The sequence below is a fragment of the Paraburkholderia oxyphila NBRC 105797 genome (assembly GCF_000685075.1).
GTDB lineage: Bacteria > Pseudomonadota > Gammaproteobacteria > Burkholderiales > Burkholderiaceae > Paraburkholderia > Paraburkholderia oxyphila.
Window position 1 is genome coordinate 1 of sequence record NZ_BAYD01000080.1, and the last position, 46,856, is coordinate 46,856.

A 46,856-nucleotide genomic window follows, 5' to 3' on the forward strand; every position below is an offset into this window, starting at 1 on the left:
GCCGACGCCACCACGGCCGGCCCGCCTGCCGATGGCTTCGCGCCACCGGGCGCGCTCGCCGGCACCGGCGCGGCGGTGCCGCGCGCGAGCCCCTGCTCGACCGCCTTCAGAAGCTTTTGCAGCGCGATCGGTTTTTCAAGGAAGTTGAGCGCGCCGATCTTGGTCGCCTCGACGGCCGTGTCGATGGTCGCATGCCCCGACATCATGATGACCGGCATCGTCAGTTCGCCCTGCGCGGCCCATTCCTTGAGCAGCGTGACGCCATCGGTGTCCGGCATCCAGATATCGAGCAGCACCAGGTCCGGCACCTGACGCTGACGGAACGCGCGCGCCTCCTGCGCGTCCTCCGCGAGCTCCACGACGTGTCCTTCGTCGCTGAGGATCTCCGAGAGCAATTCCCGGATGCCCATTTCATCGTCTACCACCAGGATGGTTGCCATTTACGCTGCCCTTGTCTGCACTGTTGCTTTTGATCCTTGCTCCGTTGCCGCGCGTCCCGCCGAGCCATGACCGCGCGTGGCGGCGGTGGCGTTCGGGCTGGTGTCGTCCGCCAGCTGGAGAAAGAGAATCGAGATCTGCGCACCTTCGATCACATCGCCCGCTTTCATGCGATTGCGAATGTCGATGCGCGCGCCGTGCTCGTCGATGATCTTCTTGACCATCGCAAGCCCGAGTCCTGTTCCTTTGGCCTTGGTCGTCACGTAGGGTTCGAACGCGCGCGTGAGAATGCGCGCCGGGAACCCGGACCCGTTGTCCGACACCGTGAGACGCACCGCCACACGTGTGTGGCCGTCCGCGTCCGGATCGCCGTATTCTACGGCCCGCGTCTCCAGCGTTACGCGTGGCGTCTGAACGTCGGCCACCGCGTCCTGCGCATTCTGCAAGAGGTTGTGAATGACCTGGCGCAGTTGCGTCGCGTCGCCACGGATGATCGGCAGCGCGGAGAGTTCGACCTTGATCGCGCTCTTGCCTTCCTCCGCGCCATAGAGCGTGAGCACCTCGCTCACGAGATCGTTCAGCTGCAGGCTCGCGAGCACCGCCGGCGGCGTGCGCGCGTAGTCGCGGAAATTGTCGACCATCTGCTTCATCGCCGCGACCTGATTGACGATGGTGGTCGCGCCGCGCTTGAGCACTTCGGCGTCCGAGGGCGCGAGCTTGTCGGTGAGCTTCATCTGCAGGCGCTCAGCGGAAAGCTGAATCGGCGTGAGCGGGTTCTTGATCTCGTGCGCGAGACGCCGCGCGACTTCGCCCCACGCGACCGAGCGCTGCGCCGAGATCACGTCGGAGATGTCGTCGAACACGACCACGTAGCCCGAGGTCTGCATGTCGCCGGCGTCGCGGCCCGTGTCGGAGACGAGGCGCGCGCCGCGCACGAGCAGCGTGAGCGGGTCGGTCTCGCCCGCCACCGGCACCGAGAACTGCTGCTGCCAGTGGCCATGGTCCACCTCGCCGCTGTCGCGGTCCGTGCGCGAGGCCTCCTGGTCGGCGAACGCCTTGCGCACCATCGCCGCGAAATCGCCGAGCGCCGTCACGTGATCGATCGGCAGGCCGAGCTGCGTCTGGAACGGGTGGCGGAAGATGCGTTCGGCGCCCGGGTTGGCCGTCGTCAGCCGGAACTGGCGATCGAACACGAACACGCCGGCCGTGAGGTTCGCGAGAATGCTCTCGAGATACGCCTTCGAATGCTCGAGCGCGACGCGGTTCTTCTCCACGGCCTGGCGCGCTTCGGAGAGCTGGCGCGTCATCGCGTTGAACGACTGCGTGAGGAAGCCCAGCTCGTCGCGCGACTTGATCTCTCGCTTGGGCGTGTAGTCGCCCTCGGTCACTTCCTTCGTGCCCTGCGCGAGCAGGAACAAGGGCCTCGCCAACTGGTTGCCGAGCGCGAGCGCCAGCATCATCGCGACGAAGGTCGCGAGGAACAGCGCGAGCGTGAGCGTGCCGATGTACATCTTGCGCAAGCCCGTGCGGCCCAGCGCTTTCTCCTGATACTCGCGGTAGGCGCGCTGCACGGCGTCGGCGTTGCGCGCGAGCGCGGCCGGCACCGGCTGCTCCAGTTGCAGGAAGCGTTCGACGGGCTGCAGGTCGGTTGTGTTCGCATCGGGAATGCGCGTGACGACGCGCAGGCGCAGCGCCCCCTTCGGGCCATGCAGATGCGGGTCGCCGTCCACTTCGCCTTCGATCGCCGCGTAGCCGCGCCCGCGCGCCTGATCGATCATCAGCGGCGTGGGCAGATCGGCCGGCATCAGCAAGGAGAAGTTGCTCGACGCCTGCGCGACCACGTGCATGTCCGGCGCCGCGCCCGACATGCTGCGCACCGGCTCGACGATGGTGGCGTCCTGCACACCGAACTGGTCGCGCGCGCGCAAGAGCGTGAGCGTGGTGCCCGCGGCCTCGCCGTTTGCGATCTGCTCGGCCATCAGGCGGGCCTTGGTCTGCAGGTCGGAGAGCGAGGCGTCGAGCATGCCGCGCCCGAGATTCAGACCCGCCGTGAGCGCGGTTTCGACGTTCACGTCGAACCACGACTCGATCGAGCGCGAGACGAACTGATACGAGACGATGTAGATGATGCCGCCCGGCACCACGCCCACGAGCGCGAAGAAGAACGCGAGCTTGGCCAGCAAGCGTGTGCCGAACTTGCCGCGCCGCAAGCGCACGGCGATCACGATCACGAGCGCCGTCACCACCGAAAGGAAGATCAGCGCGACAACGATGTTGGCCGCATAGAGCCAGCCGTAGTAGCGGTCGAAGAACTCGGTATTCGCGCTCGCGGCGGCCAGCAGCACGAGCAGCAGCGTCGCGGTGAAGGCGACGGTGGAAACGAGCAGCCTGACGACGACGCTGCTGACGCTGGTGGCGCGGCGCACTTTATTTAGCACGTTCGGTCACCGTGAAGTTAAAGCGCTTCCAGTCGGAAGCGAGGTTCCAGTCGCGGTTGTTGACCGCATCGATCTGGAAGGGCTTGGGCATGAGCGCGACGTCGAGCTGCATGCGCACGGACGCCGTATAGGTCTCGCCCGGATGCACCTGCTTGCCATCGATCACGTGCCACGACGTGACGTGCTTGATGACCGCGAGCGCATCCGCGAGCGTCGTGAAGCCGAGCTGCAGCCCGCCGCTCGACACGCGGTACTCGCGCGTGAGCGGCTGGAACGAGAGGCGAATGCTTTGCGAGACGCTCACAGGCTGCTCGTCGAACCAGTACCAGCGCGGGCGCGTGAGCTCGAAGTCGGTGGTGAAGTAGAGCGGAATGCCCTTGTTGACCGCGTCTTCCAGGCTGCTGTTCAGGTCGAAGTCGAAGCGGGCGTCGAGGCTCCAGCCCGAGCCGTCCGCCTGCAGCGAGGCCCGCTGCACCGAGATCGAATCGGCGCGCGCCGGCGTGACGGCCATGAAGCCGAAAGCCAGCGCGATCCAGATCAGGACCGCGAAGCGTAGCGGGAAGAAGCGTTTAATGGTCACCGTTTCTGAAAGCGCGCGTAGAAGAAGCCGTCGTGATCTGCGGTGCGATCGGGAACGGGGCGGGCGTCGTGCTGCACATCGGCATCCGGCCGTGCCACGCTGGCTGCGCCGTAGTCAGGCCCCCCGGCCGGCGCGCCGTCGGCCGCGGGCAACAGTTGCCCCGGCGCGTCCAATCGTACCGCATCCGCGTGGGTGCTTTCAAACCAGCTCGCCTGCGCCTCGCCTTCTTCGGGGAAGATCGAGCACGTCACGTAAAGCAGCTCGCCGCCCGGCTTGACGAGCGCCCACAACGCATCGACGATGCGGCGCTGTTCCTGCACCAGGGCCTCGATATCGCTTTGACGGCGCAGCCAGCGAATGTCGGGATGACGGCGCACGATACCCGAGGCCGAGCACGGCACGTCCGCGAGAATGCGGTCGAACAGCTCGCCTTCGAACCAGCTCGCGGGCGCGCCCGCGTCGCCGATCACGACGCGCGCATGCCACGCGGGATGCTGCGCATCGTCCTCCGCTTGATCGGCCGAAAAGCCGAGACGCTCGAAGTTCTCGCCGATGCGCGCTGCGCGCGTGGCATCGCTTTCCAGCGCGATCAGGTCGATGTCGGCGAGTTCGAGCAGATGGCCGCTCTTGCCGCCGGGCGCCGCGCATGCGTCGAGCACGCGCATGCCGTCGCGCACGTCCATGATTTGCGCCGCGATTTGCGCGCCCGCGTCCTGCACCGAGACGTCGCCGGCCATGAAGCCCGGAATGCGATCGACGGGCAGCGGCGCGGCGAGCCGCACGGCGTGCTCGCCGATCGGCGTCGCGGCGATATTTTCCTCGCCCAAGCGCTGCAGATAGTCGGCGACGCTCGTGCGGCGCGCGTTCACGCGCAGCGTGAGCGGCCCCTGGGTGTTGCCCGCTTCGAGAATCGCCTGCCAGCGATCGGGCCACGCGCGGCGAACCGCGTCGATCCACCATTGCGGATAGTTCCAGCGCGCGACTTCATTGGCCTGCGCCGCGGCGAGCGCACTCTCGCGCTCGCGCAGGAAGCCGCGCAGCACCGCATTCACGAGGCCCTTCGCGAAGGCCACGTCGCGGCGCGCACCGATCGCGCGCACGGCCTGGTCGACGACGGTAAACGGCGTGTAGGCGGCGTGCGCCTCGTCGTCGACGAGCAGCGCCAGCGCGCACGCGAGCAGGTTCGTCACAGGCGGCGGCGGGGCCTTGCTCACGCGCTGCTTGATCAGCCAGTCCACGGTGCCGAGGCGCCGCATCGTGCGATACGCGATGTCCTGCACGGCGCCGCGCGCCGTTGCCGCCATATCGTGCGGGAGCGCGGCGAAAGCACTCGTGAGCGCCGCCGGCAGCGCCGCGCCCGCGCGCACCGCGCCCACGGCATGCGCCGCCTGGTCGAGCGCGAAGCCGAGCGAGTCGGGGGCCAGATGGACGGCCTGGCGTTGCGCGCTCTGATGCTGCCCGGTCTGACGCGGCCCAGCCGGCCCACTCCGGCGCGCCGCCGATGCGGGTTGCCCGGCACGCCTGGTGCGAGGCTGACCGGAAGAGGATGCGCCGGACGGGCGGCGGGAGGAGCTCGATGTCATGGAAAAACCGGAAGCAGGCCGCGGCAAGGCGCGGCGTATCGTACGAACGCGCGTACAAAAACGGATGCAAAAGCAAGCCACTAGCGAGCCATTGTAGCGTGGCGTGGGCGCAACGCCGCTCGCCCGGCTCAATCGACGCGCGCTGACGGCACCTGCATCTCACCTGCATCGCGCCAATAAAAAAGGGCAAACCCGCAGGTCTGCCCTTCGCATGCGTGCCGCGCTGCTTCAGTCGAAGCGGCCGGTGCGCGCCATCTCCATGAGCCGCGCGATGCGCTCTTCGGTGGCCGGGTGCGTCGAGAAGAGGTTCGCAATCCCGCCGCCCGAGAGCGGATTCATGATCATCATCTGCGCCGTGGCCGGATGCTGCTCGGCGGCCGGGAACGGAATGCCCTGCGCGTAGCGATGAATCTTGTCGAGCGCCGAAGCCAGTGCCTGCGGATCGCCCGAAATCTGCGCGCCGCCGCGATCGGCCTCGAACTCACGCGCACGCGAGATGGCCATCTGGATCAGCGCGCCGGCGATCGGCGCGAGCAGCGCCACGGCAATGCTGGCGATGGGGTTCGACGGGCGGCCGTTCTCGTCGCGGCCGCCGAAGAACATCGCGAAATTGGCGAGCGCCGAGATCGCGCCGGCCATGGTGGCCGAGATCGTCGAAATGAGGATATCGCGGTGCTTCACGTGCGCGAGCTCGTGGGCCATCACGCCGCGCATCTCGCGCTCGGAGAGCACGCGCAGGATGCCCGTGGTGGCCGCCACCGCCGCGTGCTCGGGATTGCGGCCCGTGGCGAACGCGTTGGGCGCGTCTTCGTTGATCAGGTAGACACGCGGCATCGGAATGTTCGCGCGCGTGGCCAGCTCGCGGACCATGCGGTAGAACTGCGGCGCCGTGGTCTCGTCCACTTCCTGCGCGTTGTACATGCGCAGGACCATCTTGTCCGAGAACCAGTACGAGAAGAAGTTCATGGCGATCGCAAACATCAGCGCCAGCATCATGCCGCGATGCCCGCCGATCATGCCGCCAATCACGATGAAAAGGGCCGTAATCGCGGCCATCAACATCGCGGTCTTGACCCAGTTGAACATGTGCTGTGCTCCTTCACCCATCAGGGATCAAATCGTTGAACGCCCGCCACGGGCCCCGGCCATCATTGAGCCGGTGGCGCGGCGAGCGCATTGTAAGCGATTTGTTAGATATGGGCGGATCTGAAAAATTCAATCTCAGCGCGTGGCGGTGGCCAGCCTGACGCCAAGGCCGACGAACGCCGAGCCCACCGTGCGGTCGAGCCATTTCTTGATGCCCGGCTTGCCGGAGAAGCGCTGCGTCACGCTCCCTGCGATCCACGCGACGAAGCTGTTCCAGATCGTGCTCATGACGACGAACACGACACCGAGCGCGAGAAACGCGAGCACCTTGTGCGGGCTCGTCACGCTCACGAACTGCGGGAAGAACGACACGAAGAACAGCACGACTTTCGGGTTGAGCACGTTGGTCCAGAAACCCGAGAGGAAGAGCTGGCGCAGCGGGCGCGGTGCGCTGGCGCGCGCAGCGGATTCCGCCGTGTCGGCTGGGCTGGCCGGGGCTTGTTGTTTCGCGAAGATCAGACGCACGCCGAGATACACGAGGTAGCACGCGCCCACGAGCTTGATGACCGTGAACGCCGTGGCCGAGGCCGCGAGCAGCGCGGTCAGCCCGAACGCGCAGGCCAGCGCGTGCACACAGCAGCCCGCGGAAATGCCCAGCGCCGACACGAGCCCGGCGCTGCGGCCTTGCGCGACGCTGCGGCCGACGATATAGGCCGTATCGGGGCCCGGCGTGACGTTCAGGAGAAAGACCGCGACGAGAAAGAAGCCGAAATGAGTGATGCCAAGCATGACGTTCCCTGCAAAAGCGACTCGGAAAGAGGGATCGAGCCGCCCTGTGCAGCCGCCTCGCCGAATCCCTCAAATTCTAACGCGCGCAGCGGTGCGTGCGTTGCCTCGCCGCGAGGCCGGATGCTCGACAGGCGGGGCCAGGAATCGCCTGGTGTCGTGCTTACGCTGCGCCGCCGTCGGTCGGGGTGAAGCGCTGGCCGGCCGTGAGCGGCATCCCAGCGAGGAATTCGCGCGCCGGCAGGCGCTTGCCGCCAGGCTTCTGCAGTTGTGTCACGCGCAAGGCGCCCTCGCCGCACGCCACCACGACGCCCGCGGGCGAAACGTCGAGAATCTGGCCCGGCGCGGCGCCAGCGGGCACGTTCACGCCATCGGCCGGTTCGGCGGACCACAGCTTGAGCAGCGCGCCGTCCAGTGTGGCCGCGCCACCCGGGAACGGATCGAACGCCCGAACCTGCCGTGCGAGCGCCACAGCGGAACGGCGGAAGTCGAGCGCGGCCTCCTGCTTGCCGATCTTCTCGGCATAGGTGACGCCGTCGGCGGGCTGCGGCGTGACAGGCAGCGCGCCATCGCGCTCCAGCTGGATCAGCCCCTCCACCACGAGCTGGGCGCCCAGTGCCGCGAGGCGGTCGTGCAGCGTCGCCGTCGTGTCCGTCGACGCGATGGGCGTGCGCACTTCCGAGATCATTGGACCGGTGTCGAGGCCCGCGTCCATCTGCATGAGCGTGATGCCGGTCTCGGCATCGCCGGCCTCGATCGCCCGGTGGATGGGCGCCGCGCCGCGCCAGCGCGGCAAGATCGACCCGTGGATGTTGATACAGCCGCGCGGCGGGATGTCGAGCACTTCCTGCGGAAGGATCAGGCCGTAGGCGGCGACCACCATCACGTCGTGCGGCGTCGCACGCAGCAAGTCCAGCGCCGCGGCGGCCTCCTCCGGGTATTTGCCCGCGCGCCGCAGCGAGGGCGGCTGCGCCACGGCAATGCCATGCTCCTGCGCGTAGCGCTTGACCGGGCTCGCCTGGAGCTTCATCCCGCGTCCGGCGGGACGGTCGGGCTGGGTCAGCACGAGCGGCACGGCAAACCCCGCCTCGTGGATCGCGGCGAGCGCCGCAGCGGCGAATTCCGGCGTACCGGCAAAAATCACGCGAAGAGAATGGCTCATGGGCGCTAGAAGATCGGCAAGTGAAGAAGGAAGCGGCGCAGCACGCGAGCGTTACATCGCGTGCTCGAGCTTCTTCATCTTGCTCTTGATGCGCGTCTGCTTGAGCGGCGAGAGGTACTCGACGAACACCTTGCCCATCAGGTGATCCATCTCGTGCTGGATGCAGACGGCGAGCAGCCCTTCGCAGTCCACCTCGTAAGTCTCGCCTTTCTCGTTGAGCGCCCGCACGCGGACCTTCTCGGCGCGCTCGACGTTGTCGTAGATGCCCGGCACCGAGAGGCAGCCCTCTTCGTGCACTTCCCGTTCATTGCTCGCCCAGACGATTTCCGGGTTGATGAACACGCGCAGTTCGTCGTGCGCGTCGGAAACGTCGATCACGACGACACGCTCGTGCACGTCGATCTGGGTGGCGGCAAGACCCACGCCGGGTGCCGCGTACATGGTCTCGGCCATGTCGGCGACGAGCTTGCGGATGCGGTCGTTGACCACCTCGACGGGCTTGGCGACCTTGTGCAGGCGCTTGTCCGGGTAATGAAGAATGTTCAGTAGAGCCATGGTTTGTCAGGTTCCTGGTTGGGCGCCGCGGACCGCGCGACAAAGGCAGCAAGCGCGGCAAGCGCGCGAACTGGCCGTTCGGCCAACTGGTGCGCCCCTTGCGGAATACAGAAGATAGTCGGACAGATACGAACGAAATGACCGGAATCAACACGCCGCCGGCGCCGGCCTCGCAAGCACTGCTCGCGCCCGTTCTGCCACTGCGCGAACGGAATCGGCACGAAATCCCGCAATAGGCGCGACGCCCGCAGCACGCCGTGACGATGCGTCACAGCGCCGCAAATGAATTTCGGATGGTGAAAATTTTAACACGACGGGCCACCGTTCGCCCGTCGACGGAGAATCGCCGATGCTCGCCACCTTGCCGCTCGGGGCCGACGAACTCAGCGCCTGGCTGCGCCTCGCGAACACACGGGGCCTGAAGCCGGCGGCGCTACGCGCCCTGCTCGGCGCATTCGGGCTGCCGCAGCATGTGCTCGCGCAGCCGTTCGACGCGCTCGCGGCCGCAGCGGGCTATGAAGCGGCCCATGCCGTGCTGGCGCCGCCCGCAGCGAACTTTGCGCAGCAGGTCGGGGCCGTGGCCGCCTGGTGCTCGCCGCCGGGCAACGCGCTCGTCACGCTCGCCGATCCCGCCTATCCGCCGCGCCTCCTGACGATGCCCGACCCGCCGCCGCTTCTCTACGTGAAGGGGCGGCTCGATCTGCTGCATGCGCGCAGCGTGGCCGTGGTGGGCAGCCGCAGCGCCACGCCGCAAGCGCTCGAAGACGCCACGCGCTTCGCTCGCACGCTCGCCGCAGCCGGCGTCACGGTCGTCTCGGGCCTCGCACTCGGCGTGGATGGCGCGGCCCACCGGGGCGCGCTGGACGAACCCGGCAGCACCGTCGCCATCACGGGCACGGGCGCCGACCTCGTCTATCCCGCCGCGCACCACGCCCTCGCGACCGAGATCGCCGCGCGCGGCGTGCTCGCCACCGAATGGCCGCTCGGCACGCCCGCGCGCTCAGCGAATTTCCCGCAGCGCAATCGTGTGATCGCGGCGCTCGTGGAGGGGGTCATCGTCGTCGAGGCCGCCATGCGCTCGGGCTCGCTCATCACCGCGCGGCTCGCCAACGAAATGGGACGCGATGTGTTCGCCCTGCCAGGCTCGGTCCATGCGCCGCTCTCGCGCGGGTGCCATCGGCTGATCAAAGAAGGGGCGCAACTGGTCGAGACGCCGGAGGAAGTGCTCGAGGCGCTGCGGTTCACGCAGCCGGCACCGCGTGCGCGGCGTCCCGCTGCGCCGCGTGAGCGAAGTCCGGCATGCGCAATGACGCTTCCGCTCGAATTCGAAACGCAGCCTCCCCACCTTGCGCAAGACGCCGCCCAGACACGGCCGCCAGCCGAAGCGAGGCGCGCACCCACCGCGCCGCTCGGGCCCGAGGCCCGCGCACTGCTTGCCGCGCTCGGCCACGCCCCCGCCACGCTTGAAATCCTCGCGCAACGCACCGACATGACCGAGGCGGTCCTGCAGGCCACGCTGCTGCGGCTAGAGCTGGCCGGGCACGTCAGCACGCTGCCCGGAGGCCGGTTTACGCGGGCGTCTCACGACTAGTCCGCCGCCGTGTTACATTCGCGCCAAACACCCGCCAAACGCCCACACTATATATAAGAGAACGCAAGGAACGACCATGCCCGCGCTTGACCTCGACACCGACGCCGACCAGATCGCCGAGCGCGTCACCGACCGCGACACGCTGTTCGTCGCCTGTCTGTGCGCTCAGTGGTGCGGCACCTGTCGCGACTATCGGGCGACGTTCGACCGTATCGCCGAAGCCCATCCCGAGATCTGCTTCGCGTGGATCGACATCGAAACGCACGCCGACCGCTTCGACGACCTCGATGTGGAAAACTTCCCCACCATCCTGATCGAAGACGGCAAGGCCACCCGCTTTTTCGGCACGGTGCTGCCGCACGGCGCCGTGGTCGAGCGCATGCTCGCGGATCTCACCGCGCTGCCGGGCGTCGCCGATGCACCGAAGCTGCGGCCCGTGCTGGTCGAGGCGTAGCGCGCTGGCGCAGTCCCGGAGCGCCCCGCGAGCGCCCTGCGAACCGCAGACAAGCAAGGCCGCCGCGAGCGCCAGGCGGCACACATCCGATAACACGAAAATCGCCCCCGCTGCGCCATGTGCTATAAAGCGGTCGTTAAGCGAGAGGCGAAACGCGCCGCGCCGGCCCCGAAACGAACTCAGACGGCATAGCCGCGGGGCGCGAACCCTATTCAAAGCCCGGAATCACCCACACACGACCAGTCATGTCCAAAGCCCTGATCATCGCCGAGAAGCCATCCGTCGCGAACGATATCGCGCGCGCTTTGGGCGGATTTACCAAGCATGACGAGTACTACGAAAGCGACGACTACGTGCTTTCGTCGGCGGTTGGCCACTTGCTGGAAATCGCCGCGCCCGAAGAGTACGAAGTCAAGCGAGGCAAATGGAGCTTCGCGCATCTGCCGGTCATCCCGCCGCATTTCGACCTGAACCCGATCGCCAAGAGCGAGTCGCGGCTCAAGGTGCTCACCAGGCTGCTCAAGCGCAAGGACGTCACGCAACTCATCAACGCCTGCGACGCGGGGCGCGAAGGCGAGCTGATTTTCCGCCTGATCGCGCAGCACGCGAAGGCCAAGCAGCCGGTCCAGCGCCTGTGGCTCCAGTCGATGACGCCGCAGGCGATCCGCGACGGCTTCGCGAACCTGCGCAGCGACCACGACATGCAGCCGCTCGCCGACGCGGCCCGCTGCCGCTCGGAAGCCGACTGGCTCGTGGGCATCAACGGCACGCGCGCGATGACGGCCTTCAACAGCAAGGGCGGCGGCTTCTTCCTCACCACGGTCGGCCGCGTTCAGACGCCAACTTTGTCGATCGTCGTCGAACGTGAGGAGAAAATTCGCCGCTTCGTCCCGCGCGACTATTGGGAAGTGCGCGCGGAGTTCGTCTGCGCCAAGGGCTTCTATGAGGGCCGCTGGTTCGACCCGAAATTCAAGAAGGACGAGTTCGATCCGGAAAAGCGCGACTCGCGTCTCTGGAGCCTGCCGGCCGCCGAGACCATCGTGGCCGCCTGCCATGGCCGCGAAGGCACGGTCACCGAGGAATCGAAGCCGTCCACCCAGCTCTCGCCCGCGCTCTTCGACCTGACGAGCCTGCAGCGCGAAGCCAACGGCCGCTTCGGCTTCTCGGCCAAGAACACGCTCGGCCTCGCCCAGGCGCTGTACGAAAAGCACAAGGTGCTCACCTACCCGCGTACCGATTCGCGCGCGCTGCCCGAGGATTACCTCGGCACCGTGAAAGAGACGCTCGAGATGCTCAAGGAGAGCAACAACTACCTGCCGCACGCGAAGCAGGTGCTCGACAAGGGCTGGGTGAAGCCGAACAAGCGCATCTTCGACAACTCGAAGATCAGCGACCACTTCGCCATCATCCCCACGCTGCAGGCGCCGAAGTCGCTTTCCGAGCCCGAGCAGAAGCTCTATGACCTCGTCGTGAAGCGCTTCCTCGCCGTGTTCTTCCCGGCGGCGGAGTACCGCGTGACCACGCGTATCACCGAAGTGGCCGGCCATCACTTCAAGACCGAGGGCAAGGTGCTGGTCGAGCCGGGCTGGCTGCAGGTCTACGGCCGCGACTCGGGCGGCGAGGACGCCAACCTCGTGCCGGTGCAGAAGGACGAGAAGGTCAAGACCGACAAGATCGCGGCGCATCAGCTCGTGACCAAGCCGCCTGCGCGCTACAACGAAGCGACGCTGCTCTCGGCGATGGAAGGCGCGGGCAAGCTCGTCGACGACGAGGAGCTGCGCGAGGCGATGGCCGCCAAGGGCCTGGGCACGCCGGCCACGCGCGCGGCGATCATCGAAGGCCTGCTCGGCGAAAAATATCTGGTGCGCGAAGGCCGCGAGCTGATTCCCACGGCCAAGGCGTTCCAGCTCATGACGCTCCTGCGCGGCCTCGGCGTCGAGGAACTCACCGCGCCGGAACTCACCGGCGAATGGGAATACAAGCTCTCGCAGATGGAGCGCGGCAAGCTTCCGCGCGACGCGTTCATGCAGGAAATCGCCCGCATGACGCAGACCATCGTGAAGCGCGCGAAAGAATACGACTCCGACACCATTCCCGGCGACTACGCGACGCTGGAAACGCCGTGCCCGAACTGCGGTGGCCAGGTGAAGGAAAACTATCGCCGCTTCGCGTGCACGAAGTGCGAGTTCTCGATCTCGAAGATCCCGGGCGGTCGCCAGTTCGAGATCCCGGAAGTGGAAGAGCTGCTGCAGAACAAGACGATCGGCCCGCTCTCGGGCTTCCGCAGCAAGATGGGCCGGCCGTTCTCGGCCATCCTCAAGCTCTCCTTCGACGACGAGATCAAGAACTTCAAGCTCGAATTCGACTTCGGCCAGGACCAGGGCGGCGAGGACGGCGAAGCGCCGGACTTCTCTCAGCAGGAACCGGTTGGCGCGTGCCCGAAGTGCAAGGGCCGCGTGTTCGAGCACGGCATGAGCTACGTCTGCGAGCATTCGGTCGCGAACCCGAAGACCTGCGATTTCCGCTCGGGCAAGGTGATCCTGCAACAGGAGATCGCGCGCGAGCAGATGGCGAAGCTGCTTTCCGAAGGCCGCACCGACCTGCTGACGAACTTCAAGTCGTCGCGCACGGGGCGCAACTTCAAGGCGTTCCTCGTCAAGCAGAGCGACGGCAAGATCGGCTTCGAGTTCGAGAAGAAGGAGCCGAGCGCCAAGACGGCAGCCAAGACGGCAGCCAAGACGGCAGCGAAGAAGTCGACGGCCGCGGCTGCCACGGCGGAAACGGATGAAGCCGCGAACGACGCCGCCGAAACGAGCGCGAAGCCGGCGCGCAAGACGGCTGCCGCCAAGACCGCGCCCGCGAAAAAGACCGCTGCCCGCAAAACGCCGGCGCGCAAGACCGGCTCGTAATCGGGTCCGTTTCGCGCACCGTTCAGCCGCCGCTCCCGGCGGCATGTGCAAGCAAAAAGCGCAGCTTCTCACGAAGCTGCGCTTTTTTTTATTGCCGTCCTGCCCCGCGCGCGAGGCGCCGTAACACCCTTATAGCGGCGACAGCGCCGACGTACGCGCGCGCCCAGCAGCCACGCGCGGCGCCTTCGTCGCACGCTCGCCCGGCGTGCCGTGGTGATCGCCGTCAAGCAAGCCGGAAACCGGCTCCAGGCCGTCGAACGCCTCAGGTACCAGCGGGTGCGCGACGCCGTTTGCCGGCCGCGCGAGCCCGTCTTTGACCCACTGCTCGCCGAGCTGGCTGTTCGGCGTCTGGCTGAAGTGCTCGACGAGGTGGTCGATGAACGTGCGCACCTTCGCCGGCAAGTGGCGGCGGCTCGGATACGCGACGTTGATCTCGACCTGCGGCAGCCGATAGTCGCCGAGCAGGCGCACGAGGCGCCCGCGCGTCATGTCGCGCCCGATCAGGTAGCTCGGCAGGATCGAGATGCCCATGCCGAGCAGCACGAACTGGCGCAGCATCTCGGTGTTGTTCGCGACAATCACGTTGGTCGGGCGCACGCGCACCTCGCCATCCGGCCCCGTGAACACGCGCTCGTCGCCCCAGTACTCCGAGGGCAGCGAAAGCGACGGATGCTCCATCAGATGCTCGGGGCGCGTGGGCGTGCCGTGCTTCTCCAGATAGGCCGGCGTGGCGCACACGGTCATGCAGCCCGTCGTGAGACGGCGCGTGACGATGCTCGCGCTGCGCATCTGGCGCGCGGTCACGACGCCCAGATCGAAACCTTCTTCGACGAGATCCACCTGGCGGTCGACCAGCGTCACGTCGGGAACGACTTGCGGATAGCGCTGCGTATAGGTCTGCAGCACGGGCGCGAGGTTGTGCAGCCCGAAGACCACCGGCGCGACGATGCGCAGCGTGCCGACCGGCTCATGGTTGCGCGCCACCACCATCTGCTCGACATCTTCGAGCTCGTCGAGAATCTGGCGGGCGCGTTCGAGGTAGACCTGCCCGGATTCGGTGAGGGAAAGGCTGCGGGTCGTGCGATTGAGCAAACGCGTGCCAAGCCGCCCTTCAAGGTCGGCGACGTGACGCGTTGCAACCGCATTGGAGATATCCATCGCGGAAGCGGCCCGGGCAAAACTGCCGAGGTCGGCCACTTTGACGAATACTCGCATCGACTGCAAATGATCCATGTGACAACTCCTGCCTGTTACGGTCCGCCGAAAAACGGCGGCGGAAACCGCGAATTCTCCTACGACATGAGAAATCGTGCAGAAGTTGCCTAAGAATGCCTGAAATTCTTTGTAATTTTCGCGACTCTCACTCAAGACGCACTGTCAGATCGGCGATTGTTTCCCAAGCCGAAACAATTTTGCGCACTGCAGCGAAATATCCCGACGCCCGATGAACAGCGGCCACACCGCGCTGATCCGGCATGGCAATTAATGATCGGACCCCTAAAATAAAAAGCCGCCCGAAGGCGGCTCGTGTTTCCTGGTCAGGCTAAAAAAGGCAGTACAACGATGCTAGTGAGCACTCACCTTCATTTCACGCCAGCGCTCAAAATCGCGCTTCGAGTGCCGTGCGCGCATCGCTGAGCGCCTTCGGCAAGCCGTGAGCGAGCTTCTCGAAGAGTTCCGAGTGCAGCGCGAGTTCCTCACGCCACGCATCGGCATCGACTGAGATCACCTGCTCGAACTGCGCCGGTGTGAAGTCCATGCCGCCCCAGTTCAGGTCGTCGTAGCGCGGCGAAACGCCGAACGCATGGTCTTCGCCCTGGGCCTCGCCTTCGATGCGGCGCACCATCCATTCGAGCACGCGCATGTTCTCGCCGAAACCGGGCCAGACGAACTTGCCGTCCGGGCCCTTGCGGAACCAATTCACGCAGAAGATGCGCGGCAGCGTGGCGCCCAGCTTCGAGAGGCGCTCGCCCACCTTGAGCCAGTGGCCGAAGTAGTCGGCCATGTTGTAGCCGCAGAACGGCAGCATCGCGAACGGGTCGCGGCGCACCACGCCCTGCTGCCCGGCCGCCGCCGCCGTGGTCTCGGAGCCCATGGTCGCGGCCATGTAGACGCCCTGCGTCCAGTCGCGCGCCTCGGTCACGAGCGGCACCGTGGTCGAGCGGCGGCCGCCGAACAGGAAGGCGTCAATCGCCACGCCCTTCGGATCTTCCCAGGCGGGATCGATCGACGGGCATTGCGAAGCGGGCGCCGTGAAGCGCGCGTTCGGATGCGCGGCCTTGCGGCCCGTCTCTTTGCCGATGGCGGGCGTCCAGTCGTTGCCCTGCCAGTCGATCAGGTGCGCGGGCGGATCGTCGGTCATGCCTTCCCACCAGACATCGCCGTCATCGGTGAGCGCGACGTTCGTGAAGATCACGTTCTCCTTGAGCGTCGCCATGGCGTTGTAGTTGGTCTTTTCGCTCGTGCCCGGCGCCACGCCGAAATAGCCGGCTTCCGGGTTGATCGCGTAGAGACGGCCGTCCGCACCCGGCTTGATCCAGGCGATATCGTCGCCGATCGTGCTGATTTCCCAGCCGTTCATGGCAGCCGGCGGAATCAGCATGGCGAAATTGGTCTTGCCGCACGCCGACGGGAACGCCGCCGCGACGTGATACTTGCGCCCTTGCGGGGAGCGCACGCCAAGAATCAGCATGTGCTCGGCGAGCCAGCCTTCGTCGCGGCCCATGGTCGAGGCGATGCGCAACGCAAAGCACTTCTTGCCGAGCAGCGCGTTGCCGCCATAGCCCGAGCCATAGCTCCAGATCTCGCGCGATTCCGGGAAATGGACGATGTACTTCGTCTTGTTGCACGGCCACGGCACATCCTGCTCGCCCTCCGCCAGCGGCGCGCCCACGCTGTGCACGCACGGCACGAACGCACCGTCCTCGCCGAGCACGTCGTACACGGCGCGGCCCATGCGCGTCATGATCCGCATGTTCACGGCCACGTACGGGCTATCGGAAAGCTCGACGCCGATATGCGCAATGGGCGAACCGAGCGGGCCCATCGAGAACGGCACGACGTACATCGTGCGGCCGCGCATGGAGCCGGCGAACAGACCGTCCAGCGTCGAGCGCATCTCGGCGGGCGCCATCCAGTTGTTGGTCGGGCCGGCGTCTTCCTGCTTTTCACAGCAGATGAAGGTGCGGTCCTCCACGCGCGCCACGTCCGAGGGATCGGAGCATGCGAGATACGAGTTCGGGCGTTTCTGCGGATTGAGACGGCGCATCGTCCCTGCGTCGACCATCTGCTGGCACAGGCGGTCGTACTCTTCCTGCGAGCCATCGCACCAGACGATGTGCTCGGGTTGCGTGTGCGCCGCAATCTGCTGCACCCACTCGATCAGTTTCCGGTGCCGGACCCAGGCCGGCGCCTGGGCGGCAGCCTGAGCGGGGAAGTCGGGATGATTCATCGATATGTCTCCGTGAGGGCTGATAAAAATTCGAGTCGGGCCCTTTTCGACGCTGCGTGCGAGAGGCACAACCTGCGTGAACGCATTCCGCCGTTCGCGCAGTCGGGCAGGCCGTCAAGACCCTGTCAGCGAGGGTTCGCAACCGTCTGTAAAGCGGCTTGCGTCGTGACCCTTCAAGCTGATAAAAGGGGGGAAATTCTCATTCAAATTGTGTCTGGCCGTATTGAGCGCCATCGCATAGAACAGCAATTGCAGTGCCCAGCTGTTCCGTGCACCGGAAGGCACCCTTGTATTCATACCAGCCTTCCGCGCGCTGCATAGTGGGATAACCACCAGATGAACACGAGTCGCACCGAGATGTGCGCCAACCCTCACCCAAGCTGCCATGAAAATTGCCATCCTTGACGACTACCAGGACGCCGTCCGCAAGCTCGACTGCTTTCAATTGCTTGCCGATCACGAGGTCAAGGTCTTCAACAACACCGTGCGCGGTCTCGGCCAGCTCGCAAGCCGGCTGGCCGAAGTCGACGCGCTCGTGCTGATCCGCGAACGCACCCGCATCTCCTCGCAACTGCTCGACAAGCTCCCGCATCTGCGCATGATCAGCCAGACGGGCAAAGCCGGCCCGCACATCGACATGGCCGCCTGCAGCGAACGCGGCATTGCCGTGCTCGAAGGCACCGGCTCGCCGGTCGCGCCCGCCGAACTCACGTGGGCGCTCATCATGGCGGCGCAACGGCGCATTCCGCAGTACGTGGCCAACCTCAAGCAGGGCGCGTGGCAGCAGTCGGGGCTCAAAACCTCGGCCATGCCGCCCAATTTCGGTCTGGGCCAGGTCCTGCGCGGCCAGACGCTCGGGATCTGGGGCTACGGCAAGATCGGGCGCCTCGTGGCCGGCTACGGCAAGGCGTTCGGCATGCGCGTGATCGTCTGGGGCCGCGAGCACTCGCTCGAAGCGGCGCGCGCCGACGGCTATGAAGCGGCCGCCAGCCGCGAGGCGCTCTTCGAAGAGAGCGACATCCTCTCGCTGCATCTGCGCCTGCACGACGACACGCGCGGCATCGTCAAGCAGGAAGATCTGTTGCGCATGAAACCGACTTCGCTGCTCGTCAATACGAGCCGCGCGGAGCTGCTCGAAGAAAACGCGCTGCTTGGCGCGCTGTCGCACAACCGGCCGGGCATGGTCGCCATCGACGTGTTCGAAAGCGAGCCGATCCTGCAGGGCTACAGCCTGCTGCGCATGGAGAACGTGATCTGCACGCCGCACATCGGCTATGTCGAGCGCGAGAGCTACGAGCTCTACTTCGGCGCGGCGTTCCGCAACATCCTCGCTTTCGACGCCGGCGATCAATCGCACGTCGCGAATCCCGAGGCGCTGCAAGGCGGGCGTCGCCGCTAGGCGCGAGGCGCTGAAAGGACGAAAAAGGCGGCTCGGGCCGCCTTTTTTCATGTGCGTACGCAACGGGCTGCCATCACGCGTGCCCCGCCGCTGCGAATACCTCAGGCAGACGCTCGAGGAAGCGCTCGCCGTCCTGGGCGCCGAGGTTGTAAGCGTGCTGCATCTGCAGCGGGCTCGTGTAGTCCCAGCTCGAAATCGGCACCTTGGCCGAGGGCTGCACATACAGACGCTGCTGCACGCCGGCCGCTTCGCCACCTGATGCGCCGCCGACCACGCCCGTGCGGTGCTGCACGACGAACATCTGCGGACGCGGATAAAGGCGCGTCACCATCACCAGCACGCGGCCCGGCGTGTCGTCGAGCGCGCCCACGGGCACGTTGTCGACCATGCCGCCATCGAGCACCGGCCGCCCGTTGCGGCGCAGGACCGGCGTGAAGGGCGGCGTGCATGAGGACTGCAAGACCAGGTCGGCGAGATCGTCCACGCGCTCGCAGTCCTGCGCGATGACGAATTCCGGGTGAAAGCCTAGCTTGCGCCCGAGCGTGGGATGTAGCGTCTTGCGGACGTGCTTTTCGATGTTGTACGCGATGAGCCCCGCCGCGACGGCACTGCGCGCGCCCAGCCAGCGCGGCAGATGCGACACGCCGATGCGGATCTCGGGCGCGTCCTGCAGCCTGGTGAACTGCGGACCGTAGATGTCGAGCAGCGCCTGGCGGTAGATGCGGTAGTGCGGAAAGACCGCTTCGCCGCGCAGCAGATTGCCCCAATAGGCGTTGCGCTTGTTGTGCTTGAGCGCTTCTTCGTAATAGCGCATGACCCACTGCGAGTCGCGCATGTAGAGCATGCAGGCGGTGGCCGCGCCCGCCGAGATGCCCGTGATCACGCGCGGGCGTATCTGCAGCTGCGGCTGTACGACGTCCCAGAACCCCGCCTGCCACCAGCAACGATTGCCGCCGCCGGCAAAGACAACCTGATCGAACATGCGTCCTCTAGCTCTCGATAACGTCCTGAAGGCAAGAGCTTAATCGAGCAGCGCGTAGGTCGAGGTGGCGTGGACGGCCATTCGGCCCTCTTCGTCGTAGAGTTCTATTTCACCGAACACCAGATTGCGGCCCATGCGCAGCACGCGGGCCGTGATCGTCACGTCGCCCTTGCGCACGGCGCGCATGAAGTTGGTGTTCAGCGCCACCGTGGTCATGGGCCTGAACTCGCCGAGCGCCGCGGCAATGGCGACGATCATCGCTGTGTCCGCTGCGGCCATGAACACCTGGCCGCAGATCGAACCGCCCGAGTGACGCAGTTCGCCGGAAAATGGCAGACGCATCGTGGCGCTCTCCTCCGTGACTTCGACCGGCCTCAGCCCGAGCGCCTTGACCCACGGCGCCAGCACGCGCTCGAGGAGCGCGTCGATTGCCTTTTCGTCCATCGTCTTATGCCTTCTTGTCTGGAATTCATGCCGCGCGGCAAGGCCGCCTGACCCGGCGCATCGAATGGATCGGGCAGCGGATTCGGGGAGCACTACGCGGCTTGCCGGCTGGGAATCAGCGCGGCGTGGCGACATCATACCGGGACGCATCGCCGACGGCTCAACACGGCACTGTGTCAAAGCGATGGCCGAAGCTCACCTGGCCTTCCGCCGTTGGGAACCGCTACCGGCCGACAACTATTTTTAGGAAATTTGCGAAAAGGACTTGCCAACTCTCAAAAAGCCGGGCATAATTTTTCTTCTGTTGGGGGCGTTAGCTCAGTTGGTAGAGCAGCGGACTCTTAATCCGTAGGTCGAGTGTTCGAGTCACTCACGCCCCACCAGCGAATTCATGTAAAAAGCCCGGTCACCGCGACCGGGCTTTTTGCTTTTCCGCGTCTACCTTGCGCGGACGGGTGGAACAAGCCGATTCAAACCACCGCCATGGCGCGGCTTTCTCTCATCCGCACCGGCAGCCGCGCGACCTTGTTCGGCTCCGGCAGCCAGCGGCCGAGCGACTCGAAGCCATCGAGTTGGCGCAAAAGCGTGTCGACGGTCGCGAGCTGAACGTGGGTCAAGTGATTCTGCTTGAGCAGGGTGTGCAGCCGTTTGCGCCAGTAATTGACGCCCATGACCGGCTCTTCGAAGTCGCTCGCGAGCGAGAGCGGCATCACGCGCGCGATATGCGCGATTTCTTGTTCAACGAATGTCATGGCACACCCCGTAATGTCCGACAGTATTTCTTATCATCTGACGTTACTGTAGGACGCCGGGACGGCGACGCCAGCCTACCCGATCGGATAGGTGTAAACCTGTCGCGAAAAACGAAGCCTGGCACGCACTATGCTTTTTGCGCTCCGCCAGACCGCGCGCCTGTGTTTTAAGACTGCTCCGATGGGGTTTTTCTGACATACATCAGATGATGGTGCCACTGAAAACACTCTGAGGCAGTTGACATGCACGGGCATCCCACCGACAAACTCGTCGCCGGCGCAATCGTCGGCGCCATCCTCACCGCGCTCCTCGTCGTGCTGCTAGTCTGGCTCGATTTTCCCTCGGACCGCCACTACAGCGCAGTCGTCCGGCTAGCCGTGCCAGCCCTGATTTCCGCCTGCCTGCTGTTCCCGCGCCCGCTGCTGCACCGGACCGTGCTGCGCGAGCGGCGCGACGCCGGCATGCTCGACGAAGACCTGAATCTGCTGCTCGTCGGCCGCGCACTCGGTCTGATCGGCGGCCTGATCTTCGGTGTCTCGCTCGCTTCCGAAATTCTCTGACGAACTCCCGGGGGCGCCCGGCTTAAAGGAACGGCTTGCCGTCCACCTGCTCGTAGACGACATTGCCCTCGTCGTCTTCGAACTGCTCGAGATAATTGCGGGCGCCGCACAGCGGGCAACGGAACAGCGGGCCCTGGCCCTCGTTCTTGATGACCACGTCACTCTGCTCCCACGGGGTGCCGCACGACTGATTGCGGCAGACGAATGTGCTCGACATGCAAACTCTCCTTGCTGTTACGGGTGCAAAGCCTACAGCATGCGCGCCCTGCGCGCCGCATTTTTCCCGCGCTGCGCTGCGCTTTCTGCCTGCGCGCCCGCTCCCGCGCCCTCGCCTGCTAGCTGCCTTCGTATTGCGTGATGCTCAGTGCAGTGTTCCGCGCATCATTAGCCGCCTGTTCCTTTTCTGAGCAGCCTCGTAGCGTGCTGCTCCGCCGCGGCACAGCGGGCACAGGCCGCTTCGTGCGCCCGGGCCAAGCCCGAGCCCCTTTTTCGATCCGATGATCCCGCAAACGCCCGCCGCACCGTGAATGCGTGCTCGCTGGCACGCTTCTGGCGTAACAGCGCTCCGGTTGCGCGGCCGTCAGCAGCATCGTGGCCTCCGCGCCCATCCATATCGACAGAGATCAGTGAGGAGCACGTAGATGAATCACGCGGACATGCAGTTTCTGAACACCGAGTTCCCCTACAAGAAGCAGTACGGCAATTTCATCGGCGGCGAATGGGTGGCGCCGCTTGGCGGCGAATATTTCGAAGACATCTCGCCCATCACCGGCCATCCGTTCACCTCGATTCCGCGCTCGCGCGAAGCCGACGTCGAGCTCGCGCTCGATGCCGCGCACAAGGCCAAGGACGCGTGGGGCAAGACCTCGTCGACCGAGCGCGCCAACATCCTCAACCGCATCGCCGACCGCCTCGAGCAGAACCTGCACAGGCTCGCCGTGGCCGAAACCATCGATAACGGCAAGCCGCTGCGCGAGACGCTCGCCGCCGACATCCCGCTCGCCATCGATCATTTCCGCTACTTCGCGAGCTGCGTGCGCGCGCAGGAAGGCGGCATCTCGGAGATCGATCACGACACGGTCGCCTATCACTTCCACGAGCCGCTCGGCGTGGTCGGCCAGATCATTCCGTGGAACTTCCCGATCCTGATGGCCGCCTGGAAGCTCGCGCCCGCGCTGGCCGCCGGCAACTGCGTGGTGCTCAAGCCCGCCGAGCAGACGCCCGCCTCGCTGCTCGTGCTCGTCGAGCTGATTCAGGACCTGCTGCCGCCGGGCGTGCTCAACGTCGTGAACGGCTTTGGCCTCGAAGCCGGCAAGCCGCTCGCCTCGAGCCGCCGCATCGCCAAGATCGCCTTCACTGGCGAGACCACCACGGGCCGCCTGATCATGCAGTACGCGAGCCAGAACATCATTCCCGTGACGCTGGAGCTCGGCGGCAAGAGCCCGAACATCTTCTTCGCCGATGTGCTCGACCACGACGACAGCTACTTCGACAAGGCGCTCGAAGGCTTCGCGATGTTCGCGCTCAACCAGGGCGAGGTGTGCACCTGCCCGTCGCGCGTGCTGATCGACGAGAAGATCTACGACCGTTTCATGGAGCGCGCGATCAAGCGCGTGGCCGCGATCCAGCAAGGCCACCCGCTCGACCCGAAGACGATGATCGGCGCGCAGGCCTCGCAGGAGCAGCTCGAGAAGATCCTCTCGTACATCGACCTCGGCAAGCAGGAAGGCGCGCAATGCCTGATCGGCGGCGAGCGCAACACGCTGGCCGGCGAGCTCGGCGACGGCTACTACGTGAAGCCCACGGTCTTCCGCGGCCACAACAAGATGCGCATCTTCCAGGAAGAGATCTTCGGGCCGGTCGTTTCCGTGACGACCTTCAAGACCGAAGAGGAAGCGCTGGAAATCGCCAACGACACGCTCTATGGCCTCGGCGCCGGCGTCTGGACCCGCGACGGCACGCGTGCATACCGCTTCGGCCGGGCGATCCAGGCCGGACGCGTGTGGACCAACTGCTATCACGCGTATCCGGCGCACGCGGCGTTCGGTGGCTACAAGCAGTCGGGCATCGGCCGCGAGAACCACAAGATGATGCTCGACCACTACCAGCAGACGAAGAACCTGCTCGTCAGCTATAGCGAGAAGCCGCTTGGCTTCTTCTGATCGCGGCGGCTGAGCGGCCAGGGCGAGCGGATCGAGCGAATTGCCCGGTCGCCCTGGCGCAGACGCATCGTGTGGCGCGCAAGCGGCGCACTCGAGCGTGCTCGCGCTTGCGCTGCTTCGCCCACGCCGGCCCGACTACGACGTCTGGAGAACCGCCTCATGGTTGCACGCGTTACCGCTACGCCGGCCGCGCTCGCACTGATCGAGCAGCTTGCACGCGAGCACGGCCCCTTGCTCTTCCACCAATCGGGCGGCTGCTGCGACGGCAGCGCGCCCATGTGCTTTCCCGCCGGCGAGTTCATGGTCGGCAACGCCGACGTGCAGCTCGGCGAAATCGGCGGGATGCCGTTCTATATGACCGAGGCACAGTTTGAGTACTGGCAGCATACGCAGCTCATCATCGACGCGGTGCCGGGCAACGGCGGCATGTTTTCGCTGGAGCGGCCCACGGGGCTGCGCTTTCTCACGCGCTCGCGGCTTTACGACGACGAAGAAAGCGCGTGGCTTCAGGCGCATCCGGTGACGCGGGTCAGCCTGTGAGCGCTCGAGCGGCGCGCGTTGCGCCCGAAGTGCACGAGGCACGGTAGAGAACGTCTCCCGAAGCGCAGTGCTATCTTGAAGCGCATGAACCTGCGCGTTCAAGCATCCGAACCTGCGCGGCCCGCGCGGCCGTCGAACCTGGAGACGCCACCATGCAATTCAGCGATGTAAAGCTCCTCACCCTCGAGCCGATGGACCTGCTTGCCGTCGGCCACGTGGGACCGTACATGAAGATCAGCGACGCGTTCTACACCCTCGCGCAGTGGCTCGGCGAGCGTCAGGTGCGCACGTCGGGCGCACGCATGGTCGGCATTTTCTACGACGATCCCACCCATGTCGAAGAATCGAAACTGCGTTCGAAAGCAGCGATACATCTGCAGCAGGAAACGGACGTCGAAATCATTTCGCCCGTCGAGAAGATCCATCTACGCGGCGGCGACCACGCGATGCTGCTGCACAAGGGACCGTATGAGGGGCTCGGAGCATCGTGGATGTGGCTCTACAACGAGTGGTTGCCGAAGTCGGGGCGCAAGGCCGATTTTTCGATGCCTTCGTTCGAGGTCTATTTGAATACGCCCGATGAAGCGGCGCCTGAAGACCTGCGCACGGAGTTGTATGTCCGGCTGATTTGATGTTGCTTCATGCCACCGGTGAAGGCGGATCCGGCGGCTCGAGGCGCAAGCGGCACGAGGGTTCTAAGGTTTTCTTAATTTATGTATACGTAAACGTAGTAATAGTTAACAAGCCCCTGGGTTTCCTGTGGATAAGCGGGAAAAAGCATTGAGTAAACAAAGCTGTGGATATTTCATAACTCTGCGGGCGTTAACGGGACAACACCAGGCTGCTGCTGGTAACTTTTCGGCTGTTTTCGCGGCGCCGAAGTTATCCCCGATTCGTGCACAGCGATTTCCAGGGGTTTTTCTCGGGTTATCCGCAGGCTTCTGTGGATAGCTTCGCGCCGGGTTTGCAGCGCCGGTCAACGATTGATCGGCTCGCAAAACGACACCGCGTCGTCGAGCAGTTTGCCGTCGCCAGCGTGACCATTCGCGGTGTGAAGACGCACGGTTTTTACCTCGGTTGTGGTCGCCTTTTTCGGCTTGAGGCCGGGCCAGTGCGTCTCGTTCCACGTTGCCACCCAGTCGTAGCGATCCGGCGAGTCGGAGGGCACGAAGCGCAGATGAAGCACGCCATCGAAGTCCTCGCTGCAATGCGGGGAATGCTGGTATTCCTGCTCGGAAAAACATGCGCGGATGCTCTTCCCGCAACTGAAGGGGACGCCTGCCACGCTCGCCTCGTCGGCATGCTTGCCGTCGGGCTTGAGTTCCACGAAATCGGCGTATTGCCATGAGCCGCCACCGCCCGAATAGGCCTCGTGCCATTGCGAGAGCACCGCGACCGCCGGGCGTCCGGGGCCGAGCGGATAGAGCGCGGGATAGATCGACAGGGGCCCGTTATCGCCGTCACCCTGCACCTGGCGCGTGGGCTCGTAGCTGGTGAAGTCCCAGTCCTCTGTCACGGCCCAGTCGTGGCTCACGGTGCGATATTCGAGGCGTAATAGCTGCGGACCCGCTGTGATGACGTAGAAGCGATTGGTGGCATCGCCTTCAGCCCGATAGAGGACGGGGTCGAGACCGTCGGCGTGTACCTGTGCAGAACAGGCCTGCGGAACGGCTGAACAAACGCTGCTGCGCCAATTGTGATCGGGCTCGGCCGGGGGTTTCACTGCAATGAAGGGCGTCGCCTGCAGCGCGTTTGTAGCGGCAACTTGCGCCGACCAGACAGGACTCGTGACGCAGATAAAGGCGAGCACGGCCACGCATTTCGCAATGTGTGTGATGTTCATCGGTTGGATGGCGGTTCTTTCGTTTTCAGAAACGACAAAGCCGGCACGCGGCCGGCTTTGTCGTTCAAACGGAGTTACAACGCCTCAAACGTCAATATTCCCCGCCCGCAGCGCATTGTTCTCGATAAACGCGCGACGCGGCTCCACATCGTCGCCCATGAGCGTCGTGAAGATGCCATCGGCGGCAATCGCGTCCTCGATCTGCACGCGCAGCAAACGCCGCACGGTCGGATCCATCGTCGTTTCCCAGAGCTGCCCGGGGTTCATCTCGCCGAGCCCCTTGTAACGCTGCTTCGAGACATTGCGCTCGGCATCCGCGATCAGCCACTTCATCGCGCTCTTGAAGTTGGTCACCGCCATGCTGCGCTCGCCGCGCTTGATGAGGGCGTTCTTGCCGATCAAGCCCTTGAACGTATTGGCCGTATTCACGAGCTGCTGGTAGTCGGCCGTGAGCTGGAACTCCTCGTCGATCACCGAGACCTTCACGTTGCCGTGATGACGGCGCTCCACGCGCAGCGAGCGCTGCTCGCGCACCGCGTCGTACATCGGCACGACCGTCACTTCGGGCTTCAGCGGATCGTCGCGCAACTGCGCTTCGAGCGCACGCGCCGAAGCCTCTGTGGAAGCTTCGCTCGACAGGTCGATCGACACGCCGTCCATGATCGCTTCGAGCGCACGCTCGTCATACAAACGCGAAAGACGATCCACCACGCCGCGCGCGAGCTGGTACGAGCGCGCGAGCTCACCCAGCGCGTCGCCGGAAATGGGCGTCGCGCCTTCGCTCGGCACGAGCTCCGAGCCCTGCAGCGCGAGGCGCAGCATATGCGCGTTGAGCTCCGTCTCGTCCTTCAGATAACGCTCGTCCTTGCCCGCCTTGAGCTTGTACAGCGGCGGCTGCGCGATGTAGACGTAGCCGCGCTCGATCATGTCCGGCATCTGCCGATAGAAGAACGTGAGCAGCAGCGTACGGATGTGCGCGCCGTCCACGTCCGCGTCGGTCATGATGATGATGCGGTGATAGCGCAGCTTCTCGAGGTTGTAGTCGTCCTTGCCGATGCCGCAGCCCAGCGCCGTGATCAGCGTGACGATCTGCTCGCTCGAAAGCAGCTTGTCGTAGCGCGCTTTCTCGACGTTCAGCACCTTGCCGCGCAGCGGCAGGATTGCCTGGAACTTGCGGTCGCGGCCCTGCTTGGCCGAGCCGCCTGCCGAGTCGCCCTCGACGATATAGACTTCCGACTTCGCCGGATCCTTCTCCTGGCAGTCCGCAAGCTTGCCCGGCAGGCCCACGCCGTCGAGCACGCCCTTGCGGCGCGTCATCTCGCGCGCCTTGCGCGCGGCGTCGCGCGCACGCGCGGCATCGACGATCTTGCCGCAAATGGTCTTGGCGTCGTTCGGCGTTTCCAGCAGGAATTCTTCCAGCGCCTTCGCCACGACTTCCTCGACCGGCGCACGCACTTCCGACGAAACCAGCTTGTCCTTGGTCTGCGAGCTGAACTTCGGCTCCGGCACCTTCACGGAGAGCACGCACGACAGGCCTTCGCGCATGTCGTCGCCCGAGGTCTCGACCTTGGCCTTCTTCGCGATTTCGTTATCGGCGATGTACTTGTTGATCACACGCGTCATTGCCGCGCGCAGGCCGGTCAAGTGCGTGCCGCCGTCGCGCTGCGGAATGTTGTTCGTGAAGCACAGCACGCTCTCGTTGTAGCTGTCGTTCCACTGCATCGCCACTTCGACGCCCACGCCGTCCTTCTCGCTCTGCACGTAGAAGATGTTCGGGTGCAGGACCTGCTTCGCCTTGTTGATGTACTCGACAAAGCCCTTCACGCCGCCCGCGAAGGCGAAATCGTCTTCCTTGCCGGTGCGCTGGTCGGTCAGGCGAATGCGCACGCCGTTGTTGAGGAACGAGAGCTCGCGAATCCGCTTGGCGAGAATGTCGTAGTGGTACTCGACGCTGCCGAAGATGGTTTCGTCAGCCATGAAGTGCACTTCGGTGCCGCGGTTTTCCGTGTCGCCGAGCAGTTGCATCGGCGAGATCGTGTGGCCGTCGCGCTCTTCGAGGATGCGGTTCTGCGGCACGCCACGGTGGAATTCCATGAAGTGCTTCTTGCCGTCACGGCGCACGGTGAGGCGCAGAAAGCTCGAGAGCGCGTTCACGCACGAAACGCCCACGCCGTGCAGGCCGCCCGAAACCTTGTAGCTGTTCTGGTCGAACTTGCCGCCCGCGTGCAGCTCGGTCATCACGATTTCGGCGGCGCTGCGCTTCGGATCGTGCTTGTCGTCCATCTTCACGTCCGTGGGAATGCCGCGGCCGTTGTCGGTGATCGAGATCGAGTTGTCCGCGTGAATCACCACGTGGATGTCGTTACAGTAGCCGGCGAGGGCTTCGTCGATCGAGTTGTCGAGCACTTCGAAGACGAGATGGTGCAGACCGGTGCCGTCCGACGTGTCGCCGATGTACATCCCGGGCCGCTTGCGCACTGCCTCCAGTCCTTCGAGGATCTGGATCGACGAGGCGCCGTAGCTGTTGTCGGGTTGCGAGTTGTTCGTATCAGTCATGGAATTTTCCGGTTCTGCGTACTGCCTGTGTTACTGCTCGAGACTTTTTCGAAAAGCCATAAAAACGCCAAAGGGGCGCAGCGCCCCCTGGTGTTCTTCTTCTGTCGCGCTTTTTAGATGCGCATCGGCATCACCACGTACTTGAATTCCTCGTTCTCGGGAATCGTGATGAGCGCGCTGGAGCTGGCGTCGCCAAGGCTCACTTCCAGCGTGTCGACCTTCAGGTTCGCGAGGACGTCGAGCAGATACGTGACGTTGAACCCGATGTCGATGGTGTCGCCCTGGTAGGCGATTTCCAGTTCTTCCTGCGCCTCTTCCTGGTCGGCGTTGGTCGACATGATCTTGAGCTGGCCCGGCTCGATGATGCAGCGCACGCCCTTGAACTTGTCGGACGTGAGAATCGCCGCGCGTTGCAGCGAGCGTTGCAGCTCTTCGCGGCCGATCTGGAAGGTGTTCTTGTGCGCCTTCGGAATCACGCGCTGGAAGTCGGGGAACTTGCCTTCCACGAGCTTCGAAACGAGCTCGACCTGGCCGAACGTGAACTTCACCTGCGTGGAGCCGATGTCGATCTGCAGCGTGTCGTCGATGTCTTCGAGCAGGCGCTGGAGTTCGAGAATGGTCTTGCGCGGGATGATGACTTCCTGGCGCGCGAACGAGCCTTCGATCTTCATCGACGAGAACGCGAGGCGGTGGCCGTCGGTGGCGACAGCCATCAGCTGGTCACCGTCCACGACGAGCAGCATGCCGTTCAGGTAGTAACGGATGTCCTGCTGCGCCATGGCGAAGTAGACCATGCCGAGCAACTGGCGGAAGGTCTTCTGGGGCACGGAGAGGTTCGCGCCGAAGTCCTTCGCCTGGGCCACCGTGGGGAACTCGTCCGCGGCGAGCGTCTGCAGGGCGAAGCGGCTCTTGCCCGACTGCACCGTGAGGCGTTTATCGGCGAGCGTGAGCGTGACCTGGCCGTCGGGCATCGCGCGCAGGATGTCGAGCAGCTTGCGCGCCGCGACCGTCGTGGCGACCTGGTCGTTGCCGACGCCAAAGTCGGCGGTCGTGGTGATCTGCAACTCGAGGTCGGTCGACAGGAACGAGACGTCGGAACCGGTTTTGGTGATCAGCAGATTGGCGAGGATCGGCAACGTGTGGCGGCGTTCGACAATGCCGCTCACCGTTTGCAGCGGCCTCAGCAGGTTATCGCGTTCGGTCTTGACCAGTTGCATAGAGTTCCTTCGTTGATGTGACGGTCTGCGCACCCCGTCCAGGGCCGGCGCCGGCATTGAGCCCAGCGCCACAAACCCTGGAGCCGCCCTGCAGCGCAGGCCGCGGCGTGAAATCCGCGCGGCAGCCTGGCCGCAGCGCGGTTAAACCCATATTGTGCCTGAAAACGGACCGCTTCCCTAAATTGGGGGCGATCCGCGCAATAAACAGGTGGGCCGCGAGGACCCCGGCAGCCTGGCTGACGGGGCACCCGCGTTGTTCCAGACTTCAGTTCTGCGTGACCTGCTGCCTGACAGCCGGTTAGAGCCGGTTAGAGTCAGGGCTCTAACCGGCGCTCGCGAGGCGTCAGCCCTTGAGCGTCTGCTCGAGGACGTGCAGTTCGTGGTTGAGCTGGGCGTCCTTGGTGCGCTCGTCGGCAATCTTGCGCACGGCATGCAGCACCGTCGTGTGGTCGCGGCCGCCGAACAGCTCGCCGATTTCCGGCAGGCTCTTCTGCGTGAGCTCCTTGGCGAGATACATCGCGATCTGGCGCGGCCGCGCGATGTTCGCGGGGCGCTTTTTCGAGTACATGTCGGCGACCTTGATGCTGTAGAAGTCGGCCACCGTCTTCTGGATGTTTTCCACCGAAATCTGGCGGTTCTGCACCGTCAGCAGGTCTTTGAGCGCTTCCTTGGTCAGCTCGATGGAAATGTCGCGGCCATGGAACTTCGAATACGCAAGGATCTTGCGCAGCGCGCCTTCGAGCTCGCGCACGTTCGAGCGCAAGTGCTTGGCGACGAAGAACGCCACGTCCTCGTTCAGGCTCACGCCTTCCGATTGCGCCTTGCGCATCAGAATGGCCACACGCATTTCCAGCTCGGGCGGCTCGATCGCCACGGTCAGGCCCGAGTCGAAGCGCGAGATCAGACGGTCGTCGATACCCGAAATTTCCTTCGGATACGTATCGCTCGTGATGATCACCTGCGCCTTGTTGGCGACCAGCGCCTCGAACGCGTAGAAGAACTCTTCCTGCGTGCGCGACTTGCCCGAGAAGAACTGAATATCGTCGATCAGCAGCAGGTCGAGCGAGTGGTAGTAGCGCTTGAAGTCGTCGAACGCCTTGCGCTGGTACGCCTTCACCACGTCGGACACGTACTGCTCCGCATGGATGTAGCGGATGCGCGCACCCGGCTTGTCGATCAACAGCTGATTGCCGATCGCGTGGATCAAGTGGGTCTTGCCGAGGCCCACGCCGCCGTACAGAAACAGCGGGTTGTACGAGATGCCGGGGTTGTCGGCCACCTGGATGGCCGCGGCGCGCGCGAGCTGGTTCGCCTTGCCGGTCACGAAGTTGTCGAACGTGAGCACCGGGTTGAGCTTCGAGCGCTCGTAGGTCGGGTCGGGCTCGCCGCTCGAGGCGGCCGCAGCCGCACCCTGCCCCGGCCGCCAGCCACGGCGGCCCGCAGCGGCTTCGTTGGCGTCGAGGCTCGGCAAGTCGAGGTCGGCGGCGTCTTCGGCCGCTTGCGCGGCCGCCGCGCTTTGCGCCGCCGCGTGCGTCATGCCGGCGAGCGCCGCGGCGGCTGGGCTCGTGTAGGACGTGCCTGCGTGGGGCATGCCTGCCTGGGACAAGGCTGCCTGGTGTGTCAGATGTTGCGCTTGAGCCGCGGCGTGCGCGGTTTCTGCCGGCGCAGCGGCCAGCGGCGCGCGCGGCGCGGCCGCCGGTGCGACGTGCGGCGCACGCATGCTGGCCTTCGGGTCGAGGACGAACTGCACGTCGACGGGCGTCTGCCAGAAGTCGCGCGCCAGATCGGTGATCCGGCCCGAGAACTGGCTCTTGACCCAATCGAGCTTGAAGCGGTTGGGGGCGGCGATCTGCAGCGTGTTCGCCGCAGCATCGAAGGCAACCGGGGCCAACGGTTTAATCCACGTCACGTACTGCTGGGGCGTCAGCTCGCGCTCCAGTAGTGCGGAACAGTGTTGCCAAAATTCGTTCATCGAGTTGCTGTGGTCGTTTTGTTTGCATGCATTGCGGTCGCGCCGCTTGTGTCGCACAAATGCAACGAGGCCCTGACGGGGCGACGGCAAATGCTCCGGACGCCCGCGCGGCAAGGGTTTTGCGGCAAGCAGGCGGGCCAGAGCGGCATGCAGGATTCTTGGGATAGGCGAGATTCTAACGCCGAAATCCCTTCGCCAGGAAGTTATCCACAGGGACGGATCAGCGCGGCGCACCCTGCTCCGCGCATGTGGGGACAGGACCGCACCAGGGTCGATCCTGCGGTTGCGATGCTCTAACCTATTGACGGCCAACGAAAAACGGGATTAAATAGCGGGCTCCGCGAAAACCAATCCCTTGTACCACCGGCCATTGCTTTTTCCGCGATGCTCGCCGCGGTCAATTCTCAACAAGTGAGAGCAACATGAAACGTACTTACCAACCTTCCGTTACCCGTCGCAAGCGTACCCATGGCTTCCGCGTGCGTATGAAGACCGCCGGTGGCCGCAAAGTGATCAACGCACGCCGTGCGAAGGGTCGCAAGCGCCTCGCCATCTAAGCGCGCCGCTTGCCAGTTTTGTCGATAGCCTCGCTATCTGCACAATCAACGATAGCGGGCCTGACGTGAAACTGTCGGAAGAAGCGGACGACGGGCGCACCACCCTGTTGCGAACGCAGGCCGCTTTCCCGAAAGCCGCAAGGCTACTGAAAACGGATGAGTTCTCATCCGTTTTTCGTTTGCGCCCCTGGCGCCGCACCGAGCACTTCGTCGTGTATGGGCGGCCCACCGGCAAGGATGCGCGGCTTGGGCTCGTGATTGGCAAGAAGTACGCGCCGCGCGCGGTCACGCGCAACCTGGTGCGCCGCATGGCCCGCGAGGCGTTTCGCGTGCGCCGCGCGCAGTTCGAAGGCTTCGACCTGCTGCTGCGCCTGCACACGAAATTCGACCGCAAGGCCATGCCGGGCGCCTCGTCGCCGCCGCTGAAGGCGTTGTGCCGCGCCGAAATCGAGACCTTGCTCGAGAAGGCGGCTCGCGAGGCCGGCAAGCGCCGCGTGCATGAGTCCGGGCCGCCCGCGAGCGCCGGCTCATGACGAGCGCGCGCGAACCTGGCGTTCGCGCTGTGCGGGCCGCGCCCGACGGCACGGCTCGAGGTTCGTATTTCTATGCGGCGCAGTCTGGCCGCCACGCCATGCAAACGGTACTGATCGCGTTACTGCGTTTCTACAAGCTTGCCGTGAGTCCTCTGCTCGGCAACCGGTGCCGCTTTTATCCTTCTTGTTCCGATTACGCGCGCGAGGCAATCCAGTATCATGGCGCCGCGCGTGGGACTTACCTTGCCGCGAAGCGGTTGTGCCGCTGCCACCCGTTTTCGGCGGGCGGCGTCGACCTGGTCCCCCCTGCACCCCCGAAAAAGCGCTGACGCGCCACTCCATCGACACTGAGACAACGCATGGATATCAAACGCACCGTCCTATGGGTCATCTTCTTCATGTCAGCGGTCATGCTGTACGACAACTGGCAGCGCGACCATGGACGCCAGTCGATGTTCTTCCCGAGCGCGACGCAAACCCAGCAGGGCGCCGCCAGCGGCGCAGTGCCCACAAGTTCGGCAAACGCGACTAACGCGGCCGCCGACCTGCCGGCCACCAGCGCGGGCCAGGCGCCCGCGACCACGGGCCAGCCCGCCGAAGCGGCCGCGCAGCTCGTGCACTTCCGCACCGATGTCTATGACGGTGAGATCGACACGCGCGGCGGCACGCTCGTGAAGCTCTCGCTCGTGAAGGAAGAGGACGGCAAGGCCAATCAGTACATCACGCTGTTCGACCACACCAGGGACCACACGTACCTCGCGCGTACGGGGCTGCTCGGCGGCGACTTCCCGAACCACACCGACGTGTACACGGCGCTCAATGGTCCGCGCGAGCTGAGCGGCAACGCCAACTCGTTCCAGATCAGCCTCGAGTCGCCCGAAAAGGGCGGCGTGAAGGTCACCAAGACCTACACGTTCACGAAGGGCAGCTATGTGATCGGTGTGGACACGAAGGTGCAGAACGTCGGCAGCACGCCGGTCTCGCCCACGCTCTACATGGAGCTCGTGCGCGACAGCCAGCCGGTGGAAACGCCGCGCTTCTCGCACACCTTCATCGGCCCGGCGGTGTACTCGAACGAGCATCACTTCCAGAAGATCTCGTTCAGCGACATCGACAAGAACAAGGCCGATTACGTGAACCAGGCCAACAACGGCTGGATTGCGATGGTGCAGCACTACTTCGCGACGGCCTGGATTCCGCAGCAAGGCGTCAAGCGTGACATCTACGTCGAGAAGTTCGACAACTCGCTCTACCGCGTGGGCGTGAAGCAGCCGCTCGGCACGATCGCGCCGGGCGCGACCGACAACGTGCAGGCGCAACTGTTCGCCGGTCCGGAAGAAGAACGCATGCTCGAAGGCATCGCGCCGGGTCTGGAGCTCGTGAAGGACTATGGCTGGGTGACGATCATCGCCAAGCCGCTGTTCTGGCTGCTCGAGAAGATCCACAGCTACGTGGGCAACTGGGGCTGGGCGATCGTGCTGCTCACGCTGCTCATCAAGGCCGTGTTCTTCCCGCTCTCGGCGGCGAGCTACAAGTCGATGGCGCGCATGAAGGAGATCACGCCGCGCATGCAGGCGCTGCGCGAGCGCTTCAAGAGCGACCCGCAGAAGATGAACGCGGCGCTCATGGAGCTCTACAAGACCGAGAAGGTGAACCCGTTCGGCGGCTGTCTGCCGGTGGTGATCCAGATCCCGGTGTTCATCTCGCTGTACTGGGTGCTGCTCTCGTCGGTTGAAATGCGCGGCGCGCCGTGGATTCTCTGGATTCACGACCTCTCGCAGCAGGACCCGTTCTACATCCTGCCGGTCCTGATGGCCGTCTCGATGTTCGTGCAGACCAAGCTGAACCCGACGCCGCCGGACCCGGTCCAGGCGAAGATGATGATGTTCATGCCGATCGCGTTCTCGGTCATGTTCTTCTTCTTCCCGGCGGGCCTCGTGCTGTACTACGTCGTGAACAACGTGCTGTCGATCGCGCAGCAGTACTACATCACGCGCATGATGGGCAAAGGCAAGACGAAGAAAGACGCCTCGCCCAGGAAGGACGCTGCCTGAGCGCGAGGGCGGCGCGGGACGCCGCCCTCGCCTCGCAACGAGGCGCACCAAAAATGAAGCCGCCCGGCTCTTTGCTGGGCGGCTTTTTTATTTCCTGCGCGGGCGCTGCCTCGCATGCGGCGTTTTGTCTGCTTGCCGTGCCAAAGCGCGGCCAGGCGATACTGCCCGCTAGAGCTTCTTGCCGCCGCCGTAGAACTGCGAGACCAGCTCTTCAACGAGGTAGCGGTGATGCACGCTCAGCGCCTCGATCTTCGAGGCCAGCTCGAGTGTTTCCTCGGAAAGCGGATATTTTTCGTCTGGCTTGCGTGGCTGGGGAGCGGCCAGGGCGTTGCCCGGCGACGGCCCGTAGTGGAGCCAGTGCACGTCTACGTCGAACCATTGCGCAAGTGTTTCCAGCTTGTCGTTGGTGGGAATGGTGCGGCCGCTCAGCCACTTGTGGGCAGTCTGCGGAGACACCGGCTGATCACCGTGATGGCGCAGGTTGAACTTGTTCGCGAGGTCGGTGCTGCCACGCAGCTTTTCCGGGGCGCGCTTCATCGCGAACTTGAGACGTTCGGAAAAGGCGGCTTTTTCTTCGATGGTTGGCATGTTTTAAATTGTGCAGCCAGCTTTCACCGAAGTTAGCAACCAATTGAGCGATATATAGCCTATGAAAGCTACATATCACCTGGAGTTGTCAGTAGCACAAGAACAGCGTGGTCCGGCGAGATGCCCCGCCAGAGCGGAGTTTTGCCCGATCGACAGGGGGTTTATTCCCAGAAATACCAAATCATCTAGAGACTAATCTTATCTAAATTGAGATAAAGTCGGATGAGTCTCGGTGGGAGCTTCGCGGGAAGCGCGGGCACGCATCGCGTTACAATCCACGCACTTTCGCGGGCGCGGCCAGACGGTGTCTACACGCCGCGTTTGGCCGCATCACGCAGTCCACGTTTTGCCAACCGCACCTGGCCGGTCGCACGTCGTCGGCCATAACTCGCCGGCCACATTTGGCCGGCCGCACCTAACCTCGTCGAATCAAGTTGATCCAGTCCGCCATGCTCGCCACCGATACCGATCCCATTGTCGCCATTGCCACAGCGCCTGGACGCGGTGGCATCGGCGTGGTGCGTGTCTCGGCTGGCCGCGCGGGCGCCGCCGCTGCCGAGGCGCTGATGCAGGCGCTGACCGGCCAGACGCTGAGCGCGCGCCATGCCAGCTACGTGCCGTTCCTCGACGGCGCCGGCACCGTGCTCGACCGCGGCATTGCGCTCTACTTCCCGGCGCCGAACTCTTACACCGGTGAGCATGTATTCGAATTGCAGGGCCATGGCGGCCCGATCGTGCTGCAGCTCGTCCTGCAGCGCTGTATCGAGGCGGGCCGCGCGTTCGGCCTGCGCCTTGCCGAGCCAGGCGAGTTCACGCGCCGCGCGTTCCTCAACGACAAGCTCGACCTCGCGCAGGCCGAGGCTGTCGCCGATCTGATCGAAGCCAGCACGGAAGCGGCCGCACGCTCGGCGGGCCACTCGCTCGACGGCGCGTTCTCGCGCGACATCCACGCGCTCGTGGACGACGTCGTGACGTTGCGCATGCTCGTGGAAGCCACGCTCGACTTCCCCGAGGAAGAGATCGACTTCCTGGAGGCCGCCGACGCACGCGGCAAGTTGTCGAACATTCGGGCGCAACTCGATCACGTGCTTTCGGAGGCGCGTCAGGGCGCGCTGTTGCGCGAAGGGCTCGCGGTCGTGCTCGCCGGACAGCCGAACGTGGGCAAGTCGTCGCTGCTCAATGCGCTTGCGGGTGCCGAGCTCGCGATCGTCACGCCCGTAGCCGGTACGACGCGCGACAAGATTTCGCAGACGATCCAGATCGAAGGGATTCCGCTGCACGTGATCGACACGGCGGGCCTGCGCGACACCGAGGACGAAGTCGAGAAGATCGGCATCGAGCGCACCTGGAGCGAGATCGGTCGCGCCGACGTAGTGCTGCATCTGCTCGACGCGCGTAGCGGCATGACCGCCGAGGACGAAGCGATCGCGGCGCGCTTTCCCGCGGGCGTGCCGGTCGTGCGGGTGCTCAACAAGACCGATCTGACCGGCGTGGCGCCCGAGGTGGCCAGACGCCCGGTGGGCGAGGCCGGTGAAGGTGCCGAAGTGTGCGAGGTGCGGCTATCGGCGAAGCAAGGCGACGGTGTTGCGCTCCTGCGTGCCGAGCTGCTGCGCATCGCAGGCTGGCAGGCCCACGGGCAGAGCATCTACCTCGCGCGCGAGCGCCATCTCATTGCGCTGCGCACGGCGCGCGAGCATCTCGCGCAGGCGGCGGCGCATGCGGACCAGAACGCGCAAGCGCTCGACCTCTTTGCTGAAGAGCTGCGACTCGCGCAGGAGTCGCTCAATTCGATCACGGGCGAGTTCACGTCCGATGATTTGCTTGGGGTGATTTTTAGCCGGTTTTGTATTGGGAAATAACCAGTTGCCAGGCGTTGGCAACTTACGGGCACATGCCAGGATTCTGCCACCAGTTGGAAAGATGTCTTCGATTACTAGGGGTTAACCCTTGAAGGCGATCCTCCTAGACTTTGGGTCATCGGATGCAGACAAGTTGTCGCACCGCCCACAAAAGTCATCGGAGGTAGTAATCATGAAGTCCCTGATCCAAGCCGTTGCAGTTGCCGCTGCTCTTATCGTCCCCGTTGCTTCGTTCGCCCAGTCGAACGGCCCCGTGACCCGCGCCCAGGTGCGAGCCGAACTCGTTCAACTCGAGCAAGCGGGCTATCGCCCGGGTGATGGCGACCACACGACCTACCCGCAGCAGATTCAGGCCGCCGAAGCGAAGGTGGCCGCGCAGCAAGGCGCGGCAAACAGCGGCTACGGCGGTGTCGCGAGCGGTTCGTCGGACGCAGGTCGTCCGGCTGTGCCGAAGGCCGACTGGAACGCGATGTACAACCACCCGTAATGCATTGATTTTGGACGCACAGGTGGGACGCCAAAAGTATCTGGCCTGAGCATCGCAGTCTGAGCGCGCAACACCCCAGCGCGTTCCTTTTTAAAGAACTGGCTCGCTAAGCCCGGCAATATCCGGCAGCGGGCCAGCTGTATTTCGAATACCTCCGCCGTCGGCTATCCGATGGCTTCGCTCGGGCCTGATGGCCTGGGCGCTTTTTCAGATGAACCTCGCAGCTGGACATCGTTCGATCGGATCGAACTGACTCGGTCCGGTGGTGCGTGCCTGTCATGCGACGGTTTTGTGCGCTATCCGGTCAACTGTGGTATCCGGCTGAGTGGCCATTGATTACTCTTCGGCCCTCTCTACGGACTCGAAATCGATCGACGCCTGATGAGCGGTCGGCCGTTCAATCGGTGCCGGAATGAATCCGTGCTGCGCCAGGGATCTCATCACTCCACGAATCAGGTAGCTGTTTGCGAAACAGGCGACGTACGTTCTCGCGCCCTGCTCGATCGGCTGCAACATATTCCGCTCCACGAGCTTCTTGACCTGGTACGTGCGTTGGTTCGGTGTTTGCCCGGCCAAGATGTCGGAAAAGTCAGCCGCCTTGACGGACTGGGCATTGATTGCGCGCCCGAGCATGGCCGCTTCGACCTTGGTTATGAGTTTCCGCTCTTCTGCATACTCAAGCGCGGGACCCAAAATGTTTTCTCGCAGGTACGCAAAACTCGTTAGTTGGTCGACCTTTCTTATCTCAACCAGAATCCCCTGGAGAACGTAGATGCACCACTCCTCCAGTCCTTCGTTAGTTCCCTGATCAGCCCGTGCGAGCATCTCATAGTATTTTTCACGGTCGTTGCAGAACACGGCGACCGGATTCAGTATCCGGCCGCCTTCCTTGACGTTGAATCCATACTTGATGAGCAACGCGTAGGTCAGCAGGCGCACCACACGCCCATTTCCATTGCTGAACGGGTGAATCCAGCCAAACCGATGATGCGCCAATGCGACTTTCATCAACCCATACTTGGGCTGATGCTGCTCGTTAATGAAGCCGACCAACGCCTGCATGTACTCAGGCACGAGGACAGCCTCCGGGGGCAAATGCGCGGATTGATTGATCCGGACTGCCCGCGTCCTGTAAGCGTCTGGAGTACGGTCGCCTTCGCGCGTGAGGTCCTTGACCGTCAAGGCATGAAGCTCGCGTATAAAGTGGTCCGTAATCGTGTCGCCGGGCTTCATCGCGTCGTCGATGTAGCTCATCGCCGCCTCGATATTCGCGATCTCGCGGAGCGGGTCGCTCTCTTCTTGCCGACCCTCGACCTTGCTCTCGATGTAGTCAGCCAGAGTTGTATGATTGCCCTCGATGCGAGCTGACCCCAAGCTTTCCAGGGTGTGGAAGATGCTTTTGAGCTGGAAGAAAATGCTGGGAGGGGCGTCTCCCTGCAACTCGAGCCGACGCAGGTGTTCAAGTTCCGTCAGCACATCCGACCAATGGCGAGTCTGACGATGGGTTGAGGAGGCGTAGCTCGTGATGTTTGAACAGCGGGTCCATGATCTTGAATGGCCATGTGCAGGAACTTGAACTCTATTCGCTAACTCCTTGCTATATAAGAATTTTTCTTGTTGTTTCGCAGAATTTTTCTTGAATTGGCGTTGCGCGCAACTTGAAACTATCTTGCCCGGATCTTGACGGGGGCAGACCATCCTGGGGAGCTGCAGGTTTTCAATGATGTAAAAGGGACAATAGCCAACGTTTCCGCCAGAGGCTCGATGCGCCGCTCATCACGACTTCTGGCGAGGTTGCGGGATGCGCTTTGGGTACACATTTAGGTACACAAAATCCCTCAGAATTAACAACAGCCTTACTCAGCAAGCCTCAGCGGTTAGTCGCAAGGTTTTGTATCGAAATGACCGGACGCCTCACGTTACTCGAAGTCGACCCAATGAAACACCGCCCCATGACCCCAATCGTCGTATCGCTACTTACAGCAGCCCTCGCAACCACGAGCGCGCTTGCAATGGCCGAGACATCCCCGGGCAGCAACACGTCGAACGAATCGTGCGCCATCGGCTACGTCACCGGCGTGGGCGGTTCGGCGCAAAGCTTTCGCGAATACCAGTCGAGCGACAATAAATATCGCTACCTGGCCGACAATCCCATCCAGTGCCAGGTTTCCGAGGAAGGACGTGCGTCCAACTGCGTTGGCGTCGTCAGTTTGCGCAACGAGCGAGTGAGCGTGTATGACGACAGCGGCGACACGACGATGTCGGTCGTCACGCGCGTGGAACTCGAGCACGGCACCTATCCGGTGATCATCGTCGTACGCAAGCAGGACGTTCGCTGCGAGGAGTGAGCGCAGCGCGAGCGCTCCCCCCTCCCCACTGCTCACACCACTCAGACCACTTTCGAGACCGAATGCGCGAGCCGCAACAGGTCGTCGAACTGCGTGATCAATTCGAAACACACGAGAACATGGGTTGTGGGCCATTCCGCTGATTTTTTCATATGAAAAGCGGTCTTGCGCCAAAACCCAGACACACTATTTCGCCCCAAAGCTGCAACGGAAATAGCGCATCGTAAATTCCGCAAAATCCACAAAGGTAAGGAATCGAAAGCAAGTGTAAGTAACGCACGCCGCCATGCGGGACGCTGCGAAACCGGCTGGCCACGGCTCCTGCCTCACCGGTCCTGCGGAGCCGTAAACTCCCGTCACATATCGTTTCGTTTTCCCACGTAGCGCGCACCAACAATAGGTGCATTGGGAGAAAACGATGAAGACAATCCGACTCTGTTGCGCAATCGCGCTAGCCACGGGGCTTGCGAGCCTCACAGGCTGCGTCGTCGCCCCACCCTATGCCTATGCGCCGGCGCCGGCCTACGGTTATGGCTATGCGCCGGGCTACTATGCGGCGCCGTCCGTCGATATTGGGGTCGGCTTTGGCGGCTACTACGGCCATGGCTGGCGACACTAAGTGCAACGACACAACACCAGGATATGCCCCGATTCGAGCCTGCCGGGCGCATTGCGAGTGGGCTCGACACGCCTATTGACAAGGGTCCGGCGCGGGGGGCGCGCTGCCCTCCTCGCCCCCTATCCATTGTGATAGCTGTACACGCTTTTCCAGCGCACTAGAGTGGCAGGACGACGTATCCAACAATGAGATCTGGACGGATCCTCGGGGCGCACAGTGAAATTCATCGATCAGGAAATTGCGCACATCATGCGCGTCATGGTGCCGTCGCTGCTCTCGGAGGGCACGATCCCCATTCTTTCGTTCGACTATTGGCAGCGGCGCCTTTCGAATCTGCTCGATACTGCACAGCTCTCGCACGCCCAGTTTTGTACGATTGACTCGCTCATGACGCAACTCGAGCGCCTCCAGACAAGGCGCGCTGCGGCCTGAACGCACTACCGACCTGCCCACCGCCTTCATAGCGGCACGGCACAACCGATTGTCCTCGCCATGTAACCCGAGCATGGATTAGCCCGCCAAAGAGCGGGCTTCTTTCTTTTCGGCAAGCCACTGCAATCGCGCCAGCGATCTCTTCAGATCCATTCGCAGACAAAAAAATGCCGCGGCAGGGGCCGCGGCCAAGAGCTTGCCACTACTAACTACGCGGCGCGAGGGGACGTCGCCGCCAAATCATTGTCGCGGCTCGCTTCTTGACCATCAATGGCTGAGTCGTCGATATGACAATCGTTAACCTTTGTGGCGGCAAGAGCTTCCGACCCTCGATGCGCGGCCTCCCGCATCCAGTTTGCGAAATCGGCGGACATCTTGAAATTGCCGCGTATTCCCCGCATGTACGGCCCACATTCACCGGAGAACTCTGACCGTGGGAAGCCGACCCTCCTTCATCGACGATCTCGCTCGCGACCTTTCGTCTGATGGCGCACGCCCTCGCGCTGAGGACGACGGCGCCCTCCTCGACGCCTATTCGCGAACCGTCATCGGGGCACTCGAACGTGTCCAGCAATCAGTCGCCCATATTGCCGTCGAGCGCAGAACGCCCGGCAACGCCGCCGTGCGCGGTGGCGCCGGCTCGGGTTTTCTGTTCACGCCCGACGGCTATCTGCTCACCAATAGCCACGTCGTTCACGGCGCAAGCGCGCTGCGCGTCACACTTGCCGACGGTTCGACCTATGAAGCCGATCTCATCGGCGACGACCCGAGCACCGATCTCGCCGTGCTGCGCATCGGCGCGTCCGAGGTTCTGCCGCACGCCGAGCTCGGCGAATCAGCGAAGCTGCGCGTCGGACAGATCGCGATTGCCGTAGGCAGTCCGCTGGGCCTCGCGCAAACCGTGACCACGGGCGTGGTCTCCGCGCTCGGCCGTTCGCTGCGCTCGAACTCCGGGCGCATGATCTACGACGTGATCCAGACCGACGCCGCGCTCAATCCCGGCAATTCCGGTGGTCCGCTCGTGAACTCTGCGGGCCAGGTGATCGGCGTGAATACCGCGATCATTCCCGGCGCACAGGCCATCTGCTTCGCCACGGCCATCGACACCGCGAAATGGGTCATCACGCAACTCTTCACTCACGGACGCGTGCGGCGCGCACACGTCGGCATTGCCGGCACCACTGTGCCGGTCGCGCGCAAGGTGCAGCGTTATTTCGAACTCCCAACGACTGGTGGCGTGCGTGTGATGGAGATCGTCAAGGGAAGCCCAGCCGCGCTCGGTGGTCTTCGGGTGGACGATACGATCGTCGCGATCGACGGCCTGGCCGTCGATGGAATCGATGCGCTGCAGCGCTTGCTCGACGCTTCGCGCATCGGGCGCGCGGTGGAGTTCACCGTGGTCCGGCTCACGCAAAAGCTGAATCTGCAGGTCACGCCTGTAGAACAGGCGGTTTTGATCTAGACGATGAGCGCGCGCGGCTGCCTTCAGGTTTCCGAGAGGCAGCCGTGTGTCAGCGCGATTAATCCAAAATTGATTGGCATATCGAACTATCGAATTTACCAGCCGGCGGGCTGCCCGTAGCCGTCGTCATACTGTGCGGGCGGCGGCGGCGCAGGTTGTGCCGGCGCACACTGCACGTAGCGGCCCGAGTATTGGTCGTAGCAACCGCCTGGCGCCGGTGCGGGCGCGGCGACGTAGACCGGAGCCTGTTCCGCGTAGACCGGAGCCTGTTCCGCATAGACCGGAGCGGCCACCGGTGCCGGCTCGGCATAGACCGGGGGCGGCGCCTGATAAACCACCGCTGGGGCGCTGTTGATCGCGGCACCCACAACCGCACCGATCAGCGCGCCGCCGACCAGTGCACCCACCACATCGCCGCCATTATCATGCGCGCTGGCCGGGCCAGCCACCATCACGCATCCCGCCGTCAGCAGTACGGCTGCAATCTTTCGCATGTTGTTCTCCTCGAGAACCGTTCGAATCCATGCGTGGGATTGTGGGTGCGAAGCCAGGATACAGGTGCTGCAAGTGGTAACGACGAATTACGCGAGCGATGAATTAGCGGATGCCGGCGCAGCGCGTGGGAATTGACGGCAGGCGCAGGCGCACACACCGGTCATGCGTCATCGTCAGGATGAGCAGGCAAGGTGCTGTGATCGGCTGTTTGCGACGCGCCGCGCGCGTCTTCCCTGGCAGACTCGGACGTATCGGGGCCGCGCTCGTGCGCAACGCCGTCCTCACGCTTGCCGGCGCCAGGACAGAGCAGGGTGAGCGCGATGGAACACACCATCAGCGCGAACAGCGAAAGGAAATACGCCATCCAGGAGAACTCGAATTCCACGAGTGCCTCCCACGCTCAAGCGCGTCCCCCCGCGTGGCGCGCGGGCTATGTGCCCGGGAATCAGCCCGGGCTGCAATCCTGCCACTGGAGGAGCTCAGTGGTGCAGGATGCTACGCAGCGGATGACGCCAGTCGATATGAGGAGCCCCCGCTTGCACGCGCTGCCTATGCTCCTCGAGGATTTCGTCGGAAAACAGGAAGACGACAATGACGAGGGGTATAACCAGAAACGCGCCCAGTATTACGTGTTCGATCACGATAACCTCCTGGTTGTCAAGCGGTGCGGTTCCATTGTAGCCGGAAAGCTACAGCGTGCGCGACAGGTGATTACCTGGTCTTGCGAGCGAAGGTGGGCCGCCGCACGCATACTGTGCCGCAGCGTGCGTGCCCGGGCGGTAATGGCAGAGCATGAGCGGGCCGGCGGACTCGGCCAGGCGCAGGCGCGCGGCGCAGGACGGCGCCGCGGATCAGGTGCGAGCCGCGCCGACCAGGTGCAAGCAGGGATTGCGAACCGGCGGCCCCAGGAGTAAACGCGCTCAGGCCGCCGACTTCTTCCACGCCGCGGCGAAAAGCCCCGCGCCGATCAACAGCGAACCGCCGGTGCGATTGACGAGACGCTGCACACGCGGGCTGCGCACCGCCTTGCGTGCGGCCGCCGCGAGCAAGGCGTAGCCGAACGCATTGAGCGTGGCGAGGGTGAGGAACGTGGCCTCGAACACAACGATCTGGGGCAGCGCGGCTGCATGCGGGTCGATGAACTGCGGCACGAAGGCGACGAAGAAAATGATGCTCTTCGGATTGAGCGCGGTGACGGCGTAGGCGTGCGCGAAGATTCGGCCGGTGCGGGTTTCGGAGGTATCGGGTGCATCAGCAGTGCTCACGGGCGCGCACCAAAGCTTGATGCCCAGATAAATCAGATACGCGGCGCCAACCCACTTGAGCATCGAAAAGAGCGCGGCAGAGGCGGCCAGGATCACGCCGAGGCCGAGCATGGATGCCGTCATCGCAGTGAAGTCGCCGAGCGCGACGCCTGCGGTCGTCGCCAGCGCGTAGCGGCGGCCATGGCCAAGCGCATAGGACACGACGAGCAGGACGGTGGGTCCGGGAATGGCAACGAGAACGGCCGACGCGATCGCGAACGGCAACCAGTGGGCGAGGGTCATGGGTTTCTCCAGTGCGGAAGCCCGATTTATCCACGAAGATTGCAGTCGTGCAAGTGAAGGTGAAAGCGTTTTTCACGCATCGAGCGCCAGGTAGAACGACACCCCGGTGCTTGCCTGGCATCGTTTTTATTCTGCATTCGGTGACTAACTGATGCGGCGCCCGAACTACTGTGCTTCGACTTGATGTGCACCGCGTCAAACACGCGGCCAATGTATTGAAGCACTTCATTCTCACACTCTTGCGCGTGAATCAAACAGTCTTTGAGCGGCATCTGCCTTGTCTTGCAGGGGGGAGCGCCGGGCTCGATGGCATTCACGCTCCAGCCAATCGCGCTGGAACACAGTCTGGCAGGTTTTAACGGCCCCTAAACCCGCTGTGTCAACGCATGACTGCTGCGCTCGCACACAAGTTCTTCTTGCAGTCCTCTTGCCGTCTTCTAGATTGAAAAAGTCGGGTCGTGAGTGGAAGTTAAATACATAGCTAACCTGAGTATAAGCCCGCAGTTCTATACGGGATCGGAGTAAGCCGTAAAGTGCCAGCTCTGATAAGACAGGAGGCAATCATGAAAATGCTATTCGCTATGACCGCATTCACCGCCGGTCTCTTTTGCGCCGTTTCCGCTCAGGCGCAGGATTTCGTCGTGAAACCACAGCAAACCGTGCAATTCAAGGCCGGTTCGTATGGCTGCCTCTCCAAGGACAAGCTCGACGCGGTTTCCATGCACGAGCAAGCCGGCGAGCATCAGCAAGTCCAGGAGTATTTCGCCGATTACCGTTGCCTCTCCACGCCTGAGAATCAGTCGTTTCGCGTCGTGCGCGTAGTGGGCCACGACGTCGAGTTCGTCAACGCGGCGAACACAGACGATCAAGGCCTCTGGACCACCGACCGCTTCATCAAGCAGTAACGCACGCAAGCTCGAGCCCGGCGCGCTAGCCAACCGCCGGTCTCTACGCATCTCGCGCGGGCCATGCCGCTCGCGCAACGCCCGTTGTGCCAACGCTCCAAAGGCGTGCCGCAAGCGCGCCGGGGCCTTTGCACGCCGCCCGCCGCGAGCGGCCTGCGCGCCCTGATCGGGTCTTCAATCGGCCCGCCTGTCTCGATCCCGTCATTGCACCGTCATTTTCGCGACCGACCATCCTGATGGCCCAGCGCGCCGCTGTCCGATGATTGCGGCACAGGATGTGCTGGAAACTCGCTATCATGTGCGGCTTTTGCGCGGCGCGGAACTCGCGCTGGACTCGGTACCCGGTATGGCACTCAAATCGACCATCTACAAGACAGAACTGCAGATCGCTGACATGGACCGGCATTACTACGCCGACCATGCGCTCACGATCGCCTGCCATCCGTCCGAAACCGACGAGCGGATGATGGTGCGCATCGCTGCATTCGCGCTTTTCGCGAGCGAGCGCCTGGAATTCTGCAAGGGCCTGTCGGACACCGACGAGCCCGACCTCTGGAGCAAGGACTACACCGGCGCGGTGCAAACCTGGATCGAAGTGGGACAGCCCGACGAGCGCCGGATCGCCAAGGCAAGCTCGCGCGCCGAGGAGGTGATCGTGATCGCCTACGGCGGACGCACCTCGGAGATCTGGTGGCAGGGCGTGCGCGGCAAGGTGGAACGGCTGCGCAACGTGACGGTCTGGTCGCTGGGCGAGGGCGTGGCGGCGTCACTCGGCGCCCTGGCGGAGCGCACGATGCGCCTGCAATGCACGGTGCAGGACCGCGCCGCCTGGATCGGCAATACCGTAAGCGAGCCGGTCGCGGTCGAATGGACCGTCTTCAAGGCGCCTGAGAACGTTTGATTGCGCAGCGGGGGCCTCGCGGGTTCCGCGCCAGGCGTCACATGCAGCTGGCCAGAGCCGAAGGGCTGCTACCGGCCGAACGAAGCCATCAACGCACAGGCGGCCCTTTCAGTTCGACCATGTTGCCCTCGGGGTCGAACAGGTATAGCGACGGTCCGATACCTTCCGCGCCGTTGCGTTCGACCACTTCACCCGGTCGCGCGCCCCTCTGCGTGAGCCAGGTCTTGAGCGCCTCGCCATCGAAGGGCTCCACACGCAGGCACAGATGATCCATGTTGCCGGCCACGCTCGACGGCGCCGTGCCGCCATCGCGGTCGAGCGGTCCGCCGACCGCGGCGAGATCGACGAGCGAGCGGCCTGCGCGCAACTGCACGAGCCCTAATTTCTTCTCCTCGCGCTCGACGCGACAGCCCAGGACGTCGCAGTAGAAGCGCGTCATGGTAGCGAGATCCGCCGCGCGGATCACAACGTGGTCGATTTCGCGAATCTGGATTTGCATGACTCTTCCTGGAGTGGCGCGTCTACACAGTGTAGGGGAGGGAGATCAGGCGGAAAATGGCGATGCGCGGTCACGGTGGGCCGCGCCGGCAGTGCGATGGAATCGCTGG

Annotated in this window: 45 protein-coding genes and 1 tRNA gene; 21 read left to right on the forward strand and 25 right to left on the reverse strand. The window is 64.1% G+C overall.

All coding sequences use genetic code 11. The annotated features are described in order from the left end of the window. From BO1_RS34850 to def, 8 genes are all read right to left on the reverse strand, one after another. Positions 1-440, reverse strand: a 440-nt coding sequence (locus BO1_RS34850) for a response regulator (protein ID WP_028221522.1), incomplete at its 3' end; no start/stop codon positions are given. Beyond that, entirely contained in the window at positions 441-2,876 is a 2,436-nt protein-coding gene (locus BO1_RS34855; protein ID WP_028221523.1) for a sensor histidine kinase, read from the reverse strand. Further along, the gene (locus tag BO1_RS34860; protein ID WP_028221524.1) at positions 2,866-3,456 is read right to left on the reverse strand and encodes a DUF4390 domain-containing protein; all 591 of its coding nucleotides are present in this window, start codon (positions 3,454-3,456) and stop codon (positions 2,866-2,868) included. Before BO1_RS34860 ends, BO1_RS34855 begins: the two co-directional genes overlap by 11 nt. Next, positions 3,453-5,039, reverse strand: a complete 1,587-nt coding sequence (gene rsmB / locus BO1_RS34865) for a 16S rRNA (cytosine(967)-C(5))-methyltransferase RsmB (RefSeq protein WP_084688436.1) — start codon at positions 5,037-5,039, stop codon at positions 3,453-3,455. The genes BO1_RS34860 and rsmB overlap by 4 nt, the downstream gene beginning before the upstream one ends. 228 nt (positions 5,040-5,267) lie before the next feature. Further along, on the reverse strand, positions 5,268-6,125 hold the full coding sequence (gene htpX, locus BO1_RS34870) for a zinc metalloprotease HtpX (RefSeq protein ID WP_028221526.1): 858 nt from the start codon (positions 6,123-6,125) through the stop codon (positions 5,268-5,270). A 135-nt stretch (positions 6,126-6,260) separates the two neighbouring features. After that, positions 6,261-6,914, reverse strand: a complete 654-nt coding sequence (locus BO1_RS34875; protein ID WP_028221527.1) for a LysE family translocator — start codon at positions 6,912-6,914, stop codon at positions 6,261-6,263. Between the two features lie 160 nt (positions 6,915-7,074). Continuing rightward, on the reverse strand, positions 7,075-8,073 hold the full coding sequence (fmt, locus tag BO1_RS34880) for a methionyl-tRNA formyltransferase (protein WP_028221528.1): 999 nt from the start codon (positions 8,071-8,073) through the stop codon (positions 7,075-7,077). 51 nt (positions 8,074-8,124) lie between these two features. Next, positions 8,125-8,628, reverse strand: coding sequence for a peptide deformylase (gene def, locus BO1_RS34885; RefSeq protein WP_028221529.1), 504 nt, complete (start codon positions 8,626-8,628; stop codon positions 8,125-8,127). A 349-nt stretch (positions 8,629-8,977) separates the two neighbouring features. Between def and dprA the strand changes: the two genes are divergently transcribed. The 3 genes from dprA (at position 8,978) to BO1_RS34905 (ending at position 13,582) form a co-directional block, all read left to right on the forward strand. Continuing rightward, the gene (gene dprA, locus BO1_RS34895; protein ID WP_028221530.1) at positions 8,978-10,219 is read left to right on the forward strand and encodes a DNA-processing protein DprA; all 1,242 of its coding nucleotides are present in this window, start codon (positions 8,978-8,980) and stop codon (positions 10,217-10,219) included. Positions 10,220-10,295: 76 nt separating this feature from the next. Then, positions 10,296-10,673, forward strand: a complete 378-nt coding sequence (locus BO1_RS34900; protein ID WP_028221531.1) for a thioredoxin family protein — start codon at positions 10,296-10,298, stop codon at positions 10,671-10,673. 245 nt (positions 10,674-10,918) lie between these two features. Beyond that, complete coding sequence (locus tag BO1_RS34905) at positions 10,919-13,582, forward strand: DNA topoisomerase III (protein WP_028221532.1); 2,664 nt, start codon at positions 10,919-10,921, stop codon at positions 13,580-13,582. A 129-nt stretch (positions 13,583-13,711) separates the two neighbouring features. Here BO1_RS34905 and BO1_RS34910 read toward each other — a convergent pair whose 3' ends face one another. Beyond that, positions 13,712-14,815 carry a LysR family transcriptional regulator gene (locus BO1_RS34910; protein ID WP_028221533.1) on the reverse strand — a complete coding sequence of 368 codons (1,104 nt, stop codon included), beginning with the start codon at positions 14,813-14,815 and terminating at the stop codon, positions 13,712-13,714. 367 nt (positions 14,816-15,182) lie between these two features. Beyond that, complete coding sequence (locus tag BO1_RS34915) at positions 15,183-17,033, reverse strand: phosphoenolpyruvate carboxykinase (GTP) (RefSeq protein WP_028221534.1); 1,851 nt, start codon at positions 17,031-17,033, stop codon at positions 15,183-15,185. 385 nt (positions 17,034-17,418) lie between these two features. Between BO1_RS34915 and BO1_RS34920 the strand changes: the two genes are divergently transcribed. Further along, positions 17,419-18,432 carry a D-2-hydroxyacid dehydrogenase family protein gene (locus BO1_RS34920; protein WP_028221535.1) on the forward strand — a complete coding sequence of 338 codons (1,014 nt, stop codon included), beginning with the start codon at positions 17,419-17,421 and terminating at the stop codon, positions 18,430-18,432. A 73-nt stretch (positions 18,433-18,505) separates the two neighbouring features. On the opposite strand, the gene BO1_RS34925 is transcribed toward BO1_RS34920, so the two are convergent. Together BO1_RS34925 and BO1_RS34930 are read right to left on the reverse strand one after the other, a co-directional pair. Then, positions 18,506-19,414 (reverse strand): patatin-like phospholipase family protein, encoded by a 909-nt coding sequence (locus BO1_RS34925; protein WP_028221536.1) that lies wholly within the window; start codon positions 19,412-19,414, stop codon positions 18,506-18,508. A gap of 39 nt (positions 19,415-19,453) precedes the next feature. Further along, the gene (locus BO1_RS34930; RefSeq protein WP_028221537.1) at positions 19,454-19,858 is read right to left on the reverse strand and encodes a PaaI family thioesterase; all 405 of its coding nucleotides are present in this window, start codon (positions 19,856-19,858) and stop codon (positions 19,454-19,456) included. A 307-nt stretch (positions 19,859-20,165) separates the two neighbouring features. Between BO1_RS34930 and BO1_RS34935 the strand changes: the two genes are divergently transcribed. Further along, a tRNA-Lys gene (locus BO1_RS34935) sits at positions 20,166-20,241 on the forward strand. Between the two features lie 87 nt (positions 20,242-20,328). Here the strand turns inward: BO1_RS34935 and BO1_RS54005 are convergent. Next, positions 20,329-20,610, reverse strand: a complete 282-nt coding sequence (locus tag BO1_RS54005) for a hypothetical protein (RefSeq protein WP_063744736.1) — start codon at positions 20,608-20,610, stop codon at positions 20,329-20,331. Between the two features lie 243 nt (positions 20,611-20,853). On the opposite strand from BO1_RS54005, the gene BO1_RS34945 reads away from it, so the two are divergent. Then, on the forward strand, positions 20,854-21,171 hold the full coding sequence (locus BO1_RS34945) for a hypothetical protein (RefSeq protein WP_028221538.1): 318 nt from the start codon (positions 20,854-20,856) through the stop codon (positions 21,169-21,171). A 22-nt stretch (positions 21,172-21,193) separates the two neighbouring features. Here the strand turns inward: BO1_RS34945 and BO1_RS34950 are convergent, their stop codons facing one another. After that, positions 21,194-21,388, reverse strand: a complete 195-nt coding sequence (locus BO1_RS34950; protein ID WP_028221539.1) for a hypothetical protein — start codon at positions 21,386-21,388, stop codon at positions 21,194-21,196. 424 nt (positions 21,389-21,812) lie between these two features. Here BO1_RS34950 and adh point away from each other — a divergent pair, with 424 nt between their 5' ends. The 3 genes from adh to BO1_RS34965 all read left to right on the forward strand — a co-directional run bounded on the left by adh (position 21,813) and on the right by BO1_RS34965 (position 24,505). Next, a complete protein-coding gene (gene adh / locus BO1_RS34955) occupies positions 21,813-23,333 on the forward strand; it encodes an aldehyde dehydrogenase (protein ID WP_028221540.1) in 1,521 nt (506 codons plus the stop codon). Between the two features lie 159 nt (positions 23,334-23,492). After that, entirely contained in the window at positions 23,493-23,873 is a 381-nt protein-coding gene (locus BO1_RS34960; protein ID WP_043287849.1) for a DUF779 domain-containing protein, read from the forward strand. Between the two features lie 152 nt (positions 23,874-24,025). Then, positions 24,026-24,505 carry an AraC family transcriptional regulator gene (locus BO1_RS34965; protein ID WP_028221542.1) on the forward strand — a complete coding sequence of 160 codons (480 nt, stop codon included), beginning with the start codon at positions 24,026-24,028 and terminating at the stop codon, positions 24,503-24,505. A gap of 344 nt (positions 24,506-24,849) precedes the next feature. Here BO1_RS34965 and BO1_RS54010 read toward each other — a convergent pair whose 3' ends face one another. The 4 genes from BO1_RS54010 to dnaA form a co-directional block, all read right to left on the reverse strand. Then, the gene (locus BO1_RS54010; protein WP_043287851.1) at positions 24,850-25,716 is read right to left on the reverse strand and encodes a hypothetical protein; all 867 of its coding nucleotides are present in this window, start codon (positions 25,714-25,716) and stop codon (positions 24,850-24,852) included. 84 nt (positions 25,717-25,800) lie between these two features. Then, entirely contained in the window at positions 25,801-28,272 is a 2,472-nt protein-coding gene (gyrB, locus tag BO1_RS34975) for a DNA topoisomerase (ATP-hydrolyzing) subunit B (protein WP_028221543.1), read from the reverse strand. Positions 28,273-28,385: 113 nt separating this feature from the next. Next, complete coding sequence (gene dnaN / locus BO1_RS34980) at positions 28,386-29,489, reverse strand: DNA polymerase III subunit beta (RefSeq protein ID WP_028221544.1); 1,104 nt, start codon at positions 29,487-29,489, stop codon at positions 28,386-28,388. Positions 29,490-29,832: 343 nt separating this feature from the next. Further along, entirely contained in the window at positions 29,833-31,461 is a 1,629-nt protein-coding gene (gene dnaA / locus BO1_RS34985) for a chromosomal replication initiator protein DnaA (protein ID WP_028221545.1), read from the reverse strand. Positions 31,462-31,883: 422 nt separating this feature from the next. On the opposite strand from dnaA, the gene rpmH reads away from it, so the two are divergent. The 4 genes from rpmH (at position 31,884) to yidC (ending at position 34,605) form a co-directional block, all read left to right on the forward strand. Beyond that, positions 31,884-32,018 (forward strand): 50S ribosomal protein L34, encoded by a 135-nt coding sequence (gene rpmH / locus BO1_RS58290; protein WP_004198824.1) that lies wholly within the window; start codon positions 31,884-31,886, stop codon positions 32,016-32,018. Between the two features lie 65 nt (positions 32,019-32,083). Then, positions 32,084-32,551 carry a ribonuclease P protein component gene (gene rnpA, locus BO1_RS34990; RefSeq protein ID WP_043287852.1) on the forward strand — a complete coding sequence of 156 codons (468 nt, stop codon included), beginning with the start codon at positions 32,084-32,086 and terminating at the stop codon, positions 32,549-32,551. Positions 32,552-32,649: 98 nt separating this feature from the next. After that, on the forward strand, positions 32,650-32,880 hold the full coding sequence (gene yidD / locus BO1_RS54015; protein ID WP_043287862.1) for a membrane protein insertion efficiency factor YidD: 231 nt from the start codon (positions 32,650-32,652) through the stop codon (positions 32,878-32,880). A 30-nt stretch (positions 32,881-32,910) separates the two neighbouring features. Next, positions 32,911-34,605, forward strand: a complete 1,695-nt coding sequence (yidC, locus tag BO1_RS35000; RefSeq protein ID WP_028221547.1) for a membrane protein insertase YidC — start codon at positions 32,911-32,913, stop codon at positions 34,603-34,605. 168 nt (positions 34,606-34,773) lie between these two features. Here the strand turns inward: yidC and BO1_RS35005 are convergent, their stop codons facing one another. Further along, complete coding sequence (locus BO1_RS35005; protein WP_028221548.1) at positions 34,774-35,193, reverse strand: transcriptional regulator; 420 nt, start codon at positions 35,191-35,193, stop codon at positions 34,774-34,776. Positions 35,194-35,642: 449 nt separating this feature from the next. Here BO1_RS35005 and mnmE point away from each other — a divergent pair, with 449 nt between their 5' ends. Next, positions 35,643-37,052 (forward strand): tRNA uridine-5-carboxymethylaminomethyl(34) synthesis GTPase MnmE, encoded by a 1,410-nt coding sequence (gene mnmE, locus BO1_RS35010; protein ID WP_028221549.1) that lies wholly within the window; start codon positions 35,643-35,645, stop codon positions 37,050-37,052. 172 nt (positions 37,053-37,224) lie between these two features. Further along, the gene (locus BO1_RS35015) at positions 37,225-37,539 is read left to right on the forward strand and encodes a DUF4148 domain-containing protein (RefSeq protein WP_028221550.1); all 315 of its coding nucleotides are present in this window, start codon (positions 37,225-37,227) and stop codon (positions 37,537-37,539) included. Between the two features lie 336 nt (positions 37,540-37,875). Here BO1_RS35015 and BO1_RS54020 read toward each other — a convergent pair whose 3' ends face one another. Continuing rightward, on the reverse strand, positions 37,876-39,015 hold the full coding sequence (locus BO1_RS54020; protein WP_245643982.1) for a Fic family protein: 1,140 nt from the start codon (positions 39,013-39,015) through the stop codon (positions 37,876-37,878). A gap of 536 nt (positions 39,016-39,551) precedes the next feature. Between BO1_RS54020 and BO1_RS35025 the strand changes: the two genes are divergently transcribed. From BO1_RS35025 to BO1_RS35045, 4 genes are all read left to right on the forward strand, one after another. Further along, entirely contained in the window at positions 39,552-39,887 is a 336-nt protein-coding gene (locus BO1_RS35025) for a hypothetical protein (protein WP_245643983.1), read from the forward strand. 418 nt (positions 39,888-40,305) lie between these two features. Further along, positions 40,306-40,506: a hypothetical protein gene (locus tag BO1_RS35035; RefSeq protein ID WP_028221552.1), complete on the forward strand. Its 201-nt coding sequence runs from the start codon at positions 40,306-40,308 to the stop codon at positions 40,504-40,506. A gap of 216 nt (positions 40,507-40,722) precedes the next feature. Next, positions 40,723-40,938 (forward strand): hypothetical protein, encoded by a 216-nt coding sequence (locus tag BO1_RS54025; protein WP_052409713.1) that lies wholly within the window; start codon positions 40,723-40,725, stop codon positions 40,936-40,938. 433 nt (positions 40,939-41,371) lie between these two features. Beyond that, complete coding sequence (locus BO1_RS35045; RefSeq protein ID WP_028221553.1) at positions 41,372-42,400, forward strand: S1C family serine protease; 1,029 nt, start codon at positions 41,372-41,374, stop codon at positions 42,398-42,400. Positions 42,401-42,495: 95 nt separating this feature from the next. On the opposite strand, the gene BO1_RS35050 is transcribed toward BO1_RS35045, so the two are convergent. The 4 genes from BO1_RS35050 to BO1_RS35065 form a co-directional block, all read right to left on the reverse strand. After that, complete coding sequence (locus tag BO1_RS35050) at positions 42,496-42,894, reverse strand: hypothetical protein (RefSeq protein ID WP_028221554.1); 399 nt, start codon at positions 42,892-42,894, stop codon at positions 42,496-42,498. 161 nt (positions 42,895-43,055) lie between these two features. Continuing rightward, positions 43,056-43,280 carry a hypothetical protein gene (locus tag BO1_RS35055; RefSeq protein ID WP_043287854.1) on the reverse strand — a complete coding sequence of 75 codons (225 nt, stop codon included), beginning with the start codon at positions 43,278-43,280 and terminating at the stop codon, positions 43,056-43,058. 94 nt (positions 43,281-43,374) lie between these two features. Beyond that, positions 43,375-43,536 (reverse strand): hypothetical protein, encoded by a 162-nt coding sequence (locus tag BO1_RS60410; RefSeq protein WP_165976530.1) that lies wholly within the window; start codon positions 43,534-43,536, stop codon positions 43,375-43,377. 279 nt (positions 43,537-43,815) lie between these two features. Then, positions 43,816-44,442 carry a LysE family translocator gene (locus BO1_RS35065; RefSeq protein ID WP_028221557.1) on the reverse strand — a complete coding sequence of 209 codons (627 nt, stop codon included), beginning with the start codon at positions 44,440-44,442 and terminating at the stop codon, positions 43,816-43,818. A gap of 563 nt (positions 44,443-45,005) precedes the next feature. On the opposite strand from BO1_RS35065, the gene sap1 reads away from it, so the two are divergent. Then, positions 45,006-45,347, forward strand: a complete 342-nt coding sequence (gene sap1 / locus BO1_RS35070) for a surface attachment protein Sap1 (protein ID WP_028221558.1) — start codon at positions 45,006-45,008, stop codon at positions 45,345-45,347. Positions 45,348-45,693: 346 nt separating this feature from the next. After that, positions 45,694-46,248: a YaeQ family protein gene (locus BO1_RS35075; protein ID WP_028221559.1), complete on the forward strand. Its 555-nt coding sequence runs from the start codon at positions 45,694-45,696 to the stop codon at positions 46,246-46,248. 88 nt (positions 46,249-46,336) lie between these two features. Here BO1_RS35075 and BO1_RS35080 read toward each other — a convergent pair whose 3' ends face one another. After that, positions 46,337-46,747 carry a VOC family protein gene (locus tag BO1_RS35080; protein WP_028221560.1) on the reverse strand — a complete coding sequence of 137 codons (411 nt, stop codon included), beginning with the start codon at positions 46,745-46,747 and terminating at the stop codon, positions 46,337-46,339. Positions 46,748-46,856 lie beyond the last annotated feature (109 nt).

Excerpts from the sequence above, each read along its gene's own strand:
- rsmB (WP_084688436.1), bottom strand. The coding sequence starts at position 5,039 with ATGACATCGAGCTCCTCCCGCCGCCCGTCCGGCGCATCCTCTTCCGGT.
- htpX (WP_028221526.1), bottom strand. The coding sequence starts at position 6,125 with ATGTTCAACTGGGTCAAGACCGCGATGTTGATGGCCGCGATTACGGCC.
- BO1_RS34875 (WP_028221527.1), bottom strand. The coding sequence starts at position 6,914 with ATGCTTGGCATCACTCATTTCGGCTTCTTTCTCGTCGCGGTCTTTCTC.
- fmt (WP_028221528.1), bottom strand. The coding sequence starts at position 8,073 with ATGAGCCATTCTCTTCGCGTGATTTTTGCCGGTACGCCGGAATTCGCC.
- def (WP_028221529.1), bottom strand. The coding sequence starts at position 8,628 with ATGGCTCTACTGAACATTCTTCATTACCCGGACAAGCGCCTGCACAAG.
- dprA (WP_028221530.1), top strand. The coding sequence starts at position 8,978 with ATGCTCGCCACCTTGCCGCTCGGGGCCGACGAACTCAGCGCCTGGCTG.
- BO1_RS34900 (WP_028221531.1), top strand. The coding sequence starts at position 10,296 with ATGCCCGCGCTTGACCTCGACACCGACGCCGACCAGATCGCCGAGCGC.
- BO1_RS34905 (WP_028221532.1), top strand. The coding sequence starts at position 10,919 with ATGTCCAAAGCCCTGATCATCGCCGAGAAGCCATCCGTCGCGAACGAT.
- BO1_RS34910 (WP_028221533.1), bottom strand. The coding sequence starts at position 14,815 with ATGGATCATTTGCAGTCGATGCGAGTATTCGTCAAAGTGGCCGACCTC.
- BO1_RS34915 (WP_028221534.1), bottom strand. The coding sequence starts at position 17,033 with ATGAATCATCCCGACTTCCCCGCTCAGGCTGCCGCCCAGGCGCCGGCC.
- BO1_RS34920 (WP_028221535.1), top strand. The coding sequence starts at position 17,419 with ATGAAAATTGCCATCCTTGACGACTACCAGGACGCCGTCCGCAAGCTC.
- BO1_RS34925 (WP_028221536.1), bottom strand. The coding sequence starts at position 19,414 with ATGTTCGATCAGGTTGTCTTTGCCGGCGGCGGCAATCGTTGCTGGTGG.
- BO1_RS34930 (WP_028221537.1), bottom strand. The coding sequence starts at position 19,858 with ATGGACGAAAAGGCAATCGACGCGCTCCTCGAGCGCGTGCTGGCGCCG.
- BO1_RS54005 (WP_063744736.1), bottom strand. The coding sequence starts at position 20,610 with ATGACATTCGTTGAACAAGAAATCGCGCATATCGCGCGCGTGATGCCG.
- BO1_RS34945 (WP_028221538.1), top strand. The coding sequence starts at position 20,854 with ATGCACGGGCATCCCACCGACAAACTCGTCGCCGGCGCAATCGTCGGC.
- BO1_RS34950 (WP_028221539.1), bottom strand. The coding sequence starts at position 21,388 with ATGTCGAGCACATTCGTCTGCCGCAATCAGTCGTGCGGCACCCCGTGG.
- adh (WP_028221540.1), top strand. The coding sequence starts at position 21,813 with ATGAATCACGCGGACATGCAGTTTCTGAACACCGAGTTCCCCTACAAG.
- BO1_RS34960 (WP_043287849.1), top strand. The coding sequence starts at position 23,493 with ATGGTTGCACGCGTTACCGCTACGCCGGCCGCGCTCGCACTGATCGAG.
- BO1_RS34965 (WP_028221542.1), top strand. The coding sequence starts at position 24,026 with ATGCAATTCAGCGATGTAAAGCTCCTCACCCTCGAGCCGATGGACCTG.
- BO1_RS54010 (WP_043287851.1), bottom strand. The coding sequence starts at position 25,716 with ATGAACATCACACACATTGCGAAATGCGTGGCCGTGCTCGCCTTTATC.
- gyrB (WP_028221543.1), bottom strand. The coding sequence starts at position 28,272 with ATGACTGATACGAACAACTCGCAACCCGACAACAGCTACGGCGCCTCG.
- dnaN (WP_028221544.1), bottom strand. The coding sequence starts at position 29,489 with ATGCAACTGGTCAAGACCGAACGCGATAACCTGCTGAGGCCGCTGCAA.
- dnaA (WP_028221545.1), bottom strand. The coding sequence starts at position 31,461 with ATGAACGAATTTTGGCAACACTGTTCCGCACTACTGGAGCGCGAGCTG.
- rpmH (WP_004198824.1), top strand. The coding sequence starts at position 31,884 with ATGAAACGTACTTACCAACCTTCCGTTACCCGTCGCAAGCGTACCCAT.
- yidD (WP_043287862.1), top strand. The coding sequence starts at position 32,650 with ATGCAAACGGTACTGATCGCGTTACTGCGTTTCTACAAGCTTGCCGTG.
- yidC (WP_028221547.1), top strand. The coding sequence starts at position 32,911 with ATGGATATCAAACGCACCGTCCTATGGGTCATCTTCTTCATGTCAGCG.
- BO1_RS35005 (WP_028221548.1), bottom strand. The coding sequence starts at position 35,193 with ATGCCAACCATCGAAGAAAAAGCCGCCTTTTCCGAACGTCTCAAGTTC.
- mnmE (WP_028221549.1), top strand. The coding sequence starts at position 35,643 with ATGCTCGCCACCGATACCGATCCCATTGTCGCCATTGCCACAGCGCCT.
- BO1_RS35015 (WP_028221550.1), top strand. The coding sequence starts at position 37,225 with ATGAAGTCCCTGATCCAAGCCGTTGCAGTTGCCGCTGCTCTTATCGTC.
- BO1_RS35025 (WP_245643983.1), top strand. The coding sequence starts at position 39,552 with ATGGCCGAGACATCCCCGGGCAGCAACACGTCGAACGAATCGTGCGCC.
- BO1_RS35035 (WP_028221552.1), top strand. The coding sequence starts at position 40,306 with ATGAAGACAATCCGACTCTGTTGCGCAATCGCGCTAGCCACGGGGCTT.
- BO1_RS35050 (WP_028221554.1), bottom strand. The coding sequence starts at position 42,894 with ATGCGAAAGATTGCAGCCGTACTGCTGACGGCGGGATGCGTGATGGTG.
- BO1_RS35065 (WP_028221557.1), bottom strand. The coding sequence starts at position 44,442 with ATGACCCTCGCCCACTGGTTGCCGTTCGCGATCGCGTCGGCCGTTCTC.
- sap1 (WP_028221558.1), top strand. The coding sequence starts at position 45,006 with ATGAAAATGCTATTCGCTATGACCGCATTCACCGCCGGTCTCTTTTGC.
- BO1_RS35075 (WP_028221559.1), top strand. The coding sequence starts at position 45,694 with ATGGCACTCAAATCGACCATCTACAAGACAGAACTGCAGATCGCTGAC.
- BO1_RS35080 (WP_028221560.1), bottom strand. The coding sequence starts at position 46,747 with ATGCAAATCCAGATTCGCGAAATCGACCACGTTGTGATCCGCGCGGCG.